Annotated in this window: 43 protein-coding genes (1 of these 43 running past the window's edge); 40 read left to right on the top strand and 3 right to left on the bottom strand. The window is 58.3% G+C overall.

Annotation, left to right across the window (positions count from 1 at the left end):
• From VFQ24_03970 to VFQ24_03960, 3 genes are all read right to left on the bottom strand, one after another.
• Positions 1–555: the 5' end (the start) of a radical SAM protein gene (locus VFQ24_03970; protein ID HET9177495.1), read on the bottom strand. It extends 957 nt beyond the left edge of the window; only the first 555 of its 1512 coding nucleotides appear in the window; its start codon is at positions 553–555; the stop codon falls past the left edge of the window.
• Positions 556–665: 110 nt separating this feature from the next.
• Positions 666–1979 (bottom strand): O-antigen ligase family protein, encoded by a 1314-nt coding sequence (locus tag VFQ24_03965; protein ID HET9177494.1) that lies wholly within the window; start codon positions 1977–1979, stop codon positions 666–668.
• A 16-nt stretch (positions 1980–1995) separates the two neighbouring features.
• Entirely contained in the window at positions 1996–3474 is a 1479-nt protein-coding gene (locus tag VFQ24_03960) for a DUF5777 family beta-barrel protein (protein ID HET9177493.1), read from the bottom strand.
• Positions 3475–3672: 198 nt separating this feature from the next.
• Here VFQ24_03960 and VFQ24_03955 point away from each other — a divergent pair, with 198 nt between their 5' ends.
• The 40 genes from VFQ24_03955 to VFQ24_03760 form a co-directional block, all read left to right on the top strand.
• Entirely contained in the window at positions 3673–4350 is a 678-nt protein-coding gene (locus VFQ24_03955) for a response regulator transcription factor (GenBank protein ID HET9177492.1), read from the top strand.
• Positions 4351–4419: 69 nt separating this feature from the next.
• Positions 4420–6171 carry a HAMP domain-containing sensor histidine kinase gene (locus tag VFQ24_03950; GenBank protein ID HET9177491.1) on the top strand — a complete coding sequence of 584 codons (1752 nt, stop codon included), beginning with the start codon at positions 4420–4422 and terminating at the stop codon, positions 6169–6171.
• Positions 6172–6374: 203 nt separating this feature from the next.
• The gene (locus tag VFQ24_03945; protein HET9177490.1) at positions 6375–8408 is read left to right on the top strand and encodes a hypothetical protein; all 2034 of its coding nucleotides are present in this window, start codon (positions 6375–6377) and stop codon (positions 8406–8408) included.
• Positions 8405–9781, top strand: a complete 1377-nt coding sequence (locus VFQ24_03940; GenBank protein HET9177489.1) for a nucleotidyltransferase family protein — start codon at positions 8405–8407, stop codon at positions 9779–9781. The genes VFQ24_03945 and VFQ24_03940 overlap by 4 nt, the downstream gene beginning before the upstream one ends.
• Positions 9782–9783: 2 nt before the next feature.
• Complete coding sequence (locus tag VFQ24_03935; GenBank protein HET9177488.1) at positions 9784–11169, top strand: undecaprenyl-phosphate glucose phosphotransferase; 1386 nt, start codon at positions 9784–9786, stop codon at positions 11167–11169.
• Complete coding sequence (locus tag VFQ24_03930) at positions 11159–12481, top strand: hypothetical protein (GenBank protein ID HET9177487.1); 1323 nt, start codon at positions 11159–11161, stop codon at positions 12479–12481. The genes VFQ24_03935 and VFQ24_03930 overlap by 11 nt, the downstream gene beginning before the upstream one ends.
• 9 nt (positions 12482–12490) lie before the next feature.
• Positions 12491–13939 carry an oligosaccharide flippase family protein gene (locus tag VFQ24_03925; GenBank protein ID HET9177486.1) on the top strand — a complete coding sequence of 483 codons (1449 nt, stop codon included), beginning with the start codon at positions 12491–12493 and terminating at the stop codon, positions 13937–13939.
• Positions 13936–15432, top strand: coding sequence for an O-antigen ligase family protein (locus tag VFQ24_03920; GenBank protein ID HET9177485.1), 1497 nt, complete (start codon positions 13936–13938; stop codon positions 15430–15432). The genes VFQ24_03925 and VFQ24_03920 overlap by 4 nt, the downstream gene beginning before the upstream one ends.
• Positions 15429–16640 carry a glycosyltransferase family 4 protein gene (locus VFQ24_03915; GenBank protein ID HET9177484.1) on the top strand — a complete coding sequence of 404 codons (1212 nt, stop codon included), beginning with the start codon at positions 15429–15431 and terminating at the stop codon, positions 16638–16640. Before VFQ24_03920 ends, VFQ24_03915 begins: the two co-directional genes overlap by 4 nt.
• Positions 16641–16660: 20 nt before the next feature.
• Positions 16661–17875 (top strand): glycosyltransferase, encoded by a 1215-nt coding sequence (locus VFQ24_03910; GenBank protein HET9177483.1) that lies wholly within the window; start codon positions 16661–16663, stop codon positions 17873–17875.
• Between the two features lie 446 nt (positions 17876–18321).
• A complete protein-coding gene (locus VFQ24_03905) occupies positions 18322–18990 on the top strand; it encodes an ROK family protein (GenBank protein HET9177482.1) in 669 nt (222 codons plus the stop codon).
• 40 nt (positions 18991–19030) lie between these two features.
• Positions 19031–20701, top strand: coding sequence for a glucose-6-phosphate isomerase (pgi, locus tag VFQ24_03900; GenBank protein HET9177481.1), 1671 nt, complete (start codon positions 19031–19033; stop codon positions 20699–20701).
• Between the two features lie 99 nt (positions 20702–20800).
• Positions 20801–22198 carry a glucose-6-phosphate dehydrogenase gene (zwf, locus tag VFQ24_03895; protein ID HET9177480.1) on the top strand — a complete coding sequence of 466 codons (1398 nt, stop codon included), beginning with the start codon at positions 20801–20803 and terminating at the stop codon, positions 22196–22198.
• Positions 22199–22560: 362 nt separating this feature from the next.
• Entirely contained in the window at positions 22561–23514 is a 954-nt protein-coding gene (locus VFQ24_03890; GenBank protein HET9177479.1) for a sugar phosphate isomerase/epimerase family protein, read from the top strand.
• 337 nt (positions 23515–23851) lie between these two features.
• On the top strand, positions 23852–27256 hold the full coding sequence (locus VFQ24_03885; GenBank protein ID HET9177478.1) for a TonB-dependent receptor: 3405 nt from the start codon (positions 23852–23854) through the stop codon (positions 27254–27256).
• Positions 27257–27468: 212 nt separating this feature from the next.
• Complete coding sequence (locus VFQ24_03880) at positions 27469–28920, top strand: tetratricopeptide repeat protein (GenBank protein ID HET9177477.1); 1452 nt, start codon at positions 27469–27471, stop codon at positions 28918–28920.
• 43 nt (positions 28921–28963) lie between these two features.
• Entirely contained in the window at positions 28964–30694 is a 1731-nt protein-coding gene (locus tag VFQ24_03875; protein ID HET9177476.1) for a CRTAC1 family protein, read from the top strand.
• Positions 30695–31191: 497 nt separating this feature from the next.
• Positions 31192–32850 (top strand): M48 family metalloprotease, encoded by a 1659-nt coding sequence (locus tag VFQ24_03870; GenBank protein ID HET9177475.1) that lies wholly within the window; start codon positions 31192–31194, stop codon positions 32848–32850.
• 302 nt (positions 32851–33152) lie between these two features.
• Positions 33153–33836, top strand: a complete 684-nt coding sequence (locus VFQ24_03865) for a response regulator transcription factor (GenBank protein ID HET9177474.1) — start codon at positions 33153–33155, stop codon at positions 33834–33836.
• Between the two features lie 540 nt (positions 33837–34376).
• Positions 34377–34757: a PilZ domain-containing protein gene (locus tag VFQ24_03860; GenBank protein HET9177473.1), complete on the top strand. Its 381-nt coding sequence runs from the start codon at positions 34377–34379 to the stop codon at positions 34755–34757.
• A gap of 95 nt (positions 34758–34852) precedes the next feature.
• Positions 34853–35437 (top strand): UpxY family transcription antiterminator, encoded by a 585-nt coding sequence (locus VFQ24_03855; protein ID HET9177472.1) that lies wholly within the window; start codon positions 34853–34855, stop codon positions 35435–35437.
• Between the two features lie 167 nt (positions 35438–35604).
• Positions 35605–36927, top strand: a complete 1323-nt coding sequence (locus VFQ24_03850; protein ID HET9177471.1) for a hypothetical protein — start codon at positions 35605–35607, stop codon at positions 36925–36927.
• Positions 36927–38288 (top strand): O-antigen ligase family protein, encoded by a 1362-nt coding sequence (locus VFQ24_03845; GenBank protein HET9177470.1) that lies wholly within the window; start codon positions 36927–36929, stop codon positions 38286–38288. Before VFQ24_03850 ends, VFQ24_03845 begins: the two co-directional genes overlap by 1 nt.
• Before the next feature lie 263 nt (positions 38289–38551).
• Positions 38552–39343: a sugar phosphate nucleotidyltransferase gene (locus VFQ24_03840; GenBank protein HET9177469.1), complete on the top strand. Its 792-nt coding sequence runs from the start codon at positions 38552–38554 to the stop codon at positions 39341–39343.
• Positions 39340–40404, top strand: a complete 1065-nt coding sequence (gene rfbB / locus VFQ24_03835; GenBank protein HET9177468.1) for a dTDP-glucose 4,6-dehydratase — start codon at positions 39340–39342, stop codon at positions 40402–40404. The genes VFQ24_03840 and rfbB overlap by 4 nt, the downstream gene beginning before the upstream one ends.
• Positions 40389–41291: a dTDP-4-dehydrorhamnose reductase gene (gene rfbD / locus VFQ24_03830; GenBank protein HET9177467.1), complete on the top strand. Its 903-nt coding sequence runs from the start codon at positions 40389–40391 to the stop codon at positions 41289–41291. The genes rfbB and rfbD overlap by 16 nt, the downstream gene beginning before the upstream one ends.
• On the top strand, positions 41230–41865 hold the full coding sequence (locus VFQ24_03825) for a dTDP-4-dehydrorhamnose 3,5-epimerase family protein (GenBank protein HET9177466.1): 636 nt from the start codon (positions 41230–41232) through the stop codon (positions 41863–41865). Before rfbD ends, VFQ24_03825 begins: the two co-directional genes overlap by 62 nt.
• A gap of 156 nt (positions 41866–42021) precedes the next feature.
• Positions 42022–44223 carry a polysaccharide biosynthesis tyrosine autokinase gene (locus VFQ24_03820; protein HET9177465.1) on the top strand — a complete coding sequence of 734 codons (2202 nt, stop codon included), beginning with the start codon at positions 42022–42024 and terminating at the stop codon, positions 44221–44223.
• Positions 44204–45325 carry a polysaccharide biosynthesis/export family protein gene (locus VFQ24_03815; protein ID HET9177464.1) on the top strand — a complete coding sequence of 374 codons (1122 nt, stop codon included), beginning with the start codon at positions 44204–44206 and terminating at the stop codon, positions 45323–45325. The genes VFQ24_03820 and VFQ24_03815 overlap by 20 nt, the downstream gene beginning before the upstream one ends.
• Positions 45326–45764: 439 nt before the next feature.
• A complete protein-coding gene (locus tag VFQ24_03810; protein ID HET9177463.1) occupies positions 45765–47300 on the top strand; it encodes a flippase in 1536 nt (511 codons plus the stop codon).
• Positions 47301–47397: 97 nt separating this feature from the next.
• A complete protein-coding gene (locus VFQ24_03805; GenBank protein ID HET9177462.1) occupies positions 47398–48471 on the top strand; it encodes a GDP-mannose 4,6-dehydratase in 1074 nt (357 codons plus the stop codon).
• A 157-nt stretch (positions 48472–48628) separates the two neighbouring features.
• On the top strand, positions 48629–49894 hold the full coding sequence (locus VFQ24_03800) for a glycosyltransferase family 4 protein (GenBank protein HET9177461.1): 1266 nt from the start codon (positions 48629–48631) through the stop codon (positions 49892–49894).
• A 31-nt stretch (positions 49895–49925) separates the two neighbouring features.
• Positions 49926–50726 (top strand): class I SAM-dependent methyltransferase, encoded by an 801-nt coding sequence (locus VFQ24_03795; protein HET9177460.1) that lies wholly within the window; start codon positions 49926–49928, stop codon positions 50724–50726.
• 228 nt (positions 50727–50954) lie between these two features.
• Entirely contained in the window at positions 50955–51851 is an 897-nt protein-coding gene (locus tag VFQ24_03790) for a 3'(2'),5'-bisphosphate nucleotidase CysQ (GenBank protein ID HET9177459.1), read from the top strand.
• A gap of 163 nt (positions 51852–52014) precedes the next feature.
• The gene (locus VFQ24_03785; GenBank protein HET9177458.1) at positions 52015–53007 is read left to right on the top strand and encodes a glycosyltransferase family A protein; all 993 of its coding nucleotides are present in this window, start codon (positions 52015–52017) and stop codon (positions 53005–53007) included.
• A gap of 145 nt (positions 53008–53152) precedes the next feature.
• A complete protein-coding gene (locus VFQ24_03780) occupies positions 53153–54253 on the top strand; it encodes a glycosyltransferase family 2 protein (GenBank protein HET9177457.1) in 1101 nt (366 codons plus the stop codon).
• A 34-nt stretch (positions 54254–54287) separates the two neighbouring features.
• Positions 54288–55013 (top strand): class I SAM-dependent methyltransferase, encoded by a 726-nt coding sequence (locus VFQ24_03775; GenBank protein ID HET9177456.1) that lies wholly within the window; start codon positions 54288–54290, stop codon positions 55011–55013.
• On the top strand, positions 54991–56193 hold the full coding sequence (locus VFQ24_03770) for a glycosyltransferase family 4 protein (protein HET9177455.1): 1203 nt from the start codon (positions 54991–54993) through the stop codon (positions 56191–56193). The genes VFQ24_03775 and VFQ24_03770 overlap by 23 nt, the downstream gene beginning before the upstream one ends.
• Positions 56186–57118, top strand: coding sequence for a glycosyltransferase family A protein (locus VFQ24_03765; GenBank protein HET9177454.1), 933 nt, complete (start codon positions 56186–56188; stop codon positions 57116–57118). Before VFQ24_03770 ends, VFQ24_03765 begins: the two co-directional genes overlap by 8 nt.
• A 25-nt stretch (positions 57119–57143) precedes the next feature.
• A partial coding sequence (locus VFQ24_03760; GenBank protein ID HET9177453.1) for a glycosyltransferase occupies positions 57144–57671 on the top strand: 528 nt, incomplete at its 3' end.

The following is a 57671-nucleotide window of genomic DNA, read 5'->3' as shown; positions in this document are numbered from 1 at the left end:
CCTGCCGCAGACCCGCTCATAGGCATCGAAGTCAGCAAGTTGATAGGCCTTGGAAGGCATTTCCACGAGTTTCTGCAAGGGCCTTGGCGGATTCAAAATCAGCCGCCCGTCCCGCTTGAAACCGACACCCTCGACGCCCTCAAGCGAGTCGCCGTGCTCCAGGCGCCTGACCACTTCGAGCATCGTGGCTTCACCCTGGCCGCGGACCACAATGTCCACAAATTCTGCCTCAAGCGTCTGCCTGGCCAATAAGGAGGGATGCCAGCCGCCCAGAATAATGGGGAAATCTTTGTCCCAGGCCTTAACCGCCCGCCCGATCTCCGCCGTTTCGCGGATCATGGGGCCGGTAACCAGCGATATGCCGAGGCAGAGGGCATCCTTGACTTCCTCAAGAACTCGCTGCTTCAAGTTGGGCGTGATGGTGGAGTCAATTAAGACGACCTTGTATCCTGCCCTCAGCAGCGGAGTCGAAACCGCCAGAATGCCGAGCGGTGCGGTGGCTTCGCTGCTGGCAAAAGCCGGAAAGAAAAATACGATTTTCTTAGAACCCCTCACGCTGCTCTCCCGTCATTTGGAAATCCCAGTTTCTGGCCGATATGCTCGAAGGATACCAGCGGCAATTTGGCCGCATGTCATGGCGCAATCCCTTTCCTGCAAAAAAATTGTCAACAGGCCGCACGGCAGCTTGAATCCGGAACTTCAGGACCGGAGGGCGCTACCTCGGTTGAGGCAGAAGGCATCAACGGCGACAGGGCCGCGAAGCTGAGCAGGATCAAGCCGAGGGAGTGTCCGTAGGTGTATTCGAAAAGGCCGGCGACCAGATAACCGGCGAGGGCCAGTATCGCGGTCCGTGACGCAAATGCTTCTTCCCTGTTTTGGGCTGATCGTGAAGCCTTGAGAAGATCGCGGAATAGCACTGCGATGAACAGGAGAGCAGCAAGTACAACGGGTATTCCGAATTCTGCGGCCAGTTCCACGGCGTTGTTGTGCAGGTGGCCGTGATAAGCCGGGACGGGGTCCCGCGCAGAAAGATAGGACAGATAAAGCTTGTCAATGCGTCCCGGGCCGACTCCGGTGAGCGGATGCTCCCTGATCATTTCCCACCCGACCCGCAGCATTTCAATGCGTTCCAGGTTCGAGTAGTAGGACGGCTTGATCGACTGCGTGACGCGCTCACGAATGGGCCTGGGTGCAAGCAAGAAGAGAACCGCCGGCAGGGCGGGGAGCGCCCAAATCCACCTTGAGCGCCTCCGCATCAACTCGATGCCAAACAGCGCCAGGCATGTGATCCAGGCCATCCGCGTCAAGCTCACGAGGATGGCGATCCCATTGATGGCCACGACTGGCCACCAGCGCCGCCTCTCCTCGGGATACAACGACCAGAAGCTGAGCAATCCAGCCACTACCAGAATTTCCACCGTTCCGTAAACCATCCAGTGATTGAGTAAACCTCCAGAACGGAGATAGAGGCCCACATCGCCCCCGGTTGCGAGTTCGCGGCGATAGTAGAAAAGACGGGAAACAAAATCTCCGATGAGGACCAGGGAGCTGAGGCTCGCGGCCAGGAATATACCCTGCCAGACAATCAGACGGTCTGAGGCCTTGTGAATGGAGGGTACCACCAGAAACAGCGCGCCAATCAGGAGCAGGTGGCGGATTTCACCCCGGCCAAAGGAGGGTTCGGGCGACAGGCGCCACACCACGATTTCGAGGCCAGCCCACAGCACCCAGAATCGAAAGATGCGCGGAAATACGAGTCGCTCCTTGCCGCGGGCGAGCTGCACAATTCGAGCCAGCAACGCGAGAGTGAGAAAGCATTCCGAAACCGCTATGGAAACCGGGACCGCCCAGAGCCCCAGGGCCAGCATGGCCGAATCAAAACGAGCAGAGGCCAGGAACTTCCAGAACCGGGTGTGCTCATCCGGCCTGATTGCCCGCTCCCATTGGCTGGCGTGTGCAATTAAGGTGGAGTTCTTCAAGCGGGACCTCGATACCTCAATACAATTGGCGCATCAGATCAAATCCGATGAAGAGCCCGCTCGGCGTGTCGGCCGATGGTTCGCCCAGGAACGTTGCCCGTGTGCCAGCCCGCTGTGACACGACCGTGCCGGGACTGTTTGAAAATCCGAGCGTGAAAGCATGCCGCCATAACTTTTTTTGAATGCCAAAGGCATAGGCCGGTCGGTGAATTCCAAGTTCCGGACCGTTAGCCAGGGTCGGTATGACTTCAGCAATCAAGGCCACTGTCGGCCGAATGTCAAAGGCCCCGCCCACGCCCAGTGAAAAACTGTTGATGCCCGGAAGAGGCGGTGGACCCTCTGCAAACCCGGGACTGAGTATCAGCCGGCGGTTCTGCAGTGAAAGCGTGGGGACAAGGTACAGTTGCGCGCCCTTAAACAAGGTCCGTGAAAAGATCCCTTCAAAGTTAGTGGTGAAGTTCGTGCGGAAATTATCCTGTCCGTCGAGCGATAGCCGGAACGTCGCGTTCAGCGGATAGCCGTCGTGCTCATCCAGGGCGTGATAGGCAGCCATCAATTCGATTGGCCGCCCGATGAAACTGGGGGAGCGATAAACGCCTACTGACAGTTTGTCTGTGATGCCGTATCGAAGACCGAACGAGGAAACCGATATACCGTCAAGTCCCAGCAGGACCGCGCCGCGGGCCTGTCCGCTGAAGGCCGGATCAAAAACAAAACGGTGAGTAAAGTTGATGTACCACCCATGCCGGTCAAGCCGCCGTCCCGTAGGAAGGCTGTAGAGATAATCATCAGCGGGAGTATAAATTTTCGCGTTTTCCCTGGCTTCCGAGGCGGCCGCGCGCTGCAGAGCAGCATCGCCCGACCCAAGAGATTTGACGAATGAGCCGACGGCGACAATTTGATCTTCCGACAGCTTGCCTTCCCAGGCTGGCATCAGGGTCCCTTTCTTTCCATGCCGGATGGTGTTGAGAACGGTCTCTTTCGAGATCCCGGCTTGAACTGCAGGGTTCGTGAAGTCGGGAGTTCCGGTTGCAGCGATGCCTTTTCCGTCCCTGCCGTGGCAGACAGAACAATTCTGAATGAAGGACTTCGCGCCCAGTTGCACATTTCCGGGAGGCGCTTCAGCCGAGGCCGTTTCCTCGAGATGGGTCTCCGCCGGCGGTGGCGATGGATCAACTTCCCGGACAGTATGGTTCGCCAGGTCCACAACGTATTTCTTGCCGTTGCGCTGCACAATGACGGACGTCGTCGATCCGTCGATGAATTGAACTCCGACGGCATCGGCGGGCGCCGAGTTTGACGCCATTTCAGAATTGCCGGCAATGGCCTGTTGTGCGGCGCCCGAGGACGGACGAGGGCTGGCAGCATGCAGGAATGGAGTTACGGAGCATGCGAGACCGGCCGCTAACATGCAAACGGCGAACCGTCTTTTCAGGACCGGAACACACTTCCGATGCCGTTCCACTCCGGCCGCAATCAAATACTCATTTCCCATGTGCACTCTCCTGAATTGGTTACTCAACAAGGAGTACCACGTTTGAAAAACCGAGTAGTCAGGCAGGTGTAGTGAGTTTGTAAAGGTTGTGTTAGTCTCTCTGGAGAGGCAGCGCACGACTCCGATCACTTGCAATCGGCCGCCGCGCAGTTTTGAAGGGTTCCGGAGAAGTGCCCGCTGGGGAATTCGTCAAAACTTATGGAAAAGATCCTGGTCGTTGAGGATGACCGGTCGCTATACAAGGCCCTGAAGCTTGCCTTTGAGGCTGAAGGTTACTCGATCGAATTCGCCTCAGACGGCGAAGCGGGCCTGAAGGCGTTCCGAAGCGCCAGGCCTGCCCTGGTGGTGCTTGACCTGATGCTCCCCAAGGTCCACGGGCGTGAAGTCTGCCGGACCATCCGGTCCGAAGCGCCAAACGTTCCGGTGATCGTGCTCAGCGCTTCGGCCGATGAAGTGGACAAGGTGCTGCTGCTCGAGATGGGGGCTGACGATTACGTTACCAAGCCCTTCAGCCCGAAGGAACTGCTGGCGCGCGTGCACTCCATTTCACGCCGGGCGCGTGGTCCCAAGCCCGTCGATCAGTATGCCTTTGATGATGTGGCCGTTGACTTCGCCAAAATGGAGTTGACACGGGCGGGCAGCAAGATTGCACTCACGCCGCAGGAATTCAAGATCCTCAAATACTTTGTCCGCAACCCGGAGCGTGTCATCTCGCGGGATGAATTGCTGAACCAGGTGTGGGGCTATGATTGCTATCCTTCAACGAGGACTGTGGACAATCACCTCATGAAGCTCCGGCAAAAGCTGGAGAAGGAGCCTATGAATCCTTTGCACTTCAAAACGGTTCACGGGGCTGGGTACAAGTTTGTGCCCTGAGGTGAGGAGACCGCCGCCGCTTGTTGGAATCGGCGGACTGCGGCAGAAGGACGAGGGCAGAGTGGAACGATGGTCAAGATCCGTTTGCGAACCAAGTTCCTGGTTTCGCTGATATTCACCACCACCGCTCTCACCTTTGCCACGCTGTATATTGTACGCTCCTACCTGAGAAACCATGCACGGCAGGAAATTCATCAGGCGCTTTCCAACTCCGTCATAACTTTCCAGCACTTCGAACAGCAACGCCAGACAACCCTGGCTGAGTCGGCGGGAGTGATCGCCGACCTCCCCAGCCTGCGAGCGCTGATGACCACCCATCACCAGCCGACCATCCAGGACGGGTCCACCGGTTTCTGGAGGCTGGCCGGGTGTGACCTGTTTCTGCTCGCCGATCGGTCAGGAAAAGTGATGGCGCTCCACACCTCAACGGCCGGCTTCAATCAGCAAGCCGCACAAGATTCTCTTGCCCGTACTTTGACCGGGGAGTTGGGCCGTGACTGGTGGTTCGGGAGTGGACATCTCTACGAAGTTTTCCTGCAGCCCATCTTCTTCGGCTCCTCGCAGGACAACAATCTCCTCGGGGTCCTGGCAATGGGTTTTGAGGTGGATGCGCGCCTGGCGGAAGTGGTGGCCCAGATAGCGTCCAGCCAGGTGGCCTTTCGTTATGGCAAGGACATTGTGGTCACCACCCTTTCCACCCCCCAGAAGGGGGAACTTTCCTCGCATGCGATCAGATTCACCACGCCGGAATCTCTCGAATCTGAGGAAATACAACTGGGCAGGGAAGACTTTCTCGACACGACGCTGGAGCTCGCCCCCAAGGGGAGGCAGCCGGTCAGCCTCACCGTGTTGAAATCATTTGACGCCGCCACTCTCTTTTTGCAGGATTTGAACCGGCTGCTACTGGCCGTCGGCTTCGTCGCGGTGCTGGCGGGGACCGTTCTGATTTACTTGATCTCCCACACCTTCACACGCCCGCTCGCCAACCTTGTCGCAGGCGTCCATGCGCTGGGCAAGGGGGACTTCAACTATCCCCTGAACGTCCGCAGCAATGACGAACTGGCGGAGGTAACCGACGCCTTCGACGGAATGAGGAAATCGCTGCAGAAAAGCCAGCGTGATCTGCTCCACGCAGAACGTCTGGCCACCATCGGCCGGACGGCGAGCTCGATTTCGCACGATCTGCGCCATCCTTTGACTGCGGTGCTGGCATACGCCGAGCTCCTTTCGGAAAGCAAGGGGGATGACCGGCAGCGGAAAAGTCTCTACCTGGAGATTCGTTCGGCCGTCAGCAGAATGACAGAATTGATCTCTTCTTTACTCGAGTTCTCAAGGGCCCAGGAGTCACTCCAGCTTGTATATGGCGATCTGTTCGACTCCCTTAAGCGGACCGTCGAGACCGTCCGCCTTCGCCCGGAATTCAGCAAAATCGATATCCGGCTCACCCATGAAGGACCCACTCAAGGCTGGTTCGATTTTAAGAAACTCGACCGGGCCTTCCACAACCTGCTGTTGAATGCCTGTGAGGCAGTGCCAGTCGCCACAGGGAAAATCGACGTGCGTGCGATGCGAGTGAATGACCATGTGGAGATTGCTGTGACTGATAACGGCGTCGGCATCCCCGAATCCGTTCGCGATGAGGTGTTTCACCCTTTCGTAACCCACGGGAAGGATGGAGGGACCGGGCTCGGTCTTGCGGTTGCCCAAAAGATTGCGGGCGATCATGGCGGGAATGTAAAGATTGAGTCAACTGGCCCGTCCGGTACGACCATCAAGCTCTCGGTCCCATTGACTCGCCCCCCAAAGCAATCCGTTGCCTGACGCCTCGTCAATCCACCTTCTCACAACTGCCGCCCGGCGGTTTGTCCCTACGATTCCAAATTTTTACAAATTCACCACAGTCGCCTGACACATCCCGCATTATCGGGGTGGTAGGTTTGATCTCGGGAGATTCCGACGGAGTTCCCTGGATACAGGCGGGACTCATCCGAACCAAAGTTGATTGAGCTGGCGGGACTGGTGGAATGACGACAATTTCCTCCGGGGATTTCTTGAAGACAAAAGCCGAAACTCCCCTCAACGGCCGGTATGAGGCGGCAGGCGTGCAACTGCGCATCACAACCAATTTCGAGCCCATCCTCAACGCAGCGCAGAAGACCTTTGGGGAAGGGACAGCGCCGGGCCATGACGGAGGGGAAGAAATCCGGCTGCGTTTTTGGGTTGAAGAGGCACCGCAATCCGTGGCGCCAAAGCCCAAACCCAAACCCTATTTTCGCGGGTTGGGTCACCTGGTTTTTGCCGGGATCGATGGCTGCAACTCGATCCTGATGAACCTGCAGGACCAGTCTGGGGTAGGCCGCTTCACCCCTGAAGTAGCATCGGATTCAAAGCTCTGGGAAACCATTTTGCTCCCGGCCCTTCTTACCATCCTCGGGCCGTCGGTGGGTCTGGCCCCTGTGCATTGCGCGTGCGTCGCCTGGAAGGGGAGCGGATTGCTGCTGGCAGGCGAGTCTGGGGCCGGGAAATCCACTCTCTCGTTGGCCCTCGCTGAATCGGGGTTCGATTTTCTCTCTGACGATCGCACTCTGATTGCCGTCCATCAAGGGCGCCTTCTGGCATGGGGCTTGTCAAGGGAGATGAAACAGCGGGTTGAAAGCATCACCCAGTTTCCGTTTCTCAGTCAGGTTGAACCGGATGGCATATACGAGCGGGCGGACGAACTTCGATTTGATGCCGGGAAGCTTTCCGGCATCCACCACATCCGATGTTGTGAGCCGAGATGGCTCGTTTTCCTTGAACGCCAGTCGCGGCCGGCTTTTTCTCTCACCTCCATTCCGCCAGAGGACGCGGCTTTGCGGCTTGAAAGCCAGCTTCTTCGCGCCAGTCCTGAGGCCCGGGAGAAACAGCATCGCGTCATAGAGGACCTCGTCAAGAGGGAATGTTTCCGGCTCCTCTACTGTGGCGATGCCCGCACGGTGGCTGGCGCGCTGCACTCCCTGGTCGTGAACGGCTGGAAGGCGGAGAAACATCTGATGGGTTCGCCAGTGCGAAAACCATCGCGCTCCGCTGGCAGCGCGGATGACCCGCTTCGCCGGTTTCGCGCCACGCCGCTCAATTATCAGGCAGATCTGATGGGCCGGCACGTCCGTGTGGAAACCAATAGTCCCATCATCCTTAAGCACGCCGAGACGTTCTTGGACCGCCTTGAAGGCGCCAACACCACACCGGCGCAATTTCTCTGGAGGATCGTGACGGAACCGGGCCGTGAAACCGGGGCTGCCTGGCCTCAAATGGCGGCTTTTTCAGACCATGGCCTGCGTTACATCAATCTGGGACAGCGTAGTTTCATTGCAGTGGACCACGGCGCGCGCCAGGCGGTGGGGGTAATTCCAGAGCACCTTGCGAATGATGAAACAGGCTTCTCAAGCGTCTACCTTGCCCGGATGTTTTATCTCACTGCGCCCGCTCTTGGTCTGGTCACGATCACCGCGGCGTGTGTAGCCATGGAAGGCCGAGGGATCCTCCTTTTTGGCGCGCCGGGCAGCGGAAAAACCACCGCGAGCTATCTGAGCACCAGGTTCGGGCTGCAATTTCATGCCGACCAGGCTGTGTTCCTTGATAGGAGAGGTCGCACTCTGCGCGCCTGGGGGGAATTCTGGGCGGCGGCTTTTCGAGAGGACGCGCTGCAGTTCCTGCCGGAGCTCGCCGGCCAAACGCGTCCGCTCGTTTATTGCGACAGGACCTTTTTGTGCGTCAGCAAGGAATGTTTACCCTCCGACGCCCGCGCCGTGACCCCTGTCAGTTGCATTTTCCTGCAGCGGGAGGCCGGGACCTCGCCCAGGCTTGAACCCATTCGCCAGGAAGAAGCTTGCAGGAGGCTCGCCACAGTTGCTCCATTCGTGGATAACATGGGTTCCGGTCCCGAGCGTGATTCTGTTTTCAAGTCGCTCGGGCGGCTGCCCGCATACAACCTGGCCTATGGCAACGACCCTTCGGAAGCTGCGGTTTTCCTGCGCAGCATGCTGAGCACCCATCACCCAACGGAGGACCTATTTTGAATTCATCGCTGCGCCAGGCCGTTGTCGCCGAGCTGGCGCCCGCCGGCAGGACGCAGTTTGGGTTCGCCTTCTGGCACTCTTTCGACCCGTCGGATTGGGGCCGCGCCCTTGAGTGGCTTGACGTGAGTGGACTGGCCCTCTATTTCCGGCACAAGGTCGTCAATACCGGTGGATTGCAAGTTCTGCCGTTCTACGTTCAGACGCGGCTGGCCCGCAGCTACGAGCAGAACTGCTGGCGCGTCGAGTCCATCCGGAAGGAGTCCGCGGCCCTTCACAACCTGTTCGACGATGCAGGCGTCCAATTCGCTCTTCTGAAGGGCCTGGCGATGGTGCCGGATTACTGCCCTGACCCAAACCTTCGTACGCAATATGACTACGACTATCTCATTCGCCCTGACGCACTCGCGCGGGCCGAGGCAGCCCTGCAAGCAGCAGGATACAGGCCGAAGGTTTCGCGCGAAGGCTATCACATTGCCTATTTCCGGCCGGCGCCCGAGGGTGGCCCTCCAACGGGCCCCGTAGGACCCTATTCCGCCCGGCTGCAAAGGCCGGTCGAGTTGCACATCAGGCTGTGGGAAAACACCGAGGAAAAAATCGAAATCCCGCTCGGTGACGACTTCATGGACCGTTTGCGCAACCGCGTCGGGCTGGGCTTGGAGTATCCAACCTTATGTGACGAAGACGGCCTTATTTTTCAGGTCCTCCACGCCTTCCGCCATATTCTGCGGAACTGGTGCCGGCTGTCGGTATTCCTTGAAGTCTCGCATTTCCTGAATCAGCGGGCTGCGGATTCGGTGTTCTGGGGGCAGTATCAGGACCGGGTAGCAAACCTGCGCTGGGCGCCTGAAATTTCCACGCTGGTGTTCAACCTTACCCGCCTGCTTTTTGGAGGTTCCATCCCGGCGGAATTCAATCCCCGGGTGGACCCGAGGTTCTCAGCGGTAGTGGGCGCGTGGACCGACCTCTACGGGCTTCCTGGGGCGCTCGCGAATTTTCGGGGGAACAAGAACAGTCTGTTTCTCCACCGGGAGTTTGTAACAGATCGGTCCAGGTGGGCGGAGATTCGGAGGCGGCGATTGTTTCCATTCCGCCGGCCTCATCATCTCCCCGACGTCTTGTTCAACCACGGGCCGAGCGGCAGGAGGAGAAGGCTGGCCCAGCTTGTCCATGGCCTGCGAAGGCTCAAGTTCCACGCACTTTCGGCCCTTCGGTATGCCTGTGAATACCCTCGGTGGCAATTCCATCGGAGGCTGCGCGCTCCCGCTGGGTCCAAAGCCGGCAGCAGTGCCAAGGTTGAGAAGGGGAATCGTGATTCGGAGCCGTCTTTGAAGCCTGTGGTTGCGCAGCTCAACGAAACGGTCATCAGGGATTGATTATGTTCCGCGTTCAAGCTTATGTCATCCAGGCGTATCTTGTTTGTTTCGATCTGGCGGTGGTCAGCGCCTGTTACGTTGCCTTGTGGCTGGGGTTAGCGCGTCCTGAAACGGGCGCTCCTCAGGGTTCCCTGGCGAACGGCAGGAACATCGAAGCCCTTGTTGTCACCCTGGCGATCTGGCTCGCCTTCTCGCTCTATTTCGGCATGTACCATTCCCGGCGGCTTGATCGGCCCTTTGCCGATCTCGTCATCATTGCCAAGATCTCAATCGCCACTCTCGTACTCCTTGAATGCGTCGGCCATCTGTCCGCGGCGCTTGACCTGCCTCGCATCTTTATGGCCCGCTTCGCGGTGATGAGCTTCGTCTCCCTGTCTCTGGCCAGGGTGACGTTGCGGCTCACCACTCGTGTCCTGCGGCGGCACGGACATAACGTAAAAACCCTGGTTCTCATCACCTCTCCCCACATGGGGCGCAGGCTCGCAGCAAAGATCGACCAGCATGCTCATTATGGATACCGTGTCGTGCGCCACTTTCTCTACTTTGCCTCCGGACAGGACGAGGAGACCTCCCTCGTTGACGCGGTCTGCCGCTATCTGCGTGAAACTTCCGTCGATGACGTGATCCTGGCGCTGCCTTCGCAGGCGAAGGACCTTGCAACGCGGCTGATCCTGGAGTGTGAAAACCAGGGAATCAATGTCAGGATCGTTCCTGACCTTTTCCCGTTGATTCAGACGGACACTCAGGTCCACGACCTGGACGGAATTCCCCTGGTCAACGTTCGCCACTACCCGACCGAGAATTTCAGGTATGCGGTCCTGAAGCGCCTCTTCGACATCGCCCTGTCGCTCGCTGTGCTCGTCTTTTTCTCACCCCTGTTTTTGCTGATAGCGGTTCTGATCAAGCTCACCTCACCCGGCCCCGTATTTTTTGTCCAGGACCGGGTGGGCTTGAATGGCAAGGCTTTCGGAATGCTGAAATTCCGTACCATGCGGCAAGATCCAGCCCTCAATTCCGGCGACCACTGGACATCCCGGAATGATCCCTACGTAACGCCGCTTGGCCGATGGCTGCGCCGGAGCAACCTGGATGAACTCCCTCAGTTCGTGAATGTACTCAACGGCGACATGAGCGTCGTCGGGCCGCGCCCCGAACGTCCCTTTTTCCTGGAACGGTTCCGGCAGGAAGTGCCCGAGTACATGTCACGCCACTACGTCAAAAGTGGCATCACGGGCTGGGCACAGGTGAATGGCTGGCGGGGCGATACCTCGATCGCGCAGCGTGTTGCGCACGATCTTTACTACACCCGGAACTGGGCCATGGGGCTTGATCTCAAGATTCTGCTCCTTACGCTGACTCGAACTTTCTTTCATCGTAATGCCTATTGAAGAAGGCGACGGAAAGGCTGAAACCATGATGGACCATTACGCGGACCGACGCTTGGTTGCGAGGGTTGGCAAACTGCGCCGCCACTGGAGCTGGATTGTCGGTGGCGCATGCGTATGCGCCACAGCCGCTTTCGTCGTGAGCCGGTTTTCACCCAGAATCTACCGGGCCACAACCTACATCATGGTCTCGGAGTCCAAGATCGGCTCCGGTTCTGGAGATACACCGTGGCAGCAGATGGCCTCGCTGCCGACTTTCGTGCCTTTTGTGGATAACGAGGCGCTCATCCAGGAATCGCTTGAGAAATTCCATCTGGACCGTCCCCCCTACAATCTCACTGCTGATAAGTTTCGACGAAGCGGCTATCTGGACGTCCAGATACCGAAATCCACGCGACTCCTCGAGGTGGACATCGAATTTCCCAATGCCAGGGTCGCTGCCGATCTTGCCAACGACCTTGCAACCCGCGCCGTCCGGTTCAACGACAGGATGAATGCCGCGGATACTTCTTCGACGCGGGCCTTCCTGAAGAAACAACTTGAAGAAGCCACCGAGCGGCTGGCGCTGGCCGCTGCTCAGCGCTTGGAAGTCCAGCAGGAAGCCCGCATGGTAGACCGGGAAAAGGAACTCAGCATTCTGCTGGCGGGGAAGGAACGGCTCTCAACCCATCTGGAGCAGCTAAGGCTTGCGTTGGCCCAGGACCAGAGCCGGACCCAAGCGCTGAAACAGGCGCTGGCTGGGCAGCCCCGGACCTACCAGTTAAAGAAGAGCGTCACGGAAGATCGCTTCCTCGAACGGGCCGCGGAGAAGATGGGGCCATCCGGCGCGCCGCTTTCCATGACCGAAGAATCACTCAACACCACGCGTGAAACCATCCAGCAGGACCTCGTCAAGGCGACGGTGGATGCGGCTGCTGAACTGGCAGGTTCGAAGGAGGCCGAAACCAGGCTTGGCGTGGTGGACAACGCCATCACCAACCTGCTCGCCCGAACCACGGTATTGCGAAGCAAGGTGGAAAACGCGGACCAGAACTACACACTGGCGTCCGAAGCAGTCAAAACTGCAAGCCACGAATACCAGAACGCTTCTGTAACGGTTACCTCGAAATCGCAGGACCTGAAGCAGGTGGCGCCTGCAATCGTTCCCGAGCATCCGGTCCGGCCCAGGCCCCGTCTCAACGCGCTGCTGGGCTTCATCCTGGGCGCCATGCTGTTTACCTCATTGGCGTTGGTCATCGAGAACCTTCGTGAGATGCGCAATTTGGACCTCTTTCCTCTTGAAGTCGTCGAGCCGGTTGCCGCCAAGAAGCGTTGAAAGGCCGTCATGTCTGTTATTCCTCAAGCGTTCCCTCGGCGGCTTTTCATCAACAGCGCAGCCATCTTCGGCGGCGAAGCGGTAGCGCGGTGCGCCACGCTGCTGATGGCCGTGATCATCGCCCGCCGTTTCGGTCCCGTGGCGCTCGGAGAATATGGATACGCGCTGGCGTTTGCCAGCGTTCTGCTGCTGGTTCCTGACTTTGGGACGCATCTTTTTGCGATGCGGGAACTCTCCACCGAGCCAGAACGATTGCCGGCCGTTTTTTGGAATGTCCACTGGTTGAAGCTCTTGCTGACAGGCGCCGCCCTCTTGCTCGTTGTTGCCTTCGGTGCCGGGCTGATAGCTGACGCGGAAAGCCGCCTTCTCTTCTACCTGCTGACGGGCAGGGTGTTGTTGCAAACTTACTCCCAGGCTTCCATGGCGATATTCAAGGCATTTGAGCGGATGCATTTTGTCGCCATCCAGCAAAGCGTCAACTCGTTTGTGGTTGTGCTGGTGGCGGGCGCAGCCCTGGCATTCAAGGCCGACCTTTGGGTGGTGGTCGCCGCGCTCGTTGCCGGACAGGCGGCGGAAACCTTCCTCGGCTGGCACTTCATCAGAACAAACTTTTCCCCAGGACGTTTTGCCAGATGGGACCGCACCCTGCTGGCAGCAATCATCGTCTCAAGTTTTCCTATTGGGATTACAGCAATGCTGCAGGCGTTCAATGTCCGGATTGACGTCCTGGTGCTGGGCCGGTACGTTTCCAACCGGTTGCTCGGTGAATTTCAAGCAGTGGCATGGTTCCCGGTGGGGATCTTCCTGGCCACTTCACTGCTGATGACTGTCCTGTTTCCCAAGCTCTCCCGCCTTTTGCGGAAGGACTCGATGCACAGCAGTGCTTACTTGACGGGCCTCCTGAAGAACGGCCTGTTGGCCACGACGCTTGGCTCCATCGTGCTCTGGTTTATTGCCCCAGAGCTGGTGGTCTGGATCTTTGGAGAGGCGCTGGCGCCCGCCGCCCCAACCCTGCGGCTCCTGGCTCCCATGCTTCCGCTGGTCTATTTGAACACGGCCCTGTTCTACGTGTTTATTGCCGCTCAGCGCCGCCGGGTTTACATGGGCACCCTTGGCGCGGGGGTTGCGCTGGGCCTTGGCTTGAGCCTTGTTCTTTCAGCGCGCTATGGGGCCGCCGGTTGTGCGATTGCAGACGTGGTCCGCGAATTGACGATGTGTTGTTCTTATCTTTACTTCCTGGTCCAGGGAAACCACGCGCGCGTCGCAGGGTGGAGCATCTTAAAAGTTTTCCTGCCGGCAACCTTGTTTGTCGCCCTGGGAGCCGTCGTGACTGCGTCGCCGGGCGAGGCATGCCAGTGGTCCGCCGCTTGGCTATTGCTGGTTCTCGCTGGAACGCTGGTCACACTGGGCTTTCCGCGGAGTGTTGAGTGGCAACTCGTCATGGATGAAAGCTTATGAGTGGAAAGATCGACTCTGTCCCGGCGCTTCCCGCTGGCAGCCTGATCTGTTATTTTGTGGCCGCCGTCGTTTTTGGATGCTCGCTCGCGCTCATTGGCTCTACGGCGCAATGGTCGCTGCTGCTGGTGGGGGTTATTGCCTATTTGTTGTTTGCGGCCCTCTCTGTTAAAGAACCTCTGATCTTTGTCGTGACGTTTCTGGTGGTGTTGGAGATATTTCCGCCTTTCTTCTTTGCCCAAACAGGCGATACGCCCGTTTTCCTCTCATTTCTCCTCCTGCCCGTCGGAGGTGCAATCGTCGTCTCGCGACTTCGAGATCTTAACTTCGGCGGCGACTCATTTTCGGGCGGACTGGCGGCCTTCCTTGTGGCGATTGCATTGTCCATTCCATTTGCATGGTGGCTCTCGGGTGCGCGGGCCGGCGCCGGCAGCGTTTTGCACTGGCTGCTGCTGTCGCAAATGGCATTCATTTACTATCTGATTCGCGGAGGCGCTAACGAGGAAGAAACTCGTTGTGAGCGATGGGCCTTCCGGTTGCTTTTGGCGGGTGCATTGTTGTCAGCCGCCTATGGCATTGTTGACTTCGTCTGGCCCGTTCCTTTTGCCCACCCGGCTGCGGACCAGTTCATCTGGCTTGGAAGCATGATCCTGCGCCGGGCCCAGGGCGTGTTCTACGAGTCCTCGAATTTTGCGAACTTCTGCGGCTTTTTCCTGGTCATAACCTCTGCGGCGTTACTGGCCCAAAAAGAGCGGCTGCTGGGCATTCGGCGACCGGTGCTGATTGCTTCGGTGGTGGTCCTCAGCCTGGCTGTTCTGGTGGCGTTTTCGCGGAGTACGTGGGCGGGCGTCCTGGTCGCGCTTCTTGTCTTCGCTTCGATCACAGGAAACGTCAAGGTCCGGCGGGGAGCAATATTAGGGGTGGTCCTTGCAGTTCCGCTGTTCCTGCTCTGGAAGCTTTCGCCCGAGCTATGGATGTATCTGCTCGACGCAAGGGTTGGGAAGCTTGCCGAAATTTTCGTCAGCCCTGACGTAGTCACCAGCGGCAGGTTCGACACCTGGAGTCACGTGCTGGCCATCATGACTGAACACCCCCACTATCTGGTATTTGGGGTTGGCTACAAGACGCTTACCATCACCCGGCTGTTCCATGGAGAGATTATCGTTGATAACGGCTATCTCAGCCTTCTACTGGAAACGGGCTTCGTGGGTCTCGCGGGCTTCCTGTATTTTTCCGCAGCAATCATGAAGAGATTTCTGGAACTCGCGCGCGCCGCGGACCAGGCAGTTGCGTTCTGGTCAGCAGTGCTGTTTTCCATCTGGTGCGGACTGCTGGTTCAACTGCTTGCCGTGGATGCCTACACTTTCTGGCGCAACATGGTGGTCTTTGCAGCTCTTGCGGCCTTTACGCTGAACCGCGCGGCAAGGACGGGCTCACAGAATGACAATCGTGGATTGGATTCTCGGACGAGTTTTTCTGCCGAGAGCTTCAGATGAAAAGAAAGATCCTCTTTCTCGAACAGCAGAGCTGGCTGAGCGGCGCCCAACGCGTGCTGGAATCCGTTCTGGACGCCACGGCCGGAGAATACGACCCGATAGTGGCCTTTCCGGGCGAGGGTGAGTTCTCCAGAAAACTTGCAGGACGTAATATCCAGACCCTGTCGTATCCTCTCGGCTTCTATCAGACCGGCCGGAAATCCCGAGTTGAGATGCTGGCGTTTGCCGAGCGAAGCCTGCTGTGCGCAGTCAAGCTCGCAAGGGTGATTCATCAGCAGGACGTGGGGCTTGTCTACATCAATGGACCCCGGTGCATGCTCGCCGGAGTTCTGGCCGCCCGCATCACAGGGCGCCCGGCGCTGTTCCATCTGCATTTAACCCTGGTGCGCAAGCCGGAGGTCCTTCTGGTTGCCAACCTGGCGCGCTATGTTTCAGCCATCGTGTCGTGTTCGCGGGCCGCTGCCGCGGGCATGATTAGAGCTAATCGCAGTCTGGCGGGCAAGACCCATATCCTCTATAACCCGCTTGTCGCGAGCGCCCCTGCAACGAAAGACCTGCCGGATCCTTTGCCCGGCGGCAGTTCTTCAGGTATTACGCTTGGCGTGGTGGGACGCATCACCAAACCGAAGGGACAGAGGGTGCTGCTGAACGCGCTCGGAAGGCTTAGCGCACAGAACAAGGCCAGGGTCCGCGTGGTTTTCGTTGGCGCACCTTCGCCTGACAACAGCGAGGACCTGGCGTACGATCAGCGCCTCAAAGAATGTGTAACTCAGTCCGGTCTGGAAGCCAGGGCCGAGTGGGCTGGTTACCAGACAGCGGTCCACCCGTTTTATCGTGCAATGGATGTGCTCATCCAGCCTTCGCTGTCAGATTCGGGCGAATCGATGCCGATGTCGGTATTGGAGGCCCTGCAACATGGGGTCCCGGTGATTGCCTCCTGGACGGGTGGGATCCCGGAAGTCATTAGTCACGGAGCGAACGGCCTGCTGGTCCCTCCGGGAGATGAAGTCGCCCTTGCCAGGGCTTTGGAACGCTTCCTCCAGGATGCCTCGCTGCGCGCGCGCCTCGGCGCTGGGGCCAAATCGAGCGTTGACGGCCGATTTTCGCTTGAAAACTTTAAGTCCAGAATTCGCGGACTGATCTGGAAACTATGCGCGACAAAACAATCTGGCAACCCGGAAGCAATTCGCGAGGAATCGGCAGCCTAGAGCGTCTGCGCAGTCCTCGCATGCGAATCGCCCTGGTCCATCACTGGCTGGTCACCATGCGAGGCGGCGAGCGTGTCCTTGAGGCATTGGCAGAGATCTTTCCGTCGGCTGACCTTTTTACGCTGGTTTGTGATCGCAAGATGCTTCCTTCATCTCTCAGCCGGCTGCGGGTTCGAACCTCGCTCCTGCAGCACCTTCCGCGGCCAACGCGTTGGTACCCTTACTATCTTCCACTTTTCCCCATCGCAACCAGCCAGCTTGATCTCAGGGGTTACGATCTGGTCGTCAGTTCTGATGCGGCTGTCATAAAGGGCATTCGAATTCACGACGGGGCAACTCATGTCTGTTACTGCCATTCGCCGATGCGCTGCCTGTGGAGCGGCTACGAAACTTATCGACAGGCCGCCCATCCCCTAGTGCGATTCACGCTTTCAGCCCTTCGGGGCCATCTTTGCCGGTGGGACCATCGAGCCGCTCAGCGTGTGGATTTTTTTGTTGCAAATTCTGAAAACGTCCAGGCCCGAATTGAAAGTTTTTATGGCAGGCAGAGCGTGGTTATCCATCCACCCGTTGATACCCAGCGCTTTGTCGTCAACTCACGGCCGGATGAACGCGACGGCTTCTTCCTGACTGTTTCACAGCTAGTCTCCTATAAGCGGATTGATCTGATCGTCGATGCTTTCACCCGGTGCAAGCGGCCGCTGCTGATTATCGGTGATGGGCCGGAACGGCAAAAGCTCGAGCGCCGGGCCGGGGAAAATATTCGTTTTGCGGGATCGCTGCCACAAAGAGAAGTTGTGGAAGCCATGCAGCGCTGCAGGGCCTTTGTCTTTGCAGGTGAAGAGGACTTTGGAATCGTGATGGCCGAAGCCCAGGCCTGCGGCACGCCGGTAGTGGCCCTTGGAAAAGGGGGCGCGCTGGAAATCGTGCAAGATAATTTGACCGGGGTCTTGTTTAACGACGAATCGGTGGATTCACTTCTGGGCGCGCTGGACCGGCTTGAACATGGCTTTTTTGATCCAAAGCTGATTCGAGCATCTGCAATGAGATTCACTCGCCAGCGTTTTGTGGATGAATTTTCCGGCCTGATTCGGCAACGCGTATTTCACGAGGCGCCAGATTGTGCAATTGCACAGGCAATCCCCGAATGGGTTTCCTCTGGCCGTTCGATTCGACCTTCAGCCAAAGGCTTACCTCCAATTGGCGGGCCGAACATGCCGCCGAGACCGTCGTGACCTTCATCGCCGCTCGGGGTGCGGTTCATTTAGACGAAGGGCAGCCTCGTATCACTTTTGCATCCCTCCCATATCCTGGCTCCCCTTTTGGGTTGATAAAGTCGAACACGCGATGAATCAGTCCCTCTCAACGCGGCCTGTCCAACCCACTACCTCTAAGGCTATCGCACATGAGGCATACAATACTTAGTATGGCTGTGTCATTTTGAAACACCGAAATATTGAGTGTCGTCCGGACTTCGGCTTAACCGATAGCAGGCGGAATGATGAGCCGATCACCCCTTGGAGGGGCCTCCTGTGCGTGATTCGTCGGACAACAAACCGCTAACAAGGGTACATTAGTAGGTGCGCCGAAAAGAGATCGATGAGTGACACGCGGAGCACGCCCAAATTGTCGGAGGGCAGTGAACGTGCCAAAGCGTGCCGCGCTTAAGGAGGACCGTCAGATGAAAGTGCTGGTGGTTGACGTGGGAGGGACTCACATCAAAGTCCTCGCTACTGGACAGGCGGAACATCGGGAATTTCCATCCGGGCCTTCAATGACTCCCAAAGGCATGGTCGCCGCGGTCAGAAAGCTCACAGCGGATTGGAAGTATGACGTTGTATCAATAGGCTATCCTGGGGTGGTTGTACACAACCGGCCGATCGTCGAGCCATATAATCTTGCTCCCGGATGGGTTGGTTTTCCTTTTCGAAGGGCATTCGGGCGCCCAGTAAGGCTCATTAACGACGCAGCCATGCAAGCGTTGGGAAGTTACAGGGGCAAGAGGCTGCTTTTCCTGGGCTTGGGAACGGGTCTCGGCTCCGCCATGATTGCGGATGGTATTATCGAACCGATGGAGCTGGGGCACCTTCCTTACAAGAAGGCCACCTATGAAGATTACGTGGGGCTTCGAGGATTGGAAAAGCGAGGTAAAAGGAAGTGGCGGCGACATGTTGCGGATGTTGTCGCTCGATTAATCGCTGCGCTTGAGCCAGCAGACGTTGTCTTGGGAGGAGGCAACGTCAAAAAGCTGAAAGAGTTGCCTAAAGGGTGTCGCGCAGGCGACAACGGGAATGCGTTTGTCGGAGGGTTTCGCCTCTGGGAGCAAGCCGACAGCAAGACCTGTTGTTGAAGGACCCTGGCAAAAGCGTGGATGCGCGAGGAGCAGAACCATGGCAGAACCGGTGCGAAAAGATGCTAAAAATCAGAGCGCAGGACCGCTCACGAAGCGGAATGCCTGGAAGGCCCTCCAGAGCCACTACGAGGATGTGCGGAATTTGCATCTGCGCGATCTTTTTGCAAGCGATCCCGGGCGTGGCGAGCGCCTGACGGTCGAAGCTGCGGGCATTTTCCTGGACTATTCCAAGAACCGCATCACCGATGAAACCCTCAAGCTGCTGGCCAACCTGGCAGAGGAATCAGGTCTGCGCGCGCGGACGGACGCAATGTTCCGTGGCGAAAAAATCAATGTCACGGAGAACCGAGCCGTCCTGCACGTGGCACTGCGCGCGCCTAAGGGGACATCGATTGTTGTCGATGGCGAAAACGTCGTTCCTCAGGTTCACGCCGTGCTCGACAGGATGAGTGGCTTCTGCGAGCGTGTTCGCAACGGCGATTGGAAGGGGCACACCGGCAAGCGCATCCGCAACGTCATCAACATCGGCATCGGAGGGTCTGACCTGGGGCCAGTGATGGCCTATGAGGCGTTGAAACATTATAGCGATCGCGCGATGACGTTTCGGTTCGTTTCCAACGTGGACGGTACCGACTTTGCAGAGGCGGTCCGCGACCTCGATCCGGCGGAAACGCTCTTCGTCGTTTCATCGAAAACCTTCACAACGCTCGAAACCATGACGAATGCACGCACGGCCCGCGAGTGGTTGCTGGCGGGCTTTGGCGGTGAGGCGAAATCGGTTGCCAGTCATTTTGTTGCTGTCTCCACGAACGAGAATGAAGTAGCGAAGTTTGGGATCGACACGGCCAACATGTTCGGCTTCTGGGACTGGGTCGGCGGGCGATATTCGATGGACTCGGCGATTGGCCTCTCGACCATGCTGGCGGTCGGCCCGGAGAACTTCCGGGCGCTGTTGCGTGGTTTCCATCAGATGGATGAGCACTTCCGCACCACGCCGTTTGATCGCAACCTGCCGGTGCTGATGGGCCTTCTTGGAATCTGGTACAACGACTTTTTCGGGGCCCAGACGGTTGCCGTGCTGCCTTACGAGCAGTACTTGAAGCGTTTTCCAGCATACTTGCAGCAGTTGACGATGGAAAGCAACGGAAAATCTGTGACGTTGAATGGATCGACGCTTGACTATGCTACCGGGGCGATTTATTGGGGCGAGCCGGGGACCAATGGCCAGCACTCTTTCTATCAATTAATTCATCAGGGCACCCGGCTCATTCCCTGCGATTTTATTGCGTTCAGCCAGGCTCTCAATCCTCTGGGCCGCCACCATGACATGCTCATGGCAAATGTTTTCGCTCAAACCGAGGCGCTGGCCTTTGGCAAGTCGCGCCAGCAAGTAGAGGCCGAAGGTACGCCGGAGTGGCTGGTTCCGCATCGCGTGTTTGAAGGAAACCGGCCGTCGAACACCATCCTGGCTGACCGGCTGACCCCGGAAACACTGGGCAAACTGGTTGCGCTCTACGAGCATAGCGTTTTTGCGCAAGGGACGATCTGGAATATCAACTCATTTGACCAATGGGGCGTGGAGCTGGGCAAAGTTCTAGCCCAGCGAATCATTCCTGAGCTGGAGAGCAGGGCGGAGCCGGCGCTCGGCCACGACAGTTCAACCAACAATCTGATCCGCCGCTACCGGAATTCCAGGGACAGCGCCTAGTGAACTCGAGGAAGCGAAAAAGTTCGCGCCGCGGATTCTTTGTTTAGGGGAACTCGTAAGAGAGCCTACTGCTAAATAATCATAGACTTGGAGTTGTAGATGACCGATTCCCATTCGGACGCCCTGGTTTTCTATGGGGCGACAGGCGATCTTGCCTACAAGAAAATCTTTCCCGCCTTGCAGGCGATGGTCAAGCGCGGCCACTTGAGCGTTCCGGTGATCGGCGTAGCCAAAGCGGGCTGGAACCTCGATCAGCTTCGCGCCCGGGCGCACGACAGCCTGGAAAAGCACGGCGGAGTTGACCCAGCAGCTTTCGAGCAATTGAGCGCCTTGCTGCGCTACGTCGATGGCGATTATCGGGACCGGGCCACCTTTGAGGCGATACGGCGGACCCTGGGCTTTGCCCAAAGGCCGGCCCACTACCTGGCCATTCCTCCCGTGCTGTTCGAAACCGTTGTGAAGCAACTGGAGCAGATTGGCTGCGCCTCAGGATCGGGTTGCGAAATGGCCCGCGTGATTGTGGAGAAGCCCTTCGGCCATGATCTTGCTTCAGCGCAGGAGCTGAACCGCGTGTTGCACTCGGTTTTCCCGGAATCCAGCATCTTTCGCATCGATCATTATCTTGGCAAGAGGCCGGTAAACAACATGGTGGTTTTCCGCTTTGCGAACGCTTTCATGGAGCCTTTCTGGAACCGCAACTATATCGAAAGCGTGCAGATTACCATGGCGGAATCCTTCGGGGTTGAAGGGCGCGGCGCCTTTTACGACCAGACCGGCACTGTCCGTGACGTGGTTCAGAACCACCTTTTTCAGGTCCTGTCCCATCTCGCCATGGAGCCTCCAGTCCGCACTGACGGTGAAACCCTTCGAGACGAAAAGGTAAAAGTGTTGAAAGCGATTCCGCCGCTCGTGCCCGACAACCTGGTTCGCGGACAATTCCGGGGGTATCGCCAGGAAAAAGGAGTAGCATCTGATTCGCAGACTGAAACTTTTGCCGCCCTGCGCCTCGAAATCGATTCGTGGCGATGGAAAGGAGTGCCGTTTTACATCCGCGCCGGAAAGCATCTGCCTGTGACCTGCACGGAGGTGATCGGCCGGTTTCGAAAGCCTCCGGCAGTGGTCCCCGAGAGCGATCTCTATCAAAATCATTTACGGTTCCGGATCAGTCCGGAAATGACGATCGCCATCGGCACGACCGTGCTGGGCCCGAGCGAAGCGATGAAAGGCGAAATGGTCGAGATGGTGGCATGCCATCATCCCCGCCCGGAAGAAATGGAAGCTTACGAGCGGGTGCTGGGCGATGCGATGGCGGGCGACGCCAGCCACTTTGCGCGCGAGGACTATGTGGAAGAGGCATGGCGGATCGTCGATCCGGTGCTGAACGGAGCGACGCCGGTCTATGAATACGAGCCGGGGGCCTGGGGTCCCAGCGAGGTTGACCAGAAGGTTTCGCCGCCCGCAGGATGGCACAATCCCGTCGGACAAGACCTGGCGTGAGGCTCTCTGGTTCCGCTACCATCGCATGCCTGCTTCCGGAGAGGCTTGCCGCTGATGATCATGCGCGCGCCCTTGCAGGATTCAGCCAAAGAGTTGTACACTCCGTGCTTTCGAGGGGAAGCGGCACCGCGCAGAACGAGTCCCAGCAGGTTGCTGAAAAAGCTCCTGGGCTACATCATCCTGAGTCTTTGGTTGCCATTCCGAAGCCGGAGCGAGGAACCTGCTGTGGAGTCAGGTTAAACTCCGGTTCTGCCTTGGTCATTTTCGGTGACGTACAGCAGATGCTTCTCCCGCTTCGCGGGATCAGCATGACGGTTGGTTTTAGGTATGCAGAAAGAATTGCTGGGGAGGACAAGACTGTGATGAACAAGGTTTCGCGTCGCAATTTTTTGAGAAATTCCATTAGCGCTGCGGCGGGAGCGGCGGGAGCGCTTACCGTCTCTGATCTTTTTGCGCAGTCGCGAGAGCCGCATATGAAGTTTCCTACAGCGCCGCGGGAAAGGATCGCGGTTACCACCTGGCAGTTTCGCATGTACATGGACAATCCCACAAACCCATGGCGGGACCCCAAGCTTCCCGGAATGGCGCTGAAAGATTTCCCGGCGATGGTGGCGAAAAAATTCGGCCTGCACAACGTTGAACTTCTGTCTTATCACTTTCCATCCACCGACGCAGCATACCTGCGGGAATTGCGCGCCGCGGTTGAAAAGGCCGGATCGCATATCATCAATCTTCCGGTGGACGGCAGGGCAAGTTTTTACGATCCCGATGCAGCGAAGCGCAAGGAGGCCATCGACTTTGGAAAGAAATGGATTGATATTGCGGTTGCAGTCGGGTCGCCGAGCGTCCGCCTGCATGTAGCAGGGGTGAAGGGAACCGCTCCTGACGCCGGCCGGACGGCCGAGAGTCTGAAACAAGTGGCCGCGTACGGCGCGCAGCGCAACGTCATGGTGACGCTTGAAAATGACGACCTGGAAACGGAAGACGCTTTCTTTCTGGTGCGGGTCATCGACGAGGTCGGCAACCCCTATCTCCGCTCGCTGCCAGACTTCGCCAATTCGATGCTGAGCGGAAACGCTGACTTCAATTATGATGCTTTGGCCCTGATGTTCCGCCATGCTTATAACATCGCGCACATGAAGGACTCCGAGGTGGGAGACCACGATAAGCTATACACGGTGGACGTAGGGAGGATTTTCAAGATTGCCAAGGCTGCCGGCTATCGAGGTTACTATTCGCTGGAATGGGAAGGGCGCGGCGGAGCTTACGAGGGCACCAGCAAGCTGCTGGAGGAAACGCTGAAGCATCTCAGTTGACGTGGCGTGCGATGGCCTCGGCCTGCCCTGCGAAAGCTTTCGGGTCGAGAGACTCCATTGATCGCTATCCCGGTGTCTTTCCCCAGTGGCCTGAACTTCCACCGCGCTGGTACTGCACCTGTTGGAAGAAAAACATTTGACAGGATTCACGATGTAATATCCATCTCCTGCCTCCTTTGCCGAAAGTAACTTGACATACTAATGAAACTTTATTAAGTTCGATTTGTTAAGTAAAACTCAAGCAGATAGCATCCGGCTGGAGTTAGTCGTCGGTTTCTTCCTCTTTTCTGTTTCATTTTTGTCGGGGCGGGCCAGTAAAAATGTGAAGGAGGACACGATGCCAAGAAGGCACATTCCCGTGTTTCTGGCAGTACTGCTGGGCGTCTTTTTCACCCTGACGGCTTCGCGCGTGGTGCTTGCCCAGGGGACGACCGGGAGCATCCTGGGGAGCGTAACGGACCCGAGTGGCGCTCTGATTCCAGATGCCCAGGTCGTGGTTACGAATCGACAGACGAGCAACCAGAGAAGCACCACGACCACCAGCGCAGGTCTCTTTAACTTTTCGAATCTCCCCATCGGCGACTATGACCTAAAGGTCAGCATGACAGGATTCAACCAGTACGTTCAAAGCGGCATTCATGTTGATGTTAACGACAAGCTGAATTTCCACATTGCTCTCACTGTCGGCGCCGTAACACAGTCGGTCACGGTGACGGGCGCTGCCCCCATCCTGCAGACTGCCAGCGGGGAAATTTCCAACCTGGTGGGATCTGCCCAAATGGCGACCCTGCCTTTGAACGGCCGCGACTTTAACCAGTTAATTGATCTGGCTCCCGGGGTTGCTCCCGACAACGGGCGAATAAGCGGCGGTGAAGGGCTCTTCAGCAACACCGCGGCTTCCGTCAACGGCGCCCTGTCGAATTCCAACACCTTCCTTGTTAACGGAATGTATAACGAAGACAACGGGTCGAGCGCCAACCTGCTGGTCACGCCTTCGGTGGATTCCATCGACGAGTTCAAGATTTTGCGCAACAATTACAGCGCTGAATTCGGCACCGGCACCGGCGCCATCATAACGATTGTGACCAAATCAGGGACCCGTGAATTCCACGGTGACGCTTACGAGTTTTTGCGGAACGATGCCCTGGACGCTGCAAACTTTTTTACGAACTCAACCAACGGCACCAAGAGCAAGCTTCGCCACAATGATTTTGGCGGCACCATTGGCGGGCCGTTCTGGATTCCGGGTCTCTACAACCAGGACCGGACCAAAGACTTCTTCTTTTTCTCGCAAGAAGTGCGGCGTGAAACCAGGGGCAACGTGGTTACTGATAATGTGCCCAGCCTCCGCCAGACGCAGGGCCTGCTCGATCCCACTTGCAGCTCGACTCCGGGGGCATGCACTCCCGCGGCTGCCGATCCTTTCGAGGTCCCCATCAGCGGCGAGGCCAATGTTAATCCTGCCTCGATTAATTCCAACTCGGCCGCGATGCTCGAACGCTATCCGCTGCCCAACGCCAATTTTGTTCAGAACGGTTTCAACTTTATCGCCAGCGAGCCGCTGGTGACCACTGTTGACAATGAGAATATCAAGTGGGACCATTACATCGGCCAGAAGGCCCGGGTGATGGCGAACTTCATGCGGATGTCCCAGGGTCTGAACAACGTCAATAACCAACTCTGGGGGGACGACAGCTTCCCCAGCGTGAGCAGCGACTGGAAATGGATTGGGAGGTTGGCAACGGCTCACCTGCTCTACACGATCAATCCTCACACCGTGAACGACTTCCGATTCGGGTATTCGCACAATCATATTAGCTTTGTCACGAGTTCGGTCTCGGACCCGACCCTCGCTTCACGCGACGGATTTACCTACACAGAAATCTGGCCGGTCACCAGCGGGTCCTTCCCCACGCTGAATTCGGTTGAGAGCTTTGGAGGGATTACGCACACGGCCCCCTTCTTCAATAAGACCGACAATTTCTTTGTCGAGGACAACGTCGCGTTGACGTTCGGCAAGCACACGGTGACGACCGGCGTGGATATCGGCCTGCTCCGCAAGCAGGAGCCGGCCAACGGCGGGGACGATGAGAACGCCGGGACCCTTACTTTCAGTAATTTCAGCGACCTGCTGCTGGGCAACCTGCAGAACTACACCGAGGAGGAAACGCTCAATACGGTCCGAGACCGCTTTGAAAACTACGCGGGTTTCGTTCAGGACGACTATAAGATCCGAAAGAACCTGACTTTCAATCTGGGATTGCGCTGGCAATATCTGAGCCCGATCTTCACCGCGCACGATAACATCGCCAATTTCTACAACAGCCAATACGATCCTTCTCGATGCTCGCCCGCCGCTTTCACTCCCGACGGCCTGATTGATCCGACGCTGTGCGACCCTCTGAACGGGATCGTTACGCCCGCAACCTCGGGCGTCAACAGGGCCCTGGTCGGGAGGCATTTTAACGACTGGGAACCACGCTTCGGCGTGGCCTGGGTGCCGGGGATCCTGAGTGACAAGCTCGTGGTCCGGGGCGGGTTTGGAATTTATCACGGCCGCGACGCCGGGTCACAGACCAGCGCCCTGGGACGGCAGCCGCCTTTCGACCACGTTGCCTCGATCAACAATATTACGTTCAACCAGATCAGGCCCTTTAACCCGAGCCTGCCCCAGCCGCCGGTGGAGCTTTCAGCGCTGGATGCCGTCTACAACAATCCCGTGAGCGACCAGTACAGCCTGGGTGTCCAGTACCAACTGGGAAGCAACACGACGATCGAGACGGATTACGTAGGCAGCCATCAGATCCACATGGGGCAGAACCGCGACCTTAATCAGCCGTTCCCTCAATTTCAACTTCCGATTCAGGTGAATAACGTCGATGCGAATACAGTGCGTCCCTACCTGGGCTTCAGCGTCATCAACATGAATGAGCGCGTTGGAACGTCGCGTTACAATTCCCTCCAGGTTTTCTTGAACCATCGGGTAGACCGCTTTGGGCTCCAGTTCCAAGTTGCCTATACCTGGTCGCGGAACCTGTCCGACACGATCAACATGGATACGGAAGGGCATTCCAATCCGATTCAAGACGCTTACAACCCAAGCGCCGAGTGGGCGGTGGCCAACCAGAACACGCCCAATTCATTTTCGGCAAATTACCTGTGGTCGTTGCCCTGGTTCAAAGACGCCAAAGGATTCCAGGGCCAGATTCTGGGCGGATGGCAGGTTGTCGGAATCACCACTTTCCGTACCGGCCTTCCCGTGAGTATCTGCGAAGATACAGACTATACCGGCGCCCGCGGCGAGGCCTGTTATCGTCCGGACCTTGTGTCCAATCCGAACCTGAGCAAGGGAACTCGAACGCTGCAGAGGTTCTTTGACCCGAATGCTTATGTGCTGCAACCTCTGGGCACCTTTGGCAATGCCGCCCGCAACCTGATTGTGGGGCCGGGGATCAACGACTCAGACTTTTCAATCTTCAAGAATTTCAATATTCCCTGGTTTGGTGGCTCCGGGGCTGACTCATTGGCGGGTGAAACTGCGAAGCTCGAGTTCCGCGCCGAAATGTTCAACGTCTTCAACCACACGCAGTTCAGTGGGCTCAATTCGACGTTCGTTCCCCAGACCGATTCCAGTGGGAACCCGCTCGCAGGGCTGCCCGCCGATCCGTCCGCCCAACTCGGCGCCATCACGGACGCGCGCGACCCAAGGGAAATTCAGCTTGGATTGAAGTTCATCTTCTGAGGATTGTTCCTGCCGATTGCCGGATGGGAGCGTTGCACCCGCAGCGCTCCCGCCGTATTATTGAAACGGGAACAATGGGCGGCCATTCGAGCGCACAAGAACCAGACAGGTTGGCAAGCAAGCGATCTTGCGCTGTTTCGGCGCGCTCTCTACGTACATTACTCTTTCTGCTTCCCCCCGTCTTTTGCTGTTTGCTTTTCCCCGCCGGGGCATTGGCCCAGGAGGGCCTGAAACTCGCCTACGAAAAAGCACAACAGCTTTTTGAGCAGGGCCCAAACACGAAAGCTGCTGCGGCATTCCAGGCCCTGCTGCTGCAAACCTATCAGGCCCGGGCGGCGATCTATCAGCAGGAGGGTTCGTGGAAGGAAGCGGAGGACGATCTCAAGGCGGCGCTGGACCTGGACCCTGGCCGCGATAAAGTCCGCTATGAGCTGGCGTACGCTGAATTCCGCCTTCAGCATTACAGCGAATCGGCATCATTGCTTGAACAACTGATACGGAAAACTCCGAATGAGCCTCGGCTCCACGCTTTGCTGGGCAAGACCTATTTGTCCCTGAAAAAGAATGAAGCCGCACGCCAGGAAATGCAGACCGCGTCGCGATTGAGTACTGGCGGCCGGGCTGCGGCTTATAACTTTGCGCCTGCTCCACCCGCTCCGCTTACGGACAGCCAGAAAAAGGTCTTAAGCGTATATGGGCAGGTCCTGGTGAGCGGGTACAGCTATCTGGCGCGAATCGCCGTCAGCGAGGGGAAATTTGGCGAGGCAGCGAAGCAGTTTGCGCAGGTCCGGAAATTGCAGCCGGATTATCCTGAAGTTGATTACCGGTTGGGCCTGGCCCTGTTTAAGGCGGAACAGTTTGCGCAGGCTGCGAAGCCGCTGGAAAAGGCGCTGGCCCGAAACCCCGCCGATCCCTCAGCTCAAAAATATCTGGGCCTCACTTACTTCGAACTTGGAAAATATGACGAGGCCATCAAGCTGCTGCAGCAGGTCAGGAATTCCTCACCAGGCGATTCTGAAGCTTTGCTGGCGCTGGGCGGCGCGCTGGCGCGGACCCATCACGACCAGGACGCCCAGAACGTCTTTGCGGAGCTGATGAAATCGCATCCGGATTCTCCGGTCGTCCATATCCTGCTGGGAAAGGCCTACGCAGCCCAGGGCCAGGTTCCACAGGCTGAACAGGAATTCCGGCGGGCATTGGAACTCAATCCTGAAGCGCCGTCAGCGCACCTCGATCTGGGATTGCTGAAAATGCAGGATGGCCGAATGGCGGAAGCCGCGGAAGAGTTCAAGTCTGAACTTCGAGCGCACCCAAGTGACGTGGAAGCGCGTTACAATCTGGCTTTCGTCCTGCTGAAGCAGCAGAAGACAGCGGAAGCCATTCCCTTGCTGCAGCAGGTGCTGCGTGAAAATCCTGGATATGCCGAGGCGCATTACAGCCTGGGTAAAACCCTGCTGGATGAAGGCAACGCCGCGGCGGCCATCGCTGAGCTCAAGAAAGCTGTCCAACTGGACCCTCATAAAGCATATTCGCACTATCAGTTGGGGCGCGCCTATATGCTTGCGGGACAGCGAGCAGAGGCCCAAAAGGAATTTGAGCTCACCCGGAACCTGAAGGACCAGCAGTTGAATTTTCAACCTTCTCAGCCCGGCAAGACTCAATGAACAACGCGCAAAGGCCGCCGACCAGGAGCGTTCCCGCTCGAACATGACGGAAAATTCATCGCGTCGCCAATTCCTTAAGAAGGTTCCGCTGCTGGCCATGGGCGCCTTGCCAATCACTCTCGTTCCGCCGGCAACTGAGCGGCCCAAAGCTTCCGTTCAGTTCACGGATATTACTGACTCGGCGGGGATCACCTTCCAGCATATTTCTGCGCCCGAAAAGAAATACATCGTGGAGTCGATGAGCGGAGGCGTCGCTCTTTTCGACTACGACAACGACGGCTGGCTTGACATCTATTTCACCAACGCGCTGACAGTTGAGACGGCCGGCAATCCCCGCAGTTCCCGGAGCGCCTTATATCACAACAACCGCGACGGCACATTTACCGACGTCACGGAAAAATCCGGGCTGGCTTATCCGGGTTGGGCCATGGGAGTTGTTGCGGCCGACTTCGACGGCGACGGCTGTCAGGACCTGTATGTCACCTGCCTGGGGCCGAACCGCCTTTACCACAATAACGGGAACGGGACATTTGCCGAGATGGCAGCAAAGGCCGGCGTGGATGATCCGCGCTGGTCAACAGGGGCGGCCTTCGGCGACTACGACCGGGACGGCCGGCTGGACCTTTTTGTCGCGAACTACGTGGACTTCAAGCTTTCTGATCTTCCACAATTCGGGAAGGGGAAATTCTGCAATTATCACGGCATCGCGGTCCAGTGTGGACCTCGCGGACTGAAAGGCGCCGGCGATTCGCTGTTTCACAACAGCGGAAACGGCAGGTTTTCAAATGTCAGCGAGAAGGCCGGAGTTTCAGACCCCCAGGGGCGCTACGGATTGGGGGCCATCTGGACCGATGTGGACGGAGATGGATGGCCAGACCTCTACGTGGCGAATGACACCGGGCCCAATTTCCTTTATCACAACAAGCAGAATGGAACTTTTGAAGAGATCGGTTTCCTGGCAGGAGTGGCGGTGGGCGACGACGGCCAGGAGCAGGGATCGATGGGAATTGCCGTGGGGGATTACCTCCACACGGGGAGGCCGGCGCTCTTTGTCACCAATTTTTCGGACGAATACAATGCTCTCTATCGTAATGACTCAAAGCTTGAGTATACGGATGTTTCCTATGCGTCAAAGACGGCAAGCATCTCGATCCCGTATCTGGGATGGGGCACTGCCTTCTTTGATTACGACAACGACGGCTGGCTGGACCTGATCGTCGTAAACGGCCACGTGTATCCACAGGTAGACCGCGCCGACCTGGGCACATCGTACCGGCAGCGTATCCTGCTTTTCCACAACAACCGGGACGGGACCTTCTCAGAGGTGGCCGCCGACCACGGCCAGGCCCTCATGGTCCCTCGCGTCAGCCGCGGCGCCGCGTTCGGTGACATCGACAATGACGGCGACATTGATATCGTGATCGAAAATCTGGACGGCAAACCTACGGTCCTGAGAAACGACGGTGGGAATCGCAACAACTGGATCAATGTCCAATTGCAGGGACACGGGCCAAATCGCGACGCTATTGGAGCAAGGGTCAAACTGGTGGCGGGCGATCTTGTGCAGTGGGGGGAAGTCCGTGCTGGCGGGAGCTATCTCTCCGCAAGCGACCTTCGCTTGCACTTTGGCCTCGAGAAACGAACGAGCGTTGACTTGATTGAAGTTCACTGGATGGACGGACATGTCGAGTCGCTCAGGAAGTTCGCGGCCAATCAGTTTGTCGTCCTTCAGGAAGGAAAGGGAGTTGCAAAGGCTACGCCAGCGCGGCGTTGACGGAGCGCCCCCTGTCAGCCTCAAGCGCGATTTTCAGGATGTCTGCGGGAGGCGCCGCCCTCGGTGTTGTGGCAGGGCCATTACTTCCTGCTCATGCCTGACGAAACCTGAAACCCGCCATTGCTTCCGGTATTATCGGGAATATGATAAAAATCTAATTCGATAAGCCGGCGGACAAAAGAGCGGAGAAAGTGTTTTATCCGCGGGAGCGGAACCAATGGCAGCCACACCCACTTACTAGAAATCCACAGGTTTGCGCCGCAGTCCTTTCGATTTGATGGGAGCCAAGGCGGCCGGTCTGCAGAAGGTAATTCGGGTTCGATTGGGAATTTGCGCGTGCTGAAAGTTGAACAAGGGCGTGATCGCCGTATGGGCGATGCTGTGGGGTTTATGGCGAAGCGCATCAGCTCAAGCCAATGAGCACGGCGGTCGTCCTTCGGGTCCCGCCGCTTTGATCCAGATTAATTTTCCACTGGCGTTTTGAAGAGGGAGAGCGCATGAAAGCATTCCGCGGAGCATCGATGGCTGCGGTCCTGATAACACTGGCGGCATCCCTTTCGGCGGCGGCGCCGCAACAAGCGCAGCAATCGAGCGCCGTGCGCGAGGCGCTGCAGAGGATTGTCACGCAGGAACAGGACCTGGTCAAGGCGTTCGGCAATTACAGTCCCCGAGTCGAAACGTATATCCAGGAAAATCGCCGGGACAAGGAAGGCAGGCTGCGCATCGTCGGCGACGATTATTTTCTGGGCCGGCTGATAGTCAAGAACGGCGTCGTGGAGCAGTCCTTCCTGCCGTCTTCCCGTTTCACATTGCGTAACATCATTCGCAAGGTGCTCCTTTACGGACCTATCCTTGATTTGCTTTCCTTCCGGCTTAAGCCAGGGACATTTGCGTACCCCATCTTGATCGACCCTCAGAAATTTGATCTGGCCCACTACGATTTCGAATTCGCGGGCCGGGAATTCCTGGGCCAGGTTCGCTGCCTGGTGTTCAACGTCAGGCCGCGCGCGCAAGCCGGGAACGGGCTGTTCGAAGGCCGAATCTGGGTGGAGGATAAAGGCTACCACATCGTTCGAATCAACGGAACGCGCGGAAGACACAGCGATTTCACCTTCCACTTTGACAGTTGGAGGGAGAACCTCCAGCCCGGCCTTTGGCTGCCGGTTTATGTTTACAGCGAAGAGACGGACCTTGCCAGTTACGGAGTCGCGCACCGGGGTTTCAGGTCGCAGACGCGTCTTTGGGGATATGTCCTCAAGGCGACCACGCCGGACCAGGAGTTGACGCAGATCCTCGTGGATTCCAAGTCGCCGGTTGAGGATGCCAGCGCCCAATCCCATGACAATTCGCCGCTCGAGAGCGAGCGCGACTGGCGGCACGAGGCCGAGCAAAATGTCCTTAACCGCCTGCAGAAGGGCGGTCTGATGGCCCCTCCAAGCCCAGTGGATAAGGTGCTGGAAACGGTGGTGAACAACCTGGTCGTCACCAACCATCTGGACAACCTGCCAGCTATCCATTGCCGCGTCCTCATGACCTATCCCCTGGAGTCCTTCACTGTGGGGGATACTATTGTGCTCAGCCGCGGCCTCATCGATGTGCTGCCGGATGAACCCAGCCTGGCCATGGTCTTGGCGCACGAACTGGCCCACATCAAGCTGGGCGATCAGATAAACACCAATTATTCGTTTTACGATCGCATGGTGATTCCGGACGAACAGCTCCTCAAGACATTTGACTTTGCCCGGCCAGCACAGCAGGAACAGGCTGCCGATCAAGAGGCGATGATCCTCCTTCAAAACTCCCCCTACAAGGACCAGCTCAGCAAAGCTGGCTTGTTTCTGAAAGCCCTGGCGGAGATCGCTCCGGACACTCCCAACCTTTTCGGCGCGCATTTGGGCGACCGCCTGATCGACAAGCACCAGCAGCTCCGCATGGCCCAACTAATGCAAGGCGCGCCCAACCTGGCGCCCAACTCCATTGACCAGATCGCAGCATTGCCGCTGGGCGCCCGCATCAAGGTGGACTCCTGGGATGACGAGATCCGCCTGGTGAAATCAGCTCCGGTCGCGCTGGTCACGGCCAAGGACAAAATGCCGTTTGAGGTGACTCCGCTGATTCCTTACTTGACGCCTTATAGTGACAAAGCGAGCCAGTAGGCGCAGCGGTGAAGCCGGTTACGGGCGCACGACGCTCCTGAAGCACCCCATCTCAATTAACTACGTACGTAAGTACGTACGTACGTACGTTTGACAAAGTCCGATGGCGAACATGTTTTCCTAAATTGCTTGACGGTTCTCGCTCATGGCAGGTATGATGAGATTATATTAGAAGTCATTAATGTTTTGTTTTGGGGCTATAGGTTTTTAATTCAGCTGCGCCATTCTTTGCTGTTGTGGAACTGAGACCTAAGAGTTCTAAGGCACCAGGGAGGGGTACTTTCTCCGATGGGAGGTACCTCGTGAAATTGGGTGTGGTAAGTCCACGGGTCCTTATTCGCAAGGCCCTCTGTTCGTTGTTGGCGGGAAGTGGGACGTGTACTGAGGTGATAGAATCCGGCACCGTGCTGGACCTTCCCTTTACGGGTGACAAGACCCAATCCCCCATCCTGATAATTCACACAACTGATGTTGGTTCGGGCATCGCCTCCGCGCGCGAATTGCGAAGCTTGCTTCCAGAAGCGCGAGCGTTGATGCTGGCGGATGATCCTGATGAAGATTTCGCGATGCAAACCTTGGAGGCAGGCGCCTGGGGGTGCCTTTCCACTGCGGATTCACCACAGGTTTTGATCAAGGCTGTAGAAAAGGTTGCCGAAGGCGAGCGTTGGTTTGGGCATCGGGTGACAAACGCCGTTATCGAGAAGCTCATTGCAGGGCGAGAAGCGAACAGAACGTTTGGAGAAAACCTGACGCCACGGGAATGGGAAGTCTTGGCCCTCATTGCGCAAGGGTATTCTGACAAAGAGGTGGCAAGGAGCCTCTTTATCGGTACGGAGACCGCGCGCTCCCACGTGAAATCAATTTACAAGAAACTTAAGGTCAGCACGCGCCGCGCGGCGGCAGTCTGTTACTTCAAGCGTGTTGGGCCCGAGCATTCGCCTTCAGGAACGGTCCCCGGGGCCATTAGTTTACCCGGCGTCTCATAACTTTTTGCGCGTATCCTGAGGCGGGCCGCATTTTTCTCTGCCTTCCTAACGACATTCCTTCACGGACCTTCTCACCGAAAAGCCTGCCAGAATGACGGCGGGATTCGAATTCTGGACCCAATGGCACCCCTCTTCGCCACTGTCAACGCTTCCTTGTCAGCCTGCTGAACATGGGGTTGTCCGGCGCTTTTGGGCGGCATCGATCCCCGATTGCCCTCACAACAGCAAAGTAAGCGGCCTGTATAGAGACGCTTGGCAGACACGCGCCACTGCCCGCTTGGTCCACTTCAGATTTTCCGTTATTGCTTTAACTTTCGGACTGTTTTACTTCAGAACAGATGGTTAGCGAGGCGGCGGAGACCCCGTTCGAGTTCAGTGAATAGCCTGAAATCAGGGTAACCCTTTTTGACATGGCTCTCACCCAAATCTCACCCACCGAAGGGATTGCTTCCGGTATTGGGGCGGGTGGTACAGTCATCTCTGCGGTTCCCAACAGAGGGCATGCGAATACATTCTTCGAAAAATGCGGCAAGTGTGCCGATGGCTCAGGAGAGAAGGCAGCGCGCGCGTTTCAAAATCGATTGCCCGGTGGCAGTCCTTACTCCGGGCCGGGGGAAAAAACGGTTGATTGGCCACGGGTCGCTCTACGATATCAGCGAAAAAGGCGCGCGTTTTTTCCTGAACGGCCCGATTGAGGCAGGCCATCGTGTTTCACTCGAAGTTGACTTCCGGCATCCCGATGGCGGCGTTACGACCATACGGTTCCGCAGCCTCGTTCTGCGGGTCCTGCCGGGAGAGTCGTGCGAAATCGCGGTTTCTTTCCTGAAAGGTGAATCCTATGTTCGCGGCAAAGGCTCTCGATGGAAATCTGAGGACTCGCCGTTGAACCTTGTCACCAAGGGCAATCGCTGGATCAACTGACGAAGCAGCAACGGGGTGGGGCATTAGACGACTGGCACGAGGCAAGTAACTGAGACTCAGGGTGGAAAAGTCTCTGTAACTTACAGAGCGGAGCTATGGAGAAAATCCGAACCTCATCCAATAGTAACACTCAAGCGTCCTGGTTTGCTGTTTATACGCGGCACCGGCATGAAAAGGCTGTTGCCCAGTTGATAACGGGCAGAGGAGTGGAGGCTTTCCTCCCTCTCTATAAGGCTGTCCATCGCTGGAAAGATCGGATGAAGGACCTGTCTCTGCCTCTATTTCCAAATTATGTGTTTGTCCTGGCGAACCTCGACCACCGGGCTGCCGTGCTCTCGACCCCGGGCGTCTATGACTTTGTCCGGCTGAGCGGCGTCCCGGCGGCCATACCGGCTGCGGAGATCGATGCGGTGCGGTGCGCGGTTGAGCGTGGCCTGAACGTCGAGCCCCATCCCTTGCTGAAATCCGGAGACCGGGTCCGAGTGAAATCTGGTCCGCTTGAAGGGTTGGAGGGAATTCTGGTTCGCAAGAAGAGCTTTTACCGATTGGTCCTCGCTGTAGAACTGCTGATGAAATCAATTTCTGTGGAAGTCGAGGCGTGCGACGTCGAGCGAGTTGTCACCAGGTCGGCTGCAGCGGTCCGGCCGATGGATGATCCACTCCTCAACGCGGCCATCTGAAGGGACGGACGCGCCGTTAGCCGAAGCAGCATTGCTTTCGGGCTGCCACTTGCAGACACGGTCCGGCGCCGCACGGTGCTGACGGTCTGAAGAGCGGCCGCAGTTTTTGAAATCGAGGTCTCTGGATTTCCCTTTCACAGCCACTGCGCTTCACACAACTTCGTCACATGGCCAGTAACGCTTCGCACATTCGTCCGAAATCGGCGGCATTCGTCGTAATGGTTGGGCTGGTCAGCTTGCTTCTGGCTGCGGAAAGCGTCCGCATCGCCTGGGCGGCACAGCTTGGCAAGTCGTCAAAGGTTGCAGACTTGAAGAAGGCAGTCTCTCTGGATCCCGCCAATCCCAACCTTCACTTTCGACTGGGAATGGCAGAAGCTTTTGACCTGGAAAATCCCGACACCGCGGCCGGGGTTGAGCAATTGGACCTCGCCACCCGGTTGAGTCCGCACGAAACGCGTTACTGGAGCGCTCTGGCTTCCGCCTGCCAATTCCAGGGGAACAGCATCTGTGCCGGCGAGGCGATCTCCAGGACGCTTTCGCTGAGGCCGATGGCTCCCCGGATTCACTGGGAAGCAGCCAATTACTACCTGTGGGCAAACCGGCAGGACGAGGCCTTTAGCCAGTTTCGACGCCTGCTGGATCTGGATCCCGCTTATGCCGGTGCATCCTTTCGAGCTTCCCTGGGATCGACGAGCGACCCACAGCTTGTGTACGACTCCCTGGTCACGCCTGCCGCCAGTCCAAAATTGCAGCTTGCTTACATCAGTTTCACCTCATCACACAACTACGGAGACTTTGCATTTCAAATCTGGAAAGAACTGGTGGCAAGCAAAGCAGACATCTCCTTCTCTGATGCTGATCCTTACCTTGAAGGGTTGATCAACGACCACAAATATGACCAGGCGGTGAGCGTGTGGAATGACCTGCAAGCGCGGGGCCTGGCGCCGCAATCAGACGGCGGTTCCAATCTGGTTTTCAATGGAGGCTTCGAACACATTCCTATAAATGCCGGATTCGACTGGCGGTATCAGAAAGATCCCTATACGACGGTCCAGTTAGCGACTCATCTGCCTTCCGCAGGGAAACGTTGCCTTCGGATTGACTTCAGCGATGTTGGAAATCATCAGGATGAGCCGGTCTATCAGATTATTCCCGTCAGGGCAGATCAGAACTACGTGCTCACTGCGCAGGTCCATTCAGTCAACATAGTTTCTGCCAGCGGGCCCGTTCTGCGCGTGACCGATCCGGTCTGCTGGCAGTGCCTGACCGCCTCAACGGACGCGATAATGGGCACGACGCCCTGGCGCCAGATCAACTTGCGATTTCGGACGGGCCCCCGGACGGACGCTGTGCGCGTATCGATCTGGCGTGCCCGCAGCCTGGGCTACCCGACGGAAATTCTGGGAACGCTTTGGCTGGATCAAGTGTCGCTAAAAGCTGAAACTCCAGTTGCTGCCCAGGTGGACAAGAAGAAGATGGGGCCCTCCTGATGGCAACAATCGCCACCGTTCTTGGCCGCCCGCGCCCTTCCGAGAAGGCATTCCCCCGATCGGAGAGCCGGCGTGTACCTCGACCTACTGCCATCGCGCGCTACTTGTTCGTGTTTACGCTGATGGCTGCCCCGACGGCGTTCGGTTCAGTCCAGACCTGGGCATGGGCAAGCCTGGCTGTGATTGCCGCAATCCTTTTGGTCCTGTGGGCGTTGGGCTGTGCTCATAGCCGGGTTGTGACGATACGGTGGTCGCCTCTCTACGTTCCCGCCGTGTTGTACTTACTGCTGGGGGTCGGGCAGATCGCCAGCCATCTCACGCTGAATCCGTTCGCGACCCGGGAGGCATTGATCAAGCTGGCAACCAGTTTTGTTTTTCTCTTCCTGGCCGTTCAACTCTCGGCCGATGCTTCCGCCAAGCTTTGGAATCGCTTTGGTCTGGCCGTACTCATTTATTCATTCTCAATCGCATCGTTCGCAATCATCCAATACTTCACAAGCTACGGTTTAATTTACTGGAAGATCGCGGCGCGAGACGGAGATATCTTTGGCCCATACGTTAATCACAACAATTATGCGGGCCTGATGGAAATGCTGATTCCGATCTGTATGTGCTACGCGCTATATCGATGCCTGAAGAATACCGATCAGATGCTGCTGATCTTCGGCGTGTGCGGGGCGATCGCTTCCTTACTCCTTTCCGGCTCGAGAGGCGGGATGATTTCGGTTGCCGCTGAGATCGTCATTCTGGGCATGGTCATCTGGCGGTGGAATAAAAATCGAGGGAACCTCCGGAAATGGAGGGTTATTGGACTGGTGGGCGCGGCTGGTCTCGCAGTGGTGCTCTTCGCAGTAACGCCAAACAGCGGTTGGCAACGTTTGGCCTCAATTGCGGGAGTGGTCCAGAAGCCGGACGTGACACTCGAGAACCGATTGACCGTCAGCCGGGACGCCCTTGCGGAGCTGCGTGACTACCGCTGGCTGGGGACCGGTCTGGGAACTTTCGATACCGTCTTCCCGCAATATCAGACCTTCCCGACCGATTTAGCCTGGACCCATGCCCACAATGATTATGTGGAAGCGCTGACTGAAACCGGAATCGTGGGCGGCTTCATCATCCTGTCGGGATTGCTGCTGTTTGTCTGGCTGGTATTCCGCAATCTGCGCAGGCGCACCGATGATGTCCAATGGTGGATTCAATTGGGGGCGGCCCTAGGCTGTTGCGGGCTGCTGATCCATAGTTTCGCAGACTTCAACCTGCACATTCCGGCAAATATGGCCTGGTTCGCCGTGTGCGCGGGAATATCCATAGCGCCGGTTGCTTCCTCGCGGCCCAAAGAAGGACCTCGATCGGGCCAGTAAGTCCAGGCGCCAGGCACGATTGCGAAATCCATTGAGTCTTCCGAAATCTCTTCCAACATGGCTACACTGTGTTTGCAAGAAGCGCGGACCGGGCATTGACCTTGCCGGTCTATCCGTCCTGCGGCCTGCCTGAGCTACGGTCTTGGACTCCACGGGCCCGTTTTCGCTTTCCGATTCGAAGCAATTCACTTCCATTCGAGTTGACACAGTCCCGGACAAGTGTTTCGAAGCTGCAAGGCCAGCTTCTTGAAAGGAGGCGCAATTTGAAAGGAGTCATTCTTGCCGGAGGCACGGGATCGCGACTTTTTCCCCTGACGAAAATCACCAACAAGCATTTGCTCCCTGTTTACACCGAGCCGATGATCTTCTACCCAATCCGGGCGCTGATCAATGCCGGTATCACCGAGATTCTGATCGTGACCGGCGGGCGCAACTCGGGCGACTTTCTCCGCCTCCTTAGCAACGGCAAAGAGTTTGGCCTCCGCCACCTCAACTACACCTACCAGGAGGGCGAAGGAGGCATCGCCGATGCCTTAAAACTGGCGGAGTACTTTGCAGGCGGGGAGAAGATGTGCGTCATCCTGGGCGACAATATCATCGAGGGTAGCATCACACTGGCTGCCGAACGCTTTGAACGCCAGCAGACGGGCGCGCACATCATCCTCAAGGAAGTTCCCTTTCCCCAGCGGTTCGGCGTCCCTGTTTTTGAGGGCGACAGGATCGTCCGAATTCAGGAGAAGCCGGAAAAGCCCGCGAGCCCTTTTGCCGTCACTGGAATTTATTTCTACGACTCGACCGTCTTTGACAAGATCAAACGCCTGAATCCGTCCATGCGCGGCGAACTCGAAATCACCGACGTCAACAATTCCTATCTGGACGACGGCACTCTGACCTACAGCGTTTTGGACGGCTGGTGGACGGACGCAGGCACCTTTGAATCCTTGAGAAGCGCCACGAACCTCGTTGCGGAGACAGGCGCGAACAGACTCAACCTGGATGCTCAGGGGCAGATAGCCGAGGTGGCGGAAACACCGAATGAAGTGGGTCAAAGATGAAACTGGCGATCACCGGCGGAGCGGGTTTTATCGGTTCAAACTTCGTACGCTACATGTTGGAGAAATATCCGGCCTATTCCATCCTCAACCTGGACAACCTGACCTACTCCGGGAACCTCGAAAACCTGGCTGACGCGCTCGGGAATCCGCGCCATCAATTTTTGAAACTGGACATTTGCCATGGCGACGAAACGCTGCAAGCGCTTTCTCAGGGGGTGGATGCTGTCGTCCATTTCGCGGCGGAATCGCACGTCGATCGGAGCATTCTGGATGGATCAGTGTTCGTCCGGACCAACGTGCTGGGAACTCAAAGCCTGCTGGATGCCGCGCGTCAATCGGGCGTCCGGCGTTTCGTACACGTCAGTACGGATGAAGTCTACGGGAACGCGCCTGAAACACAGAAATTTCGGGAGGAGCATCCCCTGGCTCCCAACAGCCCCTACGCAGCCAGCAAAGCCGCGTCCGATCTGCTGGCCCGCGCATACTTTCAGACCTACCGGTTCCCGGTGATTGTTACCCGCTGCTCCAACAATTTTGGGCCTTACCAGTTTCCGGAAAAGTTCATTCCTCTCCTTATCAGCCGCGCGCTGGAGAACCAGAGCATTCCCATTTACGGCGACGGCCTCCAGGTGCGCGACTGGATTTTTGTGGAGGACCACTGCCGGGCTTTGGATGCTGTTCTCCACGAAGGACGCGAGGGTGAAATTTACAACATCGGCGGCGGCAATGAATGGCCCAACCTTGAAATTGCCAAAAGGATTCTGGACATTCTCCAAAAACCCCATTCCCTGCTGACGTCTGTTCAGGACCGGCCGGGTCATGACCGGCGCTATGCGGTGGATTCTTCCAAGATCAAATCTGAACTCGGCTGGAAGCCTGAAATGAATTTTACAGCGGGTTTGGCCGCGACGATCGACTGGTATGTGGCAAACGCCGCGTGGAGAGAGCGGATCCAGAATCAAGCCTACCGTTCCTATTGTCAGGAGCAGTACGAACGGCGTGACGAGACTTTGAAAAGAATACAGAACCCCGGAGGGCGCTCTACATGCGCATCCTTGTGACTGGGGCAGGTGGGATGCTGGCACACGCCCTGGTCCCTGTTCTTGAGCAAGATCACGAGGTGTGCGGGCTCACCAGAAAAGACTGCGACCTCTGTGATGAGAACAGGGTCCGCAAAATGTTTCTGCGCCAACAACCTGACATGGTGGTCCATCTCGCCGCTTTCACCAATGTTGATGGTTGCGAACTCGATCCAGAAAGAGCAAAGGCCTGGAACGGGCTTGCGACGCTCAATGTTGCCAAGGCGGCCGCGAAGATCGAGGCCGCGCTTTTATACACAAGCACCGACTATGTTTTCGACGGCCAGGCAATCCGGCCGTATTCCGAAGATGCCCAAGCCAATCCCCTCAGCGTCTATGGAAAAACAAAGCTGATGGGAGAAAAGTACGTGCAGGAGATGGTTGAGCGTTCCTTCATTGTCCGGACGTCGTGGCTCTACGGCAGCGGCGGGAGGAATTTTGTCTCGACGGTCCTGGGACTGGCGCGCGAGACATCTGAGCTCCGCGTTGTCAATGACCAGCGAGGATCGCCGACCTATACCAGACATCTGGCAGAAAAGCTGGCGGCACTCGTAATGACCCGCGAGTATGGCATCTATAACATGACGGCAAGTGGAGATTGCACGTGGTTCGAGTTCGCCCGGAAGATCCTGGATTCGTATGGCCTTCAAGAAACTCACGTGGTCCCCATCTCTACATCGGAATGCAACCGCCCCGCCCTCAGGCCTGCCTATTCTGTCCTTGCGAACCAGCGGCTCAGTTCAATGGGCATGGGACCCTTGCCGCATTGGGAGGAAGGACTGGAGAACTACCTCGCGGAAATTCGTGATGGAGGGAACCACGCTGACAAACTTATCAGGAATCGACCAGCCGAAGCCAGAGTCGTCTGAGAGGCGGCTGATCGGCGAGCGCGCGGGGCTGCGTCTTGTACTGCCACACCACGAGCACGCCGGGATTGGCGACGTGATCGGCAGTCTGCGATCTTCCCGGCTGATCGCTGGCGTTGAACTCGAACCGATGGTCCAGTGGCCGGACGACCGCGGTTGCTTCACCGAACTCTTTCGCTTTGGCGCGCCCGGTGTCGCGCAGGAGTTCAACCCTCAGAGCGTCCGTGAGATTCAGGTTTCATTCACCGTTTCTTATCCCGGCGTGATCAAGGCGATCCATTACCACTTTGCCCAAACCGACCTGTGGGCCCCGCTGGCGGGCATGTTCCAGGTTTTTCTATGCGATCTTCGAGACGATTCACCCAGTTGGGGTTGCATCAACACTTTGTTCATCGGCACGCAGCGTCCCTGGAAGGTTCGGATCCCGCCGGGCGTTGCCCATGGCTATAAGGTCATCGGCGAGGGTCCTGCCCAACTTCTCTATGCAACCGACCATTTCTACGACCCGGCCGACGAAGGCCGGATAGCTTTCGATGACCCGGAGATCAATTACGATTGGATTCGAAGACCACGCTAGTTTGTCCGGGAACGCTCTTGAGGACCGCGACCGCGGCCACAGCGGCCGAGACACCGCGACCTTTGGCTTGAAGTGGAATCAGGGAGGTGAATGGCTCGGTTGAGACACCGCCTTGCTATGGACGGTGGCTGAAGCAACGATTTCAAACGGAACGGCATGAATTTTAACATCACTCAGAGATCAGACGCAGGATTGCGGCACTCAAGCCAGGAAGCCGGAACGCCATTGGCGCCGGACAACCAGAAAACATCCTGGAGTTTTCCCACAGATCCGGCCATTAGTCTGGTACTCTCGCGCTATTGGGGCGCGATCCGTCGTCACGCCCTGAAGATCGCCATCTTTGTGGCGGCAACACTGCTCTTCACCGGCGCCATCCTGTTGCGCCTGCCCAAGAAGTACGAATCGACATGCGTCATCCGGTTGGACCCTTCCGTCCCGGTAAGCGTGGTCAGCAACCAGCCCGGCGGGGGCCAGGACAGCGACGTGCTGTTTGCTACAGCTACGAAGGAAATTACTACGCCCGCCGTGGTAACGCCGATTGTCGAGAAACTCGGACTATGGGCACCTCCTGGGGACAATTCTTCAACAGATGTTCCTCCTTCGTTCGTGGCGGGAATTACCAGAAACATTAAGACCAGCCAGGAACCTGGAACGTATCTTCTAAACGTGTCGTACCGCTCATCTTCCCCGGACCAGGCGGCGGCAGTGGCCAATGCCCTGGCCGAGCAGTTCATCGAGCACGAGTATGACACGCGCAACAGCGCTCTTGTAAGTCTGACCCAGTACATGCGAGAGCAGATCAAAGAACTTGGCCAGCGTATGAAGGAAAGCCAGGTCGCTCTCGATGCGTTTGAGCGCGAAAACAATATTATCAACCCGGACAGCACTTCCAGCCTGATGAACCAGCAGCTTTCATCTCTGCAACAAGATCTCGGCCAGGAGCAGGCGAAGCAGCGCACGCTCGAAGCCAACCTCGCGCTTGCAAAAGAGGGAACCCTCGACGCTCTTCTCGTCTCCGACCGGGGTGATTCGCTGGCTGCTCTTATCCAGGCGCAGCAGCAGTCACAGCTGCAGCTTGACGTCCTGTCTTCAAAGTATGGGCCGGGAAACTACCTTTTCCAACAAAAACAGCGTGAACTGGCCCACATCAATAGCTCGGTTGAGAAAGCACAACAGCACATCCTGGCGCAAATCAGCGCCCAGGCCCGCGCCCAGGCGGTTCAGGTAAGGTTGACGGAGCGCCAGTTGGCCGATGCCAAAGGCCAGCTCGAAGAATTCAACCGCAAGAACGTACAATTCCAGATTCTCAAGCACCAGGCCGATACTGACCAGCTGATTTACTCTGACCTGCTTCAGCGGGTGGATGCCGCTGACGTCAGCGCCGGCTATCATTCGACTGCGCTGCGAATTATCGATGCGGCCACGCCCAACCCTTCTCCCGTTTACCCGCGCACCAAGGAGACGCTCATACTGGCCCTGCTCCTGTCCGGGATGCTGGGCGTGGTGGGCGCAGTTACGGCCGACGGATTGGACCAGACGTTGCGCGATCCCAGGGCGGTCCCCTCCGAACTGGGCACGGGGCTTTTGGGTTCCCTGCCAGAGGTGCGAAACGGCACCGAGATCAAATCGCTGCTGATGCCCGCGAGTGTCACAGAGAGCCAGGACGCGAATGCGGATGGCACGCCCTTCGCAGAATCGCTCCTGGGAATCCGGTCCACTCTTCTTCTCGGGGCCTCCGGCAGCCCCATGCGTGCCCTGGCCGTCATCAGTTCCAGACCTGAAGAAGGGAAGACAACCGTGGCGATGACTCTCGCCATGTCTATGGCCGCGCTTGGCAGGCGCACTGTGCTTGTGGACGGCGATCTCCGCCGGCCCCAGGTGCACAGGGTCCTCGACATCTCCAACCGCCTGGGCCTGAGTTCCATTTTGCAGGACCATGCGACGCTTGAGGAGGCCGTGGTTCCCGGAGGGATTGATCGATTGAGCATCCTGCCCGCGGGCCCTCTTTCCATCAATGCGCGGGAACATATTGCAGCCCGGATCGGGGAAGTGATTGAGGAGCTCAAAACGCGGTTCGAGATCGTCGTGATCGATACGCCTCCCATGCTGGGCTTTGCCGATGGGTTGAACGTGGCCAGTGTGGCGGACGCCTCCCTTTTGGTAGTGCGGGCAGGACGGACCTCCCGCGATTGCGTGCAGATGGTAATCGACCAGCTACGCCAGGTCCGCGCACAGCTCGCCGGCATCGTCCTCAACGGCGTCACGCCGGAGATGAGCCACCACTATTACTACTACCACGACGGGTATCACTCTTACCGCGCCCATAGGAATGGAAACGATGGAGACGATGATGCATAAGTGGAACCCTGATCGAAAAGTATGGATGGTCACGGCAGAGTGTCTCGAATCAATTCTTCCCTGGCTGCGCACGGTCTGCCCCGGAGGAATTGCTGCCGCCACGGCCGCGACGCTTGGCGTCTTCCTGGCGCTGGGGACTCCCGTGCGGGCTCAATCACCCTCCTCCCTCGTGTCCGGGCCATCATCATCCACCCTGCAGCCACCGTCGCAGCAGCAGGAAATGCCAACACCGGCGCCTATTCCGTCTCCCATGAGCGCTCCTCCTGAGTATCGGATTGGGACCGGCGACGTCCTGGGGATCGTTATTTATGACATGCCTGAGCTCAATCGAACCGCTGTCGTGGGATCACAGGGGGCGCTCGTGCTTTCTTATTTCCCGCAGCCACTCGAAATCAACGGAAAAACGACGCTGCAAGTCGGGCAGGACGTTGCTTCGGAACTGAAGCAACTCCAAATACTGCTGGATCCTCAGGTAAGCGTGACAGTCATCAGAGTGGAAAGCAAGCCAGTCGTCGTGGGTGGGAGCGTCAGGAATCCGCAGGTGCTACAGGAAATGCGACCTCTGACCCTGCAGGAAGTGCTGATGCTTGCGGGCGGTCCCGAGCAGGGGGCCGGGAACAGCGTGCTCGTGACTCGAGACGACGGAACTGGAAACGCCGTCGCATATGATCTTTCGCTCAAGAAAGTGCTTTCCGGGACCGATCCAAAATTCAACATCCCGGTCAGCCCTGGGGACACCGTACAGGTCCTGCCCGATCAGAAAGTCTTCGTCGCCGGGGACGTCAAGAATCCCGGATCGTTCATGCTGGGCCGTGGCGAGAAGCTTACCATATCCAAGCTGATGGCGTTGACAGGCGGGTGGAAACCCACCGCCAAACCCGGCAGTGCCGTGATCGTGCGCGACGATGCGGACGGGAAACGGCAAACGGTGCCGCTGGACCTGCCGAAGATCATGGAGCGCAAGGCGCCGGATGTGACCCTCGAAGCGAATGACCTGGTCTACGTGCCGGGGAGCGCGGGGAAGAAGTTAGGGCTAACAGTGCTCAACGGTGTGGGGGCCGGAGCCATGGTGGCCACCGGTTACCTCATCATAAGACATTAGGAATGGACGGACCCTGCAACGGAAAATTTTACACGCTGTGACAGAAGTGAACAGCTTTTTCAAAAGCGGCAGAATTTCGTCCAATATTTTTTAACAAATGCAATAAAATGAACAACTTAATAATTTTAAAATTTTATTCCCGAAAATCCCATGCGTCTCATCTGGGTTGTATTTCGTGATTTAACTAGCCTACTATGTGTGGCCTACGTAGACTTCCGGCCGCAGCGGCCGCGATGTTCGCCTGATTGGCCTTCTGTCCCGGCCAGCCTGGCCGCTCAAAGGCCGCCCGGCGCTCCCCAATGGCCACAAGCGTTTCGTCCAAATTCATGTCGAAATCTGACACAAGACCCGTGGTTTCTGGACGCGTATTACAAGCGGTTCAATTTGCCGTTGCCGTCGCTGGCGCTGTCTGGGCCCTTTCAACCGTTCTCTCGATTGCATGAATTCAACTGAAACAACATCCGCCATCCACGTTGATGTCAGCGGACGAACGCTGGCCCGCAACACGGCGCTGAACCTTACGGGCCGCGTAGCGCCTCTCGTGGTGGCGATTGCCACCGTCCCATACGTGATCCATCACCTGGGCCCTGACCGTTACGGCTTGCTCTCGCTGGCCTGGATCGTGGTGGGTTATTTCGCGCTTTTCAACCTGGGCATGGGCCCGGCCACCACCAAGTTTGTGGCGGAACTTCTGGGCAAGGGGGAAGCCGGGAAGCTGCCGCAGCTTGTGTGGACGGCGCTGGCCTGCCAGACGTGCATGGGCCTCGCGGGCGGCATTGTGCTGGCCGCCGCTTCGCCCTTCCTGGTGGAGCGCGTGCTCAAGATTCCCCCCGGCCTCCACGCCGAGGCGCACCTTGTCCTGCTGATCATGGCCGCCCTTCTGCCCTTTGACTTTGCCAGCGGCTCGATGCAGGGCGTGCTGGGGGCCTCGCAGCGCTTTGACCTGCTCACCGCCGTCAGCCTTCCCGCCAGCACGCTCAGTTATCTATTGCCCGTCGTTGTCCTGGCGCTGGGGTACGGGCTGCCGGCCATCGTCCTCGTCCTGGCGCTGGCGCGCCTTGCCTCCCTCGCGGTGGTCACGGTAATTTGCCTGCGTCTCTATCCGGCGCTGCGCCGCGTCCGCTTCGATTTCCGGCTCGTCCGGTCGCTGCTGGGTTTCGGCGGCTGGGTCACGGTCACCAGCGCCGTCGGGCCCATCCTCACTTACTTTGACCGTTTTCTCATCGGCGCCGTCGTTTCCGTTGCCGCCGTCGGCTATTACGCGCCTCCTTTCATGATCGCGACAAAGATGTGGATCCTTCCCACCAGCCTCGTGGCCACGCTTTTTCCCGCCTTCAGCACGTCCGCCGGGCGCGGAGACGGTGAGTGGATCAGGCGCACGCTCGTCCGCTCGCTCAAATTCCTGATCCTGATCGTCGGCCCGACTGCGCTGCTGATGGTCTTCTTCGCCCGGCCGTTCCTCACCCTATGGCTGGGCACACAATATGCGGACGAAGGCGCACTGGTGCTCCAGATCATGGCCCTGGCTGTTTTTGTCAACTCGCTGGCCTGGGTCCTCTTCAGCCTTCTGCAGGGCCTTGGCCGGCCCGACATTCCGGCCAAGCTCCACCTGGCGGAACTTCCTTTCTATCTCCTCCTGGTCTGGTTCCTGGCCACGCGCTTCGGCCTGCCGGGCGCGGCGTTTGCCTGGGCGTTGCGCGTCACCTTCGAGCTGGCTTACTACCTTGTTTGGGCCTGCTGGCTCACGCGGACGCCGGCGCGGCTGCTGGCGGGCAGAGACGTAAGGCGAAGCCTTGCAACCCTGCTGGCGCTGGCCCTGGGGCTCGTGCTTCTGTGGACTTCAACTCACGTTTTGATTGCCGAAGCGGCCTTCGCCGCGCTTCTCGGCGGCGGTTTCCTGCTGGCCGCCTGGCGCTACGTTCTTAATCTCGAAGAAAAATGGCAGATCAGGCTCCTGCTCAAACTGGCGCGCTGAATCCGCAACTTCCCACGTAGCACCGAGCTTTAGCCTGGCACCTGCCCGCCTGAAGCCGGGCGCTGCATGTGACACCGGGCGTAAAGGATGGCGTGAAATGAAGAAAGCACTGATAACGGGGATTTCGGGCCAGGACGGAAGTTACCTTGCTGAGCACCTGCTGGACCTCGGCTATGAAGTTTGGGGCATGGTGCGGCGGGAGCCGGCCACGTCGAGATGGCTGGAGCCTTTTGCCCATCGAATTGAAGTGGTCTACGGCGACTTGCGAGACGCCGAATCGCTCGCCGTGGCATTCCAAAAGGTCTGGCCTGACGAACTCTACAATCTGGCAGCCCAGGTTTTTGTCCCCACAAGCTGGGAGCACCCCGCCGAGACCTTCGGCATCAACGCGGGAGGGCTTGTCCGGCTGCTGCAGATAGTCGAGCGCCAGAAGCCCGACACGCGGGTTTACCAGGCTTCCACCTCGGAAATGTTCGGAAATGCCGATGGCGCGCGCAGCGAGACCACGCCCTTCAAGCCCATGTCGCCTTACGGAGTTTCGAAGATGGCAGCGCACCGCCTGGCGGAAGTCTACCGGAACCGCGGGCTGTTCGTGGCCGGGGGCATCCTGTTCAACCACGAGTCGCCGCGCCGCGGCCCTGAAATGGTGACGCGAAAAATCACTCGCGCGGCAGCCCGCTGGGCGCTGGGTGACAGGGCAAAGCTCACGCTGGGAAACCTGCAGGCGCGGCGCGACTGGGGATTTGCGGGCGATTATGTGAAAGCGATGCACGCCATGCTGCAAAAGGACTCACCGAGGGATTACGTTATCGGCACGGGCGTGTCACACAGCGTAGAAGATTTTGCGCGGCAGACCTTAAAGGAGCTGGCGGCAATTTGCGGGCCCGCCGATGTTCCTGTCTTCGAGGATTGGGTGGAAGTGGACCCACGTTTTCTGCGGACGGGGGAAATCCACGATCTGCGTGCTGACCCACGTCTCGCCCAAAAGGAGCTCGGCTGGAAGCCGGAGACAGAATTTCCGGAACTGGTCCGCATGATGGTCAAAGCTGATCTGGCTTCGGCCCAGCAAGCGCGGGGCGTTTCCAGCGCGAGCGGCCACGCCTTTGAGGAAACCGTTCAGGCCGTCATTCAGGAGTGCCTGGCAGTGAGCGGCCACCCGCAGCAGGACTGATGCAGCGCGCTCAAGCCCGGGGGCCTGTTCGAGCTCACTCTGCTTCTACAAAAGTGAGGGCGCGGGTCATCGGGAGGGCGGGCTGAGACTCGGGTGATCGGGGGATTCCCTTTTGGTAATCGGGACCGCGCTCCGAGTTCTTCGTTAACAGGTGTGAATGCAAGAACGACCAAGAATTCTATTCATAACTAAAGAGTGGCCCCTTCCGCCAGAAAACGGAGCACGGCAACGCACGCTGAATATCAGCAGGCTGCTAAGTCGCATCGGGGAAGTCTCGTTTGTAATCATCCAGAGGCACTCTGTTAACAGAGAGACTGTCCACTTGAACATGCGAGAGTTTGAAGTCCGGATGGCGCTCAATGCCCACCCTCCGGAGACAACTGGCCTGTTTGGCCGACTTCGGTGGCGGATTCGGCATGAATTCGACCCCAGGTTTATTGCAACTGATGCCTATGCAATTAGCGGGGCCGACAGAGCTGAGTTGTTGAACGAAATCCAGAAATATGACCTCGTATGGATTCAAGACGTTAAGACAGCCGATTCCTGCCGGATCGGCAAATGGCCCCGCTCGGTGCTGGACACAGTTGACGTTCCGAGTAACTGGTACTGCTCAATTGCGAAAACAGGAGACAATCTGCTGAGGCGATTGCTTTATTACCGGATGTCATGGATTTGGAAGAGGCGTCAACGGGTGTTCGCTGAACGATTCGATATTCTGACGGTGTGCAGCGACAACGAGCGAGGCCATCTGGGCAGGCACCCCCGAGTTCATATTATTCCGAACGGCTTCAACGCTCAGGCGACCCGTCGCTGGCCTCCTTCGGAGACTCCGCGCATCGGCTTTATTGGAACATGCAGGTATGAACCCAACCGGGAAGGGGTCGAGTGGTTGGCAAGTAGAGTATGGCCCCTCATAAAGCGCGAATTGCCAAATGCGCAACTTCGTCTCGTCGGCGCAGGTACCGAGGATTATTGGGCCGAGACCGGCCGGGGAGTCACCGGCCTGGGATGGTTAGAGGACCCCAGCGAAGAAATTGCCTCCTGGTCCGCAATGGTTATCCCCGTTAGATTCGGCGCCGGCACCCGGGTAAAGATGGCGGAAGGCTTTGCCAGGAAATGCCCGATTGTTGCCACCTCCACCGGCGCTTACGGCTACGGCGTCCGCGATGGAGAGGAGTTTCTGCTTGCAGAGAACCCGCAGGATTTCGCCTCCGCCTGCATCCGGCTGGCGCGCGATCCTCAGTTGGGCAGGGAACTTGCGGAACGCGCCCACCATCGCTTTCTGCGGGAATGGACGTGGGATGCGCAGGAGGGCAAGGTTCGCGCTGTGGTACGCGAGTGTCTGGCAGCAAGTAGCATCCCGGCTGAGGTCAACCCTTCACCCCGTGCCGCTGGTGGCCCAATCCACAGCCTTAACGTCTGAGCCGCGAGCCATTCGCAGGGAGGTGTCACTTATGTCAACTCTCAGTCAGAAGTTGGAGGACCGGAGTGCTTTCTCAACGAATGTCGTTCTTGCCGATATTCTTGCGACGGGCGTCTCAAAGAGCGCGGATGGAGCGGGAACGGTCGCGGTGCACTCGGCCATTACCTTGTCCGAGGGTGAGATGCTGCAAAGGGTTGTCCGCCTGATAGATCCGACCGTAAGCCTGGAGATTGGGCTTGCCTATGGGGTCTCGGCCCTCTTCATCTGCGATGCACTCAAGGTTCGAAGCGGGACGGAACACATTGTAATCGATCCGAACCAATACGTCAGCACTAACGGGTTTTGCTGGGACGGCATAGGAATGGCAAACCTTCGCCGGGCGGGTCACGGGGACATCGTCCGGCTAATTGAGGAGCCGTCCTACCGCGCGCTTCCCGAACTGGAGCGATCCGGGTGTCGCGTGGATTTCGCATTTATCGATGGATGGCACACTTTCGACTTCGCGCTTGTCGATTTCTTTTTTATTGACCGCATGCTGAACGTAGGAGGGGTTGTAGCCTTTGACGATATGCACATGCCCGCCATCCGCAAACTCTGCCGTTTCGTCAAAACCAGCCTTGCTTATTCCATCCTGGCCGTAAGTGGCTCGAGTTCGGCACCGACGTTTAAGCGTCGCGCTTCTGAGCAGTTGCTGCGCCGCTCGCCGTTTCGAAGGCTCCTTCGGCCCGAGGTCGCGACGCCGGACAAGCGAATCGGTCTCCGAGGCACCTGCATCGCGTTTAGGAAGGAAGCTGATGACACTCGGCCCTGGAGCCACTTCGAGGATTTCTGAATGGGGAAATTGCGGAGCGCGCCCACCATCACTTTATGCGGAGACATTGTCCATTCCGGCGACTGCGCGGCGGCTCTTTTCGATGTTGCGCGGCGGATCGTACAGCCGCGTCTCCCGCGGCGGGTTGGGAATTAAAGGATTGGCGAAGGACCTCGTGATGCCACTCCTCCAGCAAACCCTCACAGCGCGACCTGCCGCAGGGCGGGCAGGGCCGAAAGGGGAAGCGGATTGCGTCCAGCAGAAGCTTTAACACGAATTCAGGAAGCGCTGGAATGGGCGGCGGACGTTCTGAAGCCGTTTGAGTCCGGGTCAGCCAGGGCGCGCTTGAAAGACGACGACGAACTGGTGACGGCGGCGGACCATGCGGTGAACAAGGTGCTGCACAGCATCCTGCGGCGCAAGGGCGAGGGCTGGCTCTCAAAGGAGAGCGCGGATGACGGCTCGCGCCTTAATAACGATCGCGTCTGGATTGTGGACCCAATCGGCGGAACGCGCGAGTTTATAGCCGGAGTGCCCGAATACTGCGTTTCAATCGCATTTGTGCAGCAGGGAGTCGCCGTCGCAGGCGGCATCATGAACCCCGCCACGCATGAGACCTTCCTGGGCGCAGCCGGAGCCGGGGTCACCTACATGGGCGAGGACGTTCCTGTGGCTGCTGCCGCGAGCCTGGCCGGGGCCACGGTGCTGGCCAGCCGAAGGGAAGTGATGCGCGGGGAGTGGGAAGCCTTTCGCAACTCCGGGTTCGCCATCAGGCCGCTGGGTTCCGTGGCCTACAAACTGGCGCGGGTGGCGGCTGGATTGGCCGACGCCACCTGGACGCTGACGCCGAAACACGAATGGGACGTGGCGGCAGGCGTGGCGCTGATGGAAGCGTCAGGCGGGTTTGTAGGCACTCTCGACTTTCGCCGGCCGATGTTTAACCGCGCAGATACCCTGCTGCCGGGGCTGGCGGCGTCACGGCGAAACCTTGAGGGCGAGATCGTCAAATTGTTAAGGCCGCGCATCGCGCCGAACATTGCAACGCCCGCGAGCGTTGCCAGCCCAGGTGCGCGCGCGTTCGAGGACACCGTTCGGACGGTGATTCAGGAGTGTTTGGCAGTGGGCCGCCGCTCGCGGCAGGACTGATGCGGCGCGCTGGCAGGAGGCTGCTGAATGGACTCGGGATTGATTCGCCGCAGATGAGTTTTTCTGCAGATCAGGCTAAGAGCCGCAGATCCCGCAAGGCGGGACGGTCTGCGCTACTCCGCTCAAAAACCAATCGGGATTGAGCGATGAGCCGCAGAGAAATATGAATCCGCTGGTCTCCATCATCGTCAACAATTACAACTATGGCCGCTTTCTCTGGGAGGCCATTGACAGCGCGCTGGGGCAGACCTATCCCCATTGCGAAGTGATTGTGGTTGACGACGGCTCGACCGACAACTCGCGCGAGGTGATTGCCGGTTACCGCGAGCTCATCATTCCGGTGCTGAAGGAGAACGGCGGGCAGGCTTCGGCGTTCAATGCAGGCTTCGAAGCGTCCACGGGTGATTTGATTCTTTTCCTGGATTCCGACGACATGCTGGAGGCGGAGGCGATTGAAACCGTTGTCCGTGAATGGCGGGACGGTGTCTCTCGAATCATATTTCCTTTGGAGGTTGTCGACAAAAGCGGCAAGCCTATGGGCCGGACCAAAGGGGGCGTGGCGGTTCCGAGTCCCGCGCTGGGCCCATTCGGCATGGGCTCTCCGACCAGCGGAAACACGTTCTCTCGCGCGGCGCTCGAAAGGATCATGCCGATGCCTGAAGAGGGCTGGGAAATTGCCGCGGATATCTACCTGACAGCAACCAGCTTGTTCGGCGAAACGGTTTGTCTGAGAGAGCCGCTTGGCAAATACCGCGTACACAGAGACGCCGGCCACCCGCAGGATGATGTGGCCTGGGCTGTCAGGAATCGCATCAGATTGGATCTGAAGTTTTACGAAATTCTACATAGGCTGACCGACGGGAAGATTGGATCGCTTGAGCAATGGCTTAGCGCGTGCCCCTTGCACTGGGTTCGGCGGATCAGATCGCTTCGGGAAAGCCCAAAGGACCACCCGTGGCCCGACACCGTACCTAGCTTGCTGGCCCATGCGATAAGGGCAACGTGGCGCCAGCCGGGCCGTAATTTCCGGCGCAGGGTGGCGTATACAATCTTCGTTGTCGGCCACGCCATACTGCCCAGGAAGGCTTCGCATGGAATGTGGACGGTGGAGGGGCAAGAGCGCGGCCGGGTGTTCAAGCGCCTCCTTGGCGCGTGAGCACGCGCGCCGAGACTGTGAGCGAACAGGAGCCGGGCGGGAGCCTTATGCGACGCTGCCCATAAGGCAATCACGGAGATTTAGTTTCACTATCAGTAGCTGCAATTGAGGTCACTCCAGGGGTCTTGCGAGGGGAGACACTGACGTGAATACAATTGGAGAGCCAGGCGCCGCTCTGGAAATCGAAGAGGGGCGCCAAAAAGCGGCATCGAAGGCGGATGGCGGGTCGGCGGCATCTGAGGCTGGCGCCGTGCGGCCGCTGACCGTCAGCATCATCATCAGCAACTGCAACTATGCGCAATTTGTGGGCGAGGCGATTGACAGCGCGCTGGGCCAGACCTGCAGCAATACTGAAGTGATTGTTGTTGACGACGGTTCGACGGACGACTCTCGGCAGGTGATCGAAAGCCGGGGAGAGAGGGTGCGCGCGATTTTCAAGGCGAACGGCGGCCACGTCTCGGCCTTGAATGCGGGCTTTGCGGCCTCGACAGGCGACCTGGTCCTTTTTCTCGATTCCGACGACGTGCTGGAGCCGAACGCCATCGAAACCGCCGCGAGGGAATGGCGCGAGGGAACGGCCCGCATACTTTTTCCCCTGGAGGTAGTGGACAAGGACGGCAAACTCCTTGGACGCAGGATTGGAGGACAGGAATTGCCCAGCCCCGTCTTAGGGTCGTTCGGAGTGGGCTCGCCGACCAGCGGAAACGTGTTCTCGCGTCGGGCGCTCGAGAAGATGGTGCCCATCCCGGAAACAGAATGGAAAGCCTGTCCTGACGTTTACCTCACTGCGGCGGGCCTCTACGGCGAGGTGAAGTGCCTTCGGGAAGCGCTGGCAAGATACCGCATCCACGGGAGCAATGCCCTGGCGTGCGGAGACCCGCTGGCCGTGATCAGGAACCGCATCGAGCTGGATTTCAAACTGTATTATTCGCTGTATCGGCTGACCGGCGGAAAGATGGGGTCCCTGGACGAGTGGATCGGTGGATGCCCGCAGCACTGGGTGCGCAGGATCGTCTCGCGGCGGGGAAATCCAGGCGACGACCCGTGGCAGGGCAGTCTGCCGCACTTGACAATGAAGGCCATCAAGGCGACCTGGCGGCAGCCCCAGAGAAATTGGCGGCGCAGGCTGGCCTACTCAATCTTCGCTATTGCCTACAGCACCCTGCCGACGCAATCCTTCCGATTTCTTCAGGAGATCGACGGCGGCGCGCGCGGCCGAACATTCAGACGGCTCATCGGAACGTGAAGCCAACGACATCCTTGCGCATTCCTCCTGACCCATGCCGAGAAAAAACAACCTGTTCAACGACTACCTCTACCTGGCGCATCGGCTGGACCGTCAGAAGGCGGCCAAGTTCTGCCAGAGACTGGGGCCGAAGGTCCTGGACCTGGGCTGCGGCTACCGGCCGTATGAAGACCTGCTGCCGAAAGGAACCACTTGCGTGGGGATGGATGGCGATGCGGGGCGGCGGCCGGAGCTTGCCGGGTCATGCCTGGCTATTCCGGTGAAGGACGCCACCTTTGATTCCGTGATGTGCAACCACGTGATCGAGCATGTGCCGAAGCCCTGGCTGGCGCTTGAGGAGATTGGCCGGGTGCTGAAACCCGGCGGGCTGCTCTATCTGACCGTGCCGCAGACCTGGGGCTTGCACTACGAGCCGTACGACTTCTATCGATATACCAAATACGGGCTGGCTTACCTCCTGAGTGAGGCCGGCTTCGAGGTGGTGGAATGCGAGCCGATGGGCGGGCTGTTCACGCTGGTTGCCATCCGCCTGATTGATCTGGCCGTCCTGAATGCGCTGTTCCCGATGCTGCGGCGGATGGGAGTGCGGCGGGGGCAGTACAGGCTGGGCGCCATGCTGTTTCTGCCAGCGACGCTTATCGCCATTCCTTGCACCACCTTGTTGGACAGGTTTGACACCATGAATCAGTATGCGTGGGCCGTGCTGGCCAGACGCCTGCCTGAAAAACAGAGAACCCATGAAAATCCTGTGCGTCATTGATCGGCTGTGTACGCCCGGAGGCGCGGAAAGGCAACTGGTGACCCTGGCCCGCGCCTTGACGGCTCGCGGACACGAGTGCACGATTGCGGCACTCTTCCCTGGCTCCGACCTGGCGAAAGACCTGCCCCAATACGGAGTCAGATTCCATGAGCTTGGAGTGAGATTCCGGCGGGACTTTGCAGGCGCGGCAGCAAGAGTGGCGCGCCTGGTCCGCAAGGGCCGGTTTGACGTGGTCCAGGCCCACCTGCTGACTTCCTGCATCGCGTCGGGATTGTCGCGCGTGCTTGCAGCAGGACCGCCGCGCGTGGCGGTGCTCCACAACCTTGATTACGAAATCTATCCGGCCCGAAACCTTCGCCAAAAGGCGCTTCGCCGATTGCACCGCTTTGCGCTCCGCCGGTTGACCGACGGCGTGGTGGCCGTGAGCGACAGCGTTGGCCGGCATTATCGAGCCGAAATGGGCATCCGGCGGATCACGGCAATACCTAACGCCATTGAGCTTGGCGGGCTGCCGGAAAGCTTCCTGACTGGACGGGACAGCTTGAGGAAGGATCTGGGAGTTGGCGCCGAGGCCACTCTGCTGGCCTACTCAGCCAGGATGGTCAAGCAAAAGGGACACAGCCTGCTGCTGCGCGCGCTCGAGATCCTGAAGGGCAGAGGGACCGCTCCCAAACTTCTGCTGGTCGGCAGCGGGCCGCTGGAGCCTGAAATACGGGCCGCCGTCAGGAACGCAGGACTCGAGGGCCAGGTGATCATGACCGGCAACCTCGCTTATGCGGACGCGCTGAAGCATATCGCGGCGGCAGACCTGTTCGTTTCACCATCGAGCCTGGAGGGATTCGGGCTGGCCATCGCAGAGGCCATGGCCCTGGGCGTTCCTGTGGTGGCGGTTGCCGTCGGTTCGGTGCCGGAGGTTGTCGAGGATGGAGTTTCCGGGCTTCTGGCGCCGCCGGACGGGCCGGAGCCGTTGGCCGATGCCGTAGCGCGCGCACTGGTGGACCACGGCCTGAGGCAGCGGCTTCAGCGGGCCGCGGTGGAACGGGTCCACACACACTTCACTCCCACCGTGGTGGCAGAGCGCTGGGAGAATTATTTCGGCGATTTGATCAACGAGCGACATCGCCGAACGGTGGCAGCGAAAGCAGCGCCAGCGCCAAGGGAGATGGGATCGAATGGCTGAAGCAGCGCCGCTGTTCACGGTGTTCACATCGGCGTTTAACGCGGAGCGCACGCTACATCGGGTTTATGAAAGCCTCCAGAGCCAAACGCTGCGCAGCTTTGAATGGCTGGTGGTTAGTGACGGGTCGGTGGACGGCACGGAGGGGCTGGTTGAAAAGTGGCAGGCGAGCGCGCCGTTCCCGATTCGCCTCGAACGGCAAGCGCACTCCGGCACCGCGGCCTCGTTCAATCGCGCCGTTTCGATCGCGCGCGGGGAGTTCTTCTTCCAGATCGATCATGACGACGGCTGCAAGTCCAATGCTCTCGAAAGGCTGTGGGAAGCCTGGCGTGAAATCCCTGAACAAGCCAGGGCAGGGTACGCCGGGATGTACGTCCGCTCCTGCGATGAGAACGGCCGGCCCAATGGCGCAGGATTCGGCGTACCGTGGCGCGACGCGACTTTTCATGAGCAGTATTACAGATTTCGCGTTCGCGAGGACCAGCGTCCCTGTTGGGTGACGAAAGTCATCAGAGGATTTCCGGCGCCTGTTCTGAAGGGCTTTTCGGGCTGGCTTCCGGAGGGGCTGACACAGGCGCGCGTGGGCAGAATCTACAAGGCGCGGTGGCTCAACGAGATTTTGTATGTTTACTACCAGTCGGACCACGGGCGAGTTTCGTTGCAGAGGAATGGGTCGGGCTTTGCGCACTGGCCCGGGCTGCGGGCGCAGTACCAGGACCAACTGGCCCGTGACACGCAATGGCTGCGGTATGCTCCCGTGCAGTTTTATCGCCGTGCCGCAGCTTACTCCCGGTTCTCCTTTCGCATGGGAATAGGCCCCGCAGCGCAGTGGAGAGAGGTGGGAACCGCGCTCGGCAGGGCCTTGTGGCTGACGGCGCTTCCCGTAGGCCTGGCGTTGAACCTGATGGACCAGGCGCAAGGCCGATGAAACGCACAGTGCCAGGAATGAGCAGATGAAGGAGCACTCTTCGCCGCGCTCGGTGTTCTACATCACCTATGACGGGCTGATGGAGCCTTTGGGGCAGTCCCAGGTGCTGCCCTACCTTCGCGGGCTGGCCGGCGAATTTGCCATCACGGTAATGAGTTTTGAGAAGCCGCAGGACTGGGCGGACTGCGAGCGGCGGCAGGAACTACAGGGACAGCTTCGCCGCGCTGGAATCAAATGGATTCCCTTGCGCTACCACAAGCGTCCGACCGTGCCGGCCACGGCGTTCGACGTCGCGCATGGAATTTTGCGGGGCATGAGGTTCGCTCTCGGGAGATGCCCGCGGATTCTCCACGCTCGGGGATACGTTCCGGGTGTCATCGGGCTCGCCCTGAAGCGAGCGGCGGGAATAAGGCTCATCTTCGACATGCGCGGCTTCTGGCCGGATGAGAAGGTTGACGGCGGAGCGTGGCGGCGCGGTTCGGGCGTGTACCGGGCGGCCAAGTGGTTTGAAAAAAGATTGCTGGAACGCGCGGATGTGGTGATTTCACTCACA

The organism is Terriglobia bacterium (assembly GCA_035712365.1).
Taxonomy (GTDB): Bacteria; Acidobacteriota; Terriglobia; order UBA7540; family UBA7540; genus SCRD01.
The sequence above is the reverse complement of the archived record's forward strand: the minus strand, read 5'-3'. Positions and strand labels throughout refer to the sequence as shown.

Excerpts from the sequence above, each read along its gene's own strand:
- rfbD (HET9177467.1), top strand. The coding sequence starts at position 40,389 with ATGCGCATCCTTGTGACTGGGGCAGGTGGGATGCTGGCACACGCCCTG.
- VFQ24_03795 (HET9177460.1), top strand. The coding sequence starts at position 49,926 with ATGTCAACTCTCAGTCAGAAGTTGGAGGACCGGAGTGCTTTCTCAACG.
- VFQ24_03930 (HET9177487.1), top strand. The coding sequence starts at position 11,159 with ATGCCTATTGAAGAAGGCGACGGAAAGGCTGAAACCATGATGGACCAT.
- VFQ24_03960 (HET9177493.1), bottom strand. The coding sequence starts at position 3,474 with ATGGGAAATGAGTATTTGATTGCGGCCGGAGTGGAACGGCATCGGAAG.
- VFQ24_03945 (HET9177490.1), top strand. The coding sequence starts at position 6,375 with ATGACGACAATTTCCTCCGGGGATTTCTTGAAGACAAAAGCCGAAACT.
- VFQ24_03770 (HET9177455.1), top strand. The coding sequence starts at position 54,991 with ATGAAAATCCTGTGCGTCATTGATCGGCTGTGTACGCCCGGAGGCGCG.
- VFQ24_03810 (HET9177463.1), top strand. The coding sequence starts at position 45,765 with ATGAATTCAACTGAAACAACATCCGCCATCCACGTTGATGTCAGCGGA.
- VFQ24_03905 (HET9177482.1), top strand. The coding sequence starts at position 18,322 with ATGAAAGTGCTGGTGGTTGACGTGGGAGGGACTCACATCAAAGTCCTC.
- VFQ24_03925 (HET9177486.1), top strand. The coding sequence starts at position 12,491 with ATGTCTGTTATTCCTCAAGCGTTCCCTCGGCGGCTTTTCATCAACAGC.
- VFQ24_03870 (HET9177475.1), top strand. The coding sequence starts at position 31,192 with ATGAAAGCATTCCGCGGAGCATCGATGGCTGCGGTCCTGATAACACTG.
- VFQ24_03850 (HET9177471.1), top strand. The coding sequence starts at position 35,605 with ATGGCCAGTAACGCTTCGCACATTCGTCCGAAATCGGCGGCATTCGTC.
- zwf (HET9177480.1), top strand. The coding sequence starts at position 20,801 with ATGACCGATTCCCATTCGGACGCCCTGGTTTTCTATGGGGCGACAGGC.
- VFQ24_03775 (HET9177456.1), top strand. The coding sequence starts at position 54,288 with ATGCCGAGAAAAAACAACCTGTTCAACGACTACCTCTACCTGGCGCAT.
- VFQ24_03805 (HET9177462.1), top strand. The coding sequence starts at position 47,398 with ATGAAGAAAGCACTGATAACGGGGATTTCGGGCCAGGACGGAAGTTAC.
- VFQ24_03860 (HET9177473.1), top strand. The coding sequence starts at position 34,377 with ATGGCTCAGGAGAGAAGGCAGCGCGCGCGTTTCAAAATCGATTGCCCG.
- VFQ24_03875 (HET9177476.1), top strand. The coding sequence starts at position 28,964 with ATGACGGAAAATTCATCGCGTCGCCAATTCCTTAAGAAGGTTCCGCTG.
- VFQ24_03920 (HET9177485.1), top strand. The coding sequence starts at position 13,936 with ATGAGTGGAAAGATCGACTCTGTCCCGGCGCTTCCCGCTGGCAGCCTG.
- VFQ24_03950 (HET9177491.1), top strand. The coding sequence starts at position 4,420 with ATGGTCAAGATCCGTTTGCGAACCAAGTTCCTGGTTTCGCTGATATTC.
- VFQ24_03825 (HET9177466.1), top strand. The coding sequence starts at position 41,230 with ATGGAGGGAACCACGCTGACAAACTTATCAGGAATCGACCAGCCGAAG.
- VFQ24_03845 (HET9177470.1), top strand. The coding sequence starts at position 36,927 with ATGGCAACAATCGCCACCGTTCTTGGCCGCCCGCGCCCTTCCGAGAAG.
- VFQ24_03855 (HET9177472.1), top strand. The coding sequence starts at position 34,853 with ATGGAGAAAATCCGAACCTCATCCAATAGTAACACTCAAGCGTCCTGG.
- VFQ24_03935 (HET9177488.1), top strand. The coding sequence starts at position 9,784 with ATGTTCCGCGTTCAAGCTTATGTCATCCAGGCGTATCTTGTTTGTTTC.
- rfbB (HET9177468.1), top strand. The coding sequence starts at position 39,340 with ATGAAACTGGCGATCACCGGCGGAGCGGGTTTTATCGGTTCAAACTTC.
- VFQ24_03785 (HET9177458.1), top strand. The coding sequence starts at position 52,015 with ATGAATCCGCTGGTCTCCATCATCGTCAACAATTACAACTATGGCCGC.
- VFQ24_03885 (HET9177478.1), top strand. The coding sequence starts at position 23,852 with ATGCCAAGAAGGCACATTCCCGTGTTTCTGGCAGTACTGCTGGGCGTC.
- VFQ24_03890 (HET9177479.1), top strand. The coding sequence starts at position 22,561 with ATGAACAAGGTTTCGCGTCGCAATTTTTTGAGAAATTCCATTAGCGCT.
- VFQ24_03820 (HET9177465.1), top strand. The coding sequence starts at position 42,022 with ATGAATTTTAACATCACTCAGAGATCAGACGCAGGATTGCGGCACTCA.
- VFQ24_03915 (HET9177484.1), top strand. The coding sequence starts at position 15,429 with ATGAAAAGAAAGATCCTCTTTCTCGAACAGCAGAGCTGGCTGAGCGGC.
- VFQ24_03815 (HET9177464.1), top strand. The coding sequence starts at position 44,204 with ATGGAGACGATGATGCATAAGTGGAACCCTGATCGAAAAGTATGGATG.
- pgi (HET9177481.1), top strand. The coding sequence starts at position 19,031 with ATGGCAGAACCGGTGCGAAAAGATGCTAAAAATCAGAGCGCAGGACCG.
- VFQ24_03800 (HET9177461.1), top strand. The coding sequence starts at position 48,629 with ATGCAAGAACGACCAAGAATTCTATTCATAACTAAAGAGTGGCCCCTT.
- VFQ24_03955 (HET9177492.1), top strand. The coding sequence starts at position 3,673 with ATGGAAAAGATCCTGGTCGTTGAGGATGACCGGTCGCTATACAAGGCC.
- VFQ24_03765 (HET9177454.1), top strand. The coding sequence starts at position 56,186 with ATGGCTGAAGCAGCGCCGCTGTTCACGGTGTTCACATCGGCGTTTAAC.
- VFQ24_03910 (HET9177483.1), top strand. The coding sequence starts at position 16,661 with ATGCGAATCGCCCTGGTCCATCACTGGCTGGTCACCATGCGAGGCGGC.